We start from the raw sequence: 56,566 nt of genomic DNA, 5'->3' as shown, positions 1-56,566 counted from the left end.
CTCAAGCTCATCACGGCGCGCTTCGACCACGGTCTCGGGCGTGAGCATCAGACTGGTGCGCTGGCCGGTCACGGCGGCGCCGCGCTCCAAAGGGGCCGGCCCTGGTGCCCACTCCAGGGTCACCGCGCCCGCTCGCTGCTCGACCACGCGCCTGATCTGTGCGGCCACGGGCTGATCCGCGGCCGCGAGTGCGACCGTGTCACCGTCGCGGACGTTATCGCCGATGAGGCCACCGAGGAACTCCGCGTAGCGGTCGCCCGGCAGCGCCTCGATAGCTTCGATGACCGTCGAGAGCGTCTCCACGAGCACGTCCCGCTTGGCGCGAACAGCCTCGTCGCGAGCTTCAAGTCGAGCGCCCGCAACGAGCGAAGACGCCTCGGACTCCGCTGCGCGCTGCGCTCCCGCGAGTGTTGCCGCACCGGACGCGGCGGCATCGTGCTCGGCGGCGGCGAGCAGGGCCGCGGCTTGCTCCCGGGCCTGGGCCACGATGACCTCGGCCTCGGCCGAAGCATCGCTCTCTATGCAGGCGATGATGTCAGCAAGTGCCACGTCTGGATCCTAACTGCCGAACGCCGGCTGCAACGAGAGCAGCATCAGGATCGTGATGATGAGCGCGAAGATGGCATACGTCTCGACGAGCGCCGGGAAGACGAGCGCCGGCGCGCGCTTTCCCGCGGCGATGATGCCCGCTGATGCGGCCGCCGTGCGCCCCTGGTAGATCGCGGTGACAAGCCCAAGGAACCCCGTTGGCAGACATGCCATGAAGATCGCCACGCCCGCTTCCGCAGGCAAGTCCACGCGTCCGCCGAGTAGGTCGAAGAAGACCATGACGAGCACGGCCACGATGAAGCCGTAGATGCCCTGCGTACCGGGCATCGCCGCGAGAGGCAGCAGCTGGCCGAACTTGGTGTCGTCCTCAGACAGCACCCCCGAAATCACCGTCGATGCCGACGTGATGCCGATTGCCGAGCCACACCCAGCCAAGATCGCCGCCACGCCTGCCCCGAACATCGCCCACTGAGTACCGCCCATACCGAGAAAGGTTTCGTTCACGAGACCCTTCCTCCCTCCTTGCCGGCTGCGCCGGCATCCAACACGAGACCGTCTGTCCGGAAGCCGAACGGCGCAAAGGGCCGTCCGCCGGCTTCGTAGAACTTGCTGAAGAACTCGACGAACTGAAGGCGCGTCGGGTGCACGAACGCGCCGAGAAGGTTGATGACGACGTTGAACGTATGGCCTACGGCAAAGACGGCGACCGCCAGCACGGCGACCACTGCTCCGCCGAGCCACGCGATTCCGCCCTCCGCGAACAGGGGCGTAGCACTGGTCCACACCAGACTGGTGAGGATATTGAATACGCTGCCGACCAAGGCGCCGGACAGCCCAAGCGCCGGTAGGCGCAGGTAGGACAAGACATCACCGACGAATCCGGTAAGGCCGTAGACGTTGTACGCGCCCGCAAGCACGCCGACCACACCGCGCCGCACGGCTTTCGAGACCGCTAGTCCGAGTACCGACAGACCGAGCGCCACCCACAGTGCTGACAGCGCTCCGGTCAGTGCGTACACGACCATCCCGCCCACGAAGACCGCAGCCCACATGATACCCACAAGCCGATCCCACTTCGCCACCCCATCGCCGCGCATGGCCGCCTGGACGGCACGGCCCTGCATCACCATGGCTCCGACGAGGCCCAGCATGAGCGAGGCGCGCACGATATCGGCGGAACCGGCAACCCCCGCCAACGCCGTGACCGTCAGCATGACGAACAGGAAGACGATGGATAGATGATCGAAGACCGCCGACTCAGGGTCGCCATGGCGAAACGCCGACCACGCCGCGATGAACACGCCGAAGAACACCTGGATCACACCGAGCGCCAGCGCGAACAGTAAGAACTGCTGTATGTCGCCGATTGGATCGAGCACCTGCAGCGACTGCAAAGCCGGCGGCAGCGAGTCTACGGGAAGCGCCAGATAACTGCCAAGCAGCACCCCGACGACCATCGAAGCGACGCCACCGATCACCAGCAGATCCATGAAGCGCTTCACACCGGCGGTGACATCGAGGCGATGCTTGATGAGGAGCGCTCCGCCGATGAGCATCAGTCCATAGCCCACGTCACCGATGCACAGCCCGAAGAACAGCACGAAGAAGGGTGCGTGAAGGGGCGTCGGGTCGACTCCCCGGTAGCGCGGTCTGCCATAGAGGTCGGTGAGCAACTCGAACGGGCGGATCAGCCAGTGGTTCTCGAGTGCTACCGGGGGCTCGTCATCCTCGCCCGGATCATCGAACGTAAGGTCGGTTGAATCCCCGAAGCGCGCAAGGCCGGCCTCAAGAGCGTCGCGCGACGCCGCTCGAGTCCAGCCGCGCAACACGAATGCCCGCTCGGTCCCCGCGATACTCTCGTGCAGCAGCAGGGAATCGCGGTTGGACTCGAGCGCCCGCACCAGCGCGACTGCGGCTGCATAGTGACCCTGAGCGAGCTCCACCGCGCGCTCCTTAAGCCGCTCGGCCTCCTCCTCCGACTCAACGATCGTAGCCTGCGCGCGTGCGCGCTCCTCTGCCGGGTAGTCTTCGAGTCCGGGAAAGGAAACGTCGGCGAAATCGGTGGCTGCGAGTACCGAGCGAACCTCGTCTACGACCGCGTGACACACGATCACGACCCACGCCTGCCGATCCCCAACGGGTCCCAGCTCCTCGACCGTCACCTCGCCGACCGCTTCTCGCAGTTGCTGCCGAATCGCGGTCCCCGATGCCGCCGGCACCGTGCCCGCGAACAGGATGGTTCTCTCGGTGCCCTGCCACTGTGAGATCTGCAGTCGCAACTCGCCCCACGGCTCGAGGTCATGAATCAACTGGCGCAACCGATCGCACTCACGCTCACCGGCGGCGAGCCGGTCAGCGATAGCCACACACTCGCGGTAGATGCGATGTACGTGCGCGTCAAACTCGAGCCCGATGAACCGCTCCTCGCTCAGATGGAACTTCTCGGTCACGAACGTCTTGAGGGGCGTGTTGGACGTGTGATATCTGCTGAGGAAGTCACGCACGAAGGAGGCGTCCGCCAGCTGTTCGTCGATGAGCAGACGGCGCTCATCTTCGGGTCCGATCTCCTCGCTTGGAAGGTCGAACTCATTGGCGACGACGTCGAGCACGCCCTGCTGCTGGAACACGGCGAGTGTGTGGCGAAGGGCCGGCCGATGGCCGATAACCGTCGTTTTGAGCATGCGCGCGATGGCCATGCCGGCTAGCCCACCAACTCCCGCATGATGCGTTCGACCGTTGCGGCCTCACGCGTTCGGGCAGTAGCCAGATCCAGCTCGAGGCTCTCCGCCGCGCTCTGACGAATCTCACCGGCGGTCGTGGCGGCACGTGCTCGCGACTCGCTGGCGATCTGGGCAGCGTCCTTCGCAGCGGCAACCCGGGCGGACTCGAGCAGCCCGCCCGCCTGCGCCCGCGCATCTCTCACGAGCTGTTCGGCATGCTCACGGGCGTCAGCGACCGTACGCCGCGCAGCCTCCTCGGCCCGCAGTACCTCTTCGAGTTTCTGCATATCTCCACCCTCGCAGCAGATGTCCCGGAGCGCCTCACCCCGTACCGGCACTAGCACCGCGTAAGGATAAGCGTTTGGAGAGCGCGCGTCACCCCTCGCGCAGCGTCTATACTGACAGACCGGTAGGCGGTCATGGAGCGCCACTTGCTAGGAACGGGAACCATGCACAGCAACACCCCTCAAACCCACACGGAGCGGGGCCGATGCCTTCTCTCCGACCGCGCGCCGTCCCTGAGGGCTCGTGCCGTAGGGCCCCGGCCATGACACGTTCCGCGCGCAGAGCACGCCCCGGCCTGAGGCGAGACGGCGAGGTCCGCACCCTCAGCACAACTGAGGTGCGCTACCCCGAGCCCGATCCGCGCGCGCCTCAGCCGGTCGATGAGGATGAATGCCGCGCCAGCGGTCGCACGCTGTACCCCGCGCGGGACACGGGCTTGGCCCTCCAGGGACGCCTCGCGCGTGAAGCCAGGCGCCGTGAGCGAGCGCGCCGACAGCGCACGGCAGTGGTCGTCACCGCCGTGATCGGCGTCGCCTTGCTCGCATTGGGCTGGCGCTACTCCTCTGACGAGAAGGCCGCCAGCCTGCCGATGCACAGCGCGGCGGCGGCAGTGCGCGAAACGCCGACCCCGGCGCCCGCGAACAGGACCGGCGCGCCGCAGCCGGGGGAAACGGTCGTGCGTGCCGCCGCTGTGGCTGACCCCACGCCTATCATCGCGCGGCGCGGCTCGGTCACGGTACGACTCCCGGTTCGACTGGATGACCTGACCGAGATGGGCTTTCACCAGGCGTCCTATCCCTACGCTCTCAGCATGAAGCTGGCCCTTCCCATCGCAGACATGAAGGCGGCGAAGAAGGCCCGGTCGACGAAACGCGACCTGTCGAAGCAGTCGAGCGCTCCCAACGCCGCGCTCACCGGTCGTGCGCTCATCATGTGGCGGAGCCGCCCGGGCAAGCCGGACACCGCGGTCGACGTGGGAGCCAAGGCTGGCTCAGACGTGCTCGCGCCGGTCTCCGGCACCGTCGTCAAGGTCAAGCGCTACAAGCTCTACGGCACACACGATGACTACGAGATTCACATCCGGCCGCTCGGAGCGCCGACGATCGACTGCGTGATGATCCACGTGGATGACCTCAGCGTGAAGGCCGGAGACGAGGTGACCGCTGGCGTGACGCGCATCGCCGCAGTCCGCATGCTCTCTGATCGTGAGAACCTGCAGCTGGCCGACTACACCAAGGACGGCGGTGACCACGTCCACGTGCAGCTCAACAACGCACGCCATCCGGACTACAAGGGCCTCGAGGGCGCGCTGGCTCCCGCCGCAAAGGCCCGGGTCACTCCCCCGCTTCGGTCCTATCCTGAGCTCGTTCGATGAACCCGCGAAAGCGACGGTCGAACTCGTAGCGCTCGAGCATCACTGAACGGTCGCACCCGCGGCACACGATGCGAATGTCGGCGCCCACCCGGCCGATCTGCCACTCATTGGCACCGCAGGGGTGCGGCTTCTTGAGTCTCACGATGTCGCCGATGTGAATCGGCGTGATAGGTACTGCCACGAGGGAACCCTTCGTCGATCAGACGTGCATCACGCGCGCGATAATGCGGTAGAAACGAGTATACTGCGCGCACGGCGCGCGCCCCCTCATGAGGAGCCACCATGCGTACACCAGCGATTCTGTCAGTTCTCGGCGAGGACCGCGTCGGTATCGTCGCCTCGGTCTCGAAGGTGCTTGCCGAATCCCACGCCAACATAGAGGACATACGGCAGTCGATCATCGGCGGCATCTTCTCGATGACCATGCTCGTGACCGTGGATGAAGAGCAGCTCCCCTTCGAGGAGCTCCAGGCCCGGCTGGCCGTCATCGCCGAGGAGATCGGGTTGCAGATCACCCTCCAGCGCGAAGACGTCTTCCGCTACATGCACAGGATCTGACGCATGCACATCACTCCCGAGGAGATCGTCGAGACGCTGCTCATGGTCCAGCAGCAGAACCTCGACATCCGCACCGTCACGCTGGGCCTTTCGCTTCGACAGTGCGCGCACCGCGATGTCGCCGTGGCCAGCCGCAACGTCTACGAGCACGTCGCGCGCGCAGCAGAGCGCCTGGTACCGGTCACGCGCGCCATCGAGGCCGAGTACGGCATCCCGGTCGTCAACCGCCGCATCTCAGTCACCCCGATCGCTGATCTGGCGGCTGTGTGCGACAGCTCCGATGCGGTTCCGTTCGCCGAAGCACTCGACCGCGCCGCTCGGGAAGTGGGCGTCGACTTCATCGGCGGCTTCTCCGCCCTGGTCCACAAGGGCATCGGGGAAGGCGGCCGGCGCGTCATCGAAGCAATCCCCCAGGCCATGGCGACCACCGAGCGCGTCTGCTCGTCGGTGAACGTCGCCACGACGCGCGCGGGAATCAATATGGACGCGGTACTGGCGATGGCCCACACCGTACGTGCGACAGCCGAAGCCACCGCGGATCGCGACTGCATCGGCTGCGCTAAGCTCGTCGTCTTCGCCAACATGGTCGAGGACAACCCGTTCATGGCGGGTGCCGTGCACGGATCGGGTGAGCCGGATGCGGTCATCAATGTGGGCATCTCCGGCCCCGGCGTGGTGCGCGCCATCGTGTCCGCCCTGGCTGAAGATGCCGATCTCACCGCGGTTGCCGAAGCCATCAAGGGAACCGCCTTCAAGATTACGCGGGCCGGCGAACTCGTCGCCCGCGAGGCGGCCAAGCGGCTCGGCGTCGAGCGCGGCATCGTCGACCTTTCGTTGGCTCCGACACCTGCCGAAGGCGATTCGGTCGCCGAAATCATCGAGGCGATGGGGGTCGGTCGCTGCGGTGGCCCCGGCACGACCGCTGCGCTCGCTCTTCTCAACGACGCCGTCAAGAAGGGTGGCGCCATGGGGACGTCGAGCACGGGCGGGCTGTCGGGGGCCTTCATCCCCGTATCGGAGGACGCGGGGATGATCCGCGCAGCCGAGTCAGGCGCCCTGACGCTCGAGAAGCTCGAGGCGATGACCGCGGTGTGCTCGGTGGGGCTCGACATGATCGCCATCCCAGGCGATACCACCGCCGAGACGATCGCGGGTGTGATCGCCGACGAGTGCGCCATCGGCGTCGTGAACTCGAAGACGACTGCCGTGCGCCTCATACCCGCTATCGGCAAGGACGTGGGCGATCGGCTGTCGTTCGGAGGGCTGCTCGGCGAGGCGCCGGTCATGCCCGTGAACCAATGGGCCGGAACGATCTTCGCCCGGCGCGGCGGCAGACTGCCTGCGCCACTGCAATCGCTCAGGAACTAGCCGACCGCATCCGCTCTTGAATCAGATACCGACCGATTCGCGGAACTGCCGTACCTGGCGCCGCGCGACGGGGATGTGGGTCTCATCGCGATCCGTGGCCACGACGACGTAGCCACCGTCCACCCGCAAGATCTCCTTCACCCGGTTGAGATTGACGAGATAGCTGCGGTGGATACGCGCGAACGACTCGCGACGCAGGCGGTCTTCGAGCTCGCCCAGCGTCATGTCCACAAGGTACTGATTCTCGTACGTATGCGCGTAGGTCGACTTGTTGCGGGCCGACAGGTAGATGATGTCGTCGAGCGTCAGTAGCACCGTGCGTCCGCCCTTGCGCACCGCGATCTTGCGAAAATCCGACTCGCCGGCACCCACGACCTCTGCGCTCACTCTGCGGTGACGCTTTGCCAGGCTCTCGACCCGGGCCGAGAGCTCGAGGATGCTGAACGGCTTGGTAACGTACTGCTGCACCCCTTGCTTGAACGCGAGGATCTTGGCAAGGTCCTGAGTCTTGGCTGACAGCATGATGACGGGGGTATCGGCCGTCGCGGGGTGGTTTCGGATGTCCATGAGCGCCATCCAGCCATCGACGCGCGGCATCATGATATCCAGCACCACGACATCGATGTGCTCGCGTTCAAGCGCGTCGATTCCCTCCGCACCGTCTGAGGCTCCGACGACGCGCATGCCGTCGGCTTCGAGGCCCATCCGAATCATCTCGACGGTGGCATCGTCGTCGTCTATGACCAGCACGCTGATGGATTCGTCCGACACCGTTCATGCTCCCTTGGCAACCGAACACAGCCGAATTTGAACCGTAAAGCGGCAAATCGTGCCGTTCGTCGTTGTTCGATTGTACCCAAGAAGAGCGTCCGCCGCGCGCCGCTCACGCGATTGCATTTCAGGATTCAGTGCGCTGGTGCATCCAGACGTCCATCGCCCGCGCCGCCTTCTTGCCGGCGCCCATGGCAAGGATCACGGTGGCCGCGCCCGTGACGATATCCCCTCCGGCGTAGACCCCGGGCGTGCTCGTCGCACCGTCGTCGTCGGTCACGATGTACCCGCGGCGTGAGCGCTCGAGCTCCGGTGCGGCGTCGGCAGTGAGCGGATTGGCCCCTGTGCCGGCGGCTATGACCACGGTGTCGCACTCGATCTCAAAGTCAGAGCCGAGTACGCACACCGGGGCGCGCCGGCCGCTCTCGTCAGTCTCGCCAAGTTCCATGCGCGTAGCGACGATGCCGGTGACCCAGCCGTTGGAGCCCGTGATCTCAAGCGGCGAGCACAGCAGCTTGAACTCCACGCCCTCCTGCTTGGCGTGATGAACCTCTTCGCGTCGCGCGGGCATCTCCTCTTCGGTGCGCCGATACACGAGGAACACCTCGTCGGCGCCAAGGCGAATCGCCGTTCGCGCGGCGTCCATGGCCACGTTTCCGGCACCGACGACGGCCACCTTGCGGCCGCGCCACACCGGCGTATCGGCGCGCGCGGGGAACTCGTAGGCCCCCATGAGGTTCACGCGCGTCAGATACTCATTGGCCGAGTACACGCCGTTGAGGTTCTCGCCCGGAATGCCGAGGAAATGAGGCAGCCCCGCGCCGGTTCCGATGAATACCGCGTCGAAGCCCTCGTCGGTCATGAGCTCCTCAACGGTGGCGATCCGTCCGATGACCTCGTCGCACACGATGCGGACACCCGCCTCCTCAAGCAGACCGACCTCGGCCTCGACGATGGCCTTGGGCAGCCTGAACTCGGGAATGCCGTAGGTCAGGACGCCCCCGGGGGCGTGAAGCGACTCGAACACCGTGACCTCGTGGCCGAGCCGCGCAAGCTCCCCGGCGCACGCCAGCCCAGCCGGTCCTGAGCCGACGACTGCGCAGCGATACCCGCTGGCCTCGGCGGTCTCGGGGACGCATCGGTGCTCGAGCTCGCAGGCCAGGTCGAAGTCCCCGAGGTAGCGCTCGAGCCGCCCGATGGCAACCGGGTCGCCCTTCTTGGCCAGCACGCACGCCGCTTCGCACTGCTCCTCCTGAGGACAGACTCGGCCGCAGACGGCAGGCAGAGCGTTGCGCTCTTTGAGGATCTCGACCCCTCTGCGCGGTTGGCCCTCGATAATCGCTCCCACGAAGTCCTTGATACGGATGTTGACCGGACAGCCCGCTTCGCACGTGGGGTTGTTGCACTGGAGGCAGCGCATTGCCTCGCGATACGCATCATCGCTCGAGTAGCCCGATGCGACCTCGTCGAAGTCGCCCCGGCGCACCTCAGCTGCCCGCTCGGGCATCGGTGTGCGCGGATCACGGCTCGGCTTGTGACGAGGTTTGTTTGGGGGCATCGCAGGCAGCCCTTCGTCGTCTACAGGTGACATGAGCATCCCCGTGAGAACTCCGAGTCCGCGGCACGCTCGTCATCGGCGTAGATGCGCTGGCGGCTCATGAGCTCCTCCCAGTCGACGGCGAGACCATCGAAGTCCGGACCCTCAACACAGCCAAAGCGCGTCTGGCCGCCCACCGTGACGCGGCACGCCCCGCACATTCCGGTGCCATCCACCATGATCGGGTTCAGAGAGACCGTGATGGGCACGTTGTACTCGCGGGCCGTGGCCGCGCAGAACTTCATCATGATCGCGGGTCCAACCGCGAAGGCCCGGTCGATGGACCCTGCCTCGCAGAGGCGCTTGAGTGGCGAGGTCACCAGACCCTTCTCGCCGGCGGTACCGTCATCAGTGACAACCGTAAGCGTGACACCGGGCAGTGCGGCGATCTCGTCCTGGAGCACCAGCAGCTCCCGCGTGCGTGCACCAAGGATGACGCTGACCTCGCTGCCCGCCTGCGCCATCGCCCGAGCGACGGGAAAGGCCACCGCCGCGCCCACTCCGCCACCGACGATCGCGACGCGCCCGACCGGCTCGGTGTGGGTCGGCACGCCCAGCGGACCGACGACGTCGGCAAGCGAGTCCCCCACACTGAGGTGCGAAAGCTCGTGGGTCGTCTTCCCCACGCGCATGAAGATGAATCGAATCCAGCCCTCGCCTTCAGACCAGTCACTGAAGGTCAGCGGGATACGTTCGCCGCGACCGGTCGTGCGCACCATCAGGAACTGGCCGGCACGTGCCTTCGCCGCGATGCGAGGAGCCTCGATGCCCATCTCGAAGACGGACTCAGAAAGCTGGCGGGTATGGACGACAGGGAACAACGGACGACCTCCGTATGGATGCCGCGGTGAGCGGACAGGGCGCAAGCGTGGGATGATTATACCCGTGACGCTCGCGCGCCCTCCGCTGGTTGTCCTCGGCCGCTGCCAGCCGCAGCAGCCGCAGCGCCAACTCGAACCATTGAGACCACGGCGGCGCACTGCTATAATCCTGCGCGAGAAGCGCCTTCCGGGCAACCACCACTACGACGCAGCCACCGGAGGATTCGAACACGATGCACCGCAGCCGCGCGCTCATCGCCCTCACCCTGACCTTCGCCCTCGCGACGGGTTTCCCCGCGCCCGCGGCTGTCGCCGCCACGCGTGCCGAGCTTCAGCAACACCGCGACAATGCCGCTGAAGCGCGCAAGAAGGCCGCCGAGGCCGACGCCCTTGCGCGCAAACTGGCTGGCGAGGTCAAGTCACTCGACGCTGAGATCGAAGCGTTCCAGAAGCAAGCCGACTCGTTCGACCCGAAGATCGCGCAGGCTACCAAACGCACGAACAAGCTTCGGCTCGAGGTGGCTGAACTGCGCGTCGAGACCGGGCGCATGCAGTCCGAGATCGAGAGCACTCAGGCCGAACTCGATACTCAGCGCGAGCTACTGGCCGAACGCGTCAACTCGACGTACCGGCAGGGCTCGTGGTTCTACTTCGACGTGCTGCTGGGCTCTCAGGACATCCGTGACCTGATCACACGTACCGAACTCGTGAGCAGGGTCATGGAATCGAACTCCGACGCCGCCGCCAACCTCGGGCACACGCGCGTCACTCTCGCTAAGAGCAAGGCCAAGCTCGATCGGTCGCTCAAGTCCGCGGCCGTGAAGAAGCGCGAAGCACAGACGGTGGAGAACGAACTCCGCGACCTCCAGAACTCCCGTCAATCCGCAGCGAACCAGCGGGAATCCATGCAGGACCGCAAGGCCGACCTCATGGCCGACAGCAAGAAGAACGCGGCGCGGCTCAGGGCGCTCGCCGAGGAAGAAGAAGCTGAGTCTTCCCGCATCGCCGCCGAGCTATCCGGTAGCGGATCGGGCCAGTTCGGCGGAATCATGGCGTGGCCGGTGCCCAGCTCTCAGCGCATCACCTCGCCCTTCGGATGGCGGATCCACCCGATCTTCGGCAGCAGACGCTTCCATGCCGGCATCGATGTCGGCCGCTCCTCGGCCGGCGGGGCGTCCCTGCATGGCGCCGCGCTCGTGGCCACTGCTGATGGCACGGTCATCTTCGCCGGCTACCGCGGAGGCTACGGAAACACCGTCATGATCGATCATGGAAACGGTGTCGTCACCCTCTACGCGCATCAGGCATCCGGCGGCATCCGCGTGAGAACCGGGCAACGCGTTTCGCGCGGCGACCGCATCGGCACGGTCGGTAGCACGGGGAACTCAACGGGCGCGCACCTGCACTTCGAGGTGCGCGTGAACGGATCGCCGAGAAACCCGATGAACTACATGTAGTCTCCCCGCACGACCTGGTGGCGGGCGATCCAGAGCGATGCGTGCGCGACTACTCGGCGTTGTACTCCCGCATCGCGACATCGATTCCGTGCTCGAGTATCGCAAGTACCGCCTGCGCGGCCGTCGGCACCGTGTCCTGCAACTCCTCAAGCGCAGCGCCCTTGAGCGGCTGCAAGACCCAGTCCGCCGGATCCATGCGTCCCGGTGGCCTGCCGACACCGACGCGCACCCGCTGGTATGCGTCGGTACCGAGCTTGTCATGCAACGACCGCAGCCCGTTGTGGCCCCCGTGACCGCCACCGCTCTTGCACAGCACACGGCCGGGAGCGAGGTCGATATCGTCGTGGACCACGATCAGGTCCTGTGCCACGATGCCGTATGCCTCGACGAGCTTCTTCGTCGGTCCACCTGACGTGTTCATGAAGGACTGCGGCTTGGCCAGGACAAGGTCCGCATCGCCGAAACGGACAACGGCGACCGATGAGCCCGCCTCGTCTTTCCAGTAGGTGGCCCGCAGGTTCTCGCCGAGAAGATCCACGGCGAGAAACCCTGCGTTATGACGGGTCGCGACATACTCGGGTCCGGGGTTGCCGAGTCCGATCACCATGCGCGTCACGAGGCGCGCACCACGGTGCGACAGATCACGTTTTCGCGCTACTCCTCGTCGGCGGGCTTCGAACCGATGACCTCGGGCTCGGTCAGCTCTTCGGTGGTCTCCTCAACCTCAAGACGCGGTATCTGCACCGATGCGACGATACCTTCCGGCTCGTCGAGCAGGGTGATTCCCTTCGGCGCCACGATATCGCGGACGTGGAGCGTGTCGCCCACCATCATCCCCGAGACATCCCACTCCATCGACTCCGGCAGCTCGGCGGGAAGCGCCTCGACGTTGAGCTCATGGATGTTGACGGTGAGCACGCCACCCGCCCTGACACCCTCGGGGTCGTTGACCAGATGCAGCGGGACGTTGGCGTGAATCGGCTTGTCCATCGAAACCGCGAGGAAGTCGACGTGAAGGATGGTGCCCTTGACCGCAGAGCGCTGAATCTCGCGCACCATGGCGTTGACGGGCTTCTTCTCGCCCTCGACCTTCAGCTCGACCATGCCGGAACCGGAGGCGTGGTGCGTGGCCCACAGCTCGAAGGCATGGCGGTCCACAGCCATCGGCATCGCCTCGCGGCCGACACCGTACAGCACCGCAGGGATCTGGCCGACTGCAGCGAGACGGTGGGCGGTCTTGCCGACCACAGTCCGGGGGGTGACGGTGATTTCGCTTGCTTTGCTCATTCTAGGGCTCCTTGTCGTGCGCGGGTCGCGCATCCGTTACGGTCCTGCCCGCTTCCGGGGCGGGGTCTGTCACAACTGGAAATCAGGGTCGAACAACTCCGAGACGCTCTCGTCGTTAAACACATTGTCAACAGCCGCCGCGATCAGCGGCGCCACCGACAAGACGCGTATCTTTCCGTGTCGGCGCTCGGCCGCCACCGGCACGGTGTTCGTGACGACCACCTCGACCACCGGCGACGAGTCGATTCTCTCGTAAGCCGGAGGCGAGAAGACCCCGTGCGTCGCCGTGACGTAGATACTCGTCGCTCCGGCGTTGACGAGCGCTTTCGCACCTTCGGTCACCGAACCCGCCGTGTCGATGATGTCGTCAGCCACGATACAGATGCGGCCGGCGACGTCGCCGATGACGTGCGTGATCTCAGCGACGTTGTGCTCCGGACGCCCCTTGTGCATGATCGCGAGCGGACAGCCTAGCATCTCGGCGAGCTTTAGGCACGCCTTGGCGCGCCCGACGTCGGGCGAGACCACACAGCAGTTGTCCAGGTGCAGTGACTCGAAGTAGTCCGCGAGGATCGGCAGCGCCGTCAGGTGGTTGACCGGCTGATCGAAGAACCCCTGGATCTGACCCTGATGCAGGTCCATCGTGATCACGCGGTCCACCCCGGCCGTGGTGAGCAGGTCCGCCACGAGCTTGGCGGTGATGGGCTCGCGGGCAGCGCTCTTCTTGTCCTGTCGCGCGTAACCGAAGTGGGGAATCACCGCGGTGATCGTCTCGGCGGAGGCTCGCTTGGCCGCGTCCACCATGATGAGCAGTTCCATCAGGGTGTCGTTGACCGGATGTGTCACCGACTGGACGAGAAACACGTGTGCACCGCGAACGCTTTCGAGGTAGCGCACGTAGATTTCGCCGTTGGCGAACTGCCGGATCTTGATGTTGCCCAATTCGACGCCGAGTTGGCGCGAGACATCCTCGGCCAGCTCAGGATTGGACGTACCGGAGAACAGCATCATCCGCTTGGATCGATCGACCATCGCTTGCATCCACTCCTTAGACGCGGGCACGCTCTACTCGCTCTTCTTCCCATCCCTGCGCGCCGTCCAGCCCTCGACGACGCGAACCTCAGACCGCTCAACCGCAAGCGCTCCCGGTGGGACGTCGCGAGTAATGGCGCTCCCGGCCCCCGTTACGGCACCTTCGCCGATCGTGACCGGCGCTACGAGCATCGTATCAGAGCCGACGAACGCTCCGTCCCCGATCACCGTGGCGTGCTTGCGCTGCCCGTCGTAGTTGCAGGTGATGGTCCCCGCTCCGACGTTCACCCCACGTCCGATGCGCGCATCGCCGATATAGGACAGGTGGGGCACCTTGCTGCCCTCTCCGATCGTGGACTTCTTGATCTCGACGCTCGTGCCGACCTTGGCTCCGGCCTCAAGCACAGCTCCGGGCCGAAGGTACGCCACGGGGCCGACGCTCGCCCGTGGACCGACGTGTGCCTCGACTACCACGCTCGAGTCGATGACGGCGTCGTCCTCCACGATCGAGTCAGCGATGCGTGTGTTCGGACCCAGCGTCACGCGGTCGCCGATGCGCGTTGTACCCGTCAGGAACGTCATCGGGAGTATCTCGACGTCGCGGCCCACTGCGACGAGCGGGCCGATCCACACGAGCCCCGGATCGGTCATGCTGACGCCCTTTTGCATCCACCGTCGATTGATGCGGTGCTGAAGCACACTGGTCGCCTCGGCCAGCTGCTCTCTTGAGTTCACACCGATCGTCTCGAGCGGGTCGTCGGTGACCATCGCGCCCACCGAGAGTCCCTCCGCTCGGAACACTTTGAGCATGTCGGTCAGGTAGTACTCGCCCTGCGCGTTGTCGGTCGTGAGCTTCTTGAGGTGCGCGAAGATGACGCGTGTGTCGAAGCAGTAGGTGCCGGTGTTCACCTCGGTGATGGCGCGTTGCTCCGGCGTGCAGTCCTTCTCCTCGACGATGGTCTGGACCTCGCCCGCGCGGTCGCGCACGATGCGCCCGTAGCCGGTGGGATGTCCCATGCGGGTGGTGAGCACCGTGCACGCGGCGCCCGATGATTCGCGCAGGGCGATCAGCCCGGAGACCGTCTCGGCGGACATGAGAGGCGTGTCGCCCGAGAGCACGACAAGCGATCCGCTGACATCAGCAAGCGCATCTTCGGCGCACATGACCGCGTGACCGGTTCCCAGCTGGCGATCCTGCCTCACGCAGAGTTCACCGGCGAGCAGCTCCTCGACCACTTCGGCTTTGTGGCCGGTTACGATCACGACGCGGTCGCACCCGGCCCGTCGGGCGGTGTCGACGACGAGCGAGACCATGGGCACGCCTAAGACGCGATGAGCGACCTTGGGCGTGTCGGAGTTCATGCGGGTTCCCTCGCCGGCTGCGAGGATCAGAGCGGTGGCGGTCATGTCGTCCCCTCGGGTGAACGTGCACGCTCACGGCGGCTGCGCGATGGCTGGGGCACCAGGATTCGAACCTGGATAACGGGAACCAAAATCCCGTGTCCTGCCGTTAGACGATGCCCCAACGCGCCCGTGAAGTGTAGGGAGCGCGTGGAAGGCGCGTCAACCGCGCAGGCGAGAAGGCCTGAAATCGCACCGCGGAATGAGACTCTAGGAGCCGAGCGGCTCCTCGGCGACGTCAGCCGGAGGGAACGAGCCGAGCCCACCTTCTGCTTCGAACTCCGAGAGCACCGCCGACTGTATGTCGCTTCGCGCCTCGGTACTGATGGGATGACAGATGTCGCGGAACTCGCCGTTGGGCAGCTTCCGAGAAGGCATAGCTACGAACAAGCCCTTGTCGCCGTTGACGACCCGTAGGTCGTGAATCACGAAGCAGTCATCGATGACGATACTGGCGATGGCCACCACCTTGTTCATGTCCACGGGGCGCAGCGTGACCTTGGTGATATCCATGACCCCCCCTTTTTGCAGCCGGACTGCCCCCGCAGTCAAGGTTAGGCACACACGTCCACTCCTCTCGCTATTCTGCGTTTCCCGTTCGAATCCTTCCGTCAGCGCGCTCGAACATCACTCTCTCCGCGACAACGACATCGATCGGCTTGTCGACATCGGCCCCGATGCAGGCGTGCTCGGTGTAGAGCGCCACGCAGTTGCCGCCCATGAGCTGCGCCATCTTCGCCTCGACATCGGCAGGACGAAGGCGACCCGACAGAAGCTTGAAGATGAAGGGGAATCCGATGACCCGGGCCATCGCAAACGGGCTCTTGCGAGTCTCGAACAGGCGCTGGCCGATATCGCGGTTCCGGGCGACCAGGTCCGGCGAGAGCACCCCCATGTTGCCGCCGGTCACCTTCCCGCCCTCGATGCGCACGTACGTGCGCTCCGAGCCGGGGAACTGCCGCGCCATGTCCTCCTCGCGAATCAGCGGGTAGCTGAAGTCGGCCTTGGCCTCGATAGACCGCGTGACGAAGTCGTCAATCGCCTCCGGAGTGAGCGCTGGCAGATCTCCGGTCGAGACGAGCGTACGCCGGGCGGAACGAAAAGAGTCCACCCCTGCGAAGATGTTGTCGGCGAAGCGCTGGTCGGACACGACGATCTTGTCAGCCTTGTCCACCCAGGATCCAAGGTTCTCTGCGCTCGGGACGACCACGGCGATGCCCCCGATGGTCTCAGCCGCCCTCAGTGCCTCGACGACCCACTCGACCATCGGCTTGCCCGCCACCGGCACAAGCCCCTTGATGCTCACCGCGGGATCGATCACGGCGCCTTCGCCGCCCGAGAGCACCACCGCGTCAACCTGCATTCTAGGCCCCTCCCCTATCACCTGATGCGCACACCGGTTCGTCCGAGCCTCGTCGCCGCGCTCCACAGCCCGCGGTCCTTCGCTGCGACCGCGATTCCGGAGGCGACCCGGTCATCTTCGCACAAGGCGACACAGGCGGAGCCCGAGCCTGCGACGATGGCGCGGTGTACGCCCGGCAGCGAGCCGACCCATTCGAGCGCCTCGCCCACCGCACCGACGACGTCACTCGCTGCGCGCTCAAGATTGTTTGCGAGTGCGCCGAGCATCGCGGCTTCGTCAAGGCTGTCGAGGGCGGCTGCCATTGCGTCGGCAGCGGTCGCAGGCACCGGTGCACGATCGAAGGCGGCGTACGCAGCCGCCGTCGACACGGCCTCCGGCGGCTTGACCAGGACCACGGCGAATCCGGGGAAGCCCGCGAAACTTCGCGCGAGTCGGTCGCCGCGTTCGGTCATGAGCGCGCAGGGCGTCTCGGACAGGAAGAACGCCACGTCTGCCCCCAGTGATGCGGCAACCTCGATGACCCGGGGGTCGGTCCGCACGAGCCCCCACTCGGCTGCAAGCCCTGCCAGCACGGCCGCGGCGTCACTGGAGCCGCCGCCAAGCCCGGCCCCGTGGGGGATGATCTTCGCGAGCCTGATGCGCACGCGCGGCACGCGTCCCACGACAGCACCGAGCGCCGCCGCCGCCCGGTAGGCGAGGTTGGACTCCGGGGCCACACCGAGATCGCGATCGCATTCCAGCTCGAGCGCATCGCTAGGCTCGATCGTCACCTCGTCCGCGAGTTCGAGCGCATGGAGCACCGTCGTCACGTCGTGGTAGCCGTCAGGGCGCACTCCGCCCACGGCAAGGAGCAGGTTGATCTTCGCAGGTGCGATGAGCCTCACAGCCGACCCCCGGACGACGACGAGCGCGGAGCCGAAACGGCCGCCGCGCTCGATTCAGTCGAAATCGCTGACAAGTGACGCTAGTTGAGCCAGGGAAAGACGGATTCTCCACTTTCGGGGTGCGTGAGTTCGACCGTGCGGGTGAGCACGTCGACGTACTGATACGAAGCCCGAGCGGTGCGAGAACGCTTCTCATCGACCTCAACCACGAACAGGGACGGATGGGTCTGCATAAGTACACCCTCGCGCTCGACGATCTTGGAGCGCCCCATGTTCGCCCGTACACGTACACGCGAGCCGGTCATCCCCTCGAGGTCCGAACGAATGCGCCCGACGACCTCGGCCTGCCCAGAAAACTCCATAGGTCAAACCTCCCTTGGTTCGAGTGGCGATTATAGAGCATGAACAGGCAAAATGCTAGTCGAAACCCCAGGTTTGCCGCAGGTTTACAGCAGGCCGCCGCCGCTTCGCTCCGGGGCTCAGACCGCTAGCGCGGCAGCCAGCTCGATGAACGCCTCCGGGGGCAGCGTCTCAGCGCGAACCCTTCCGTCGATGCCGGTCGCGCTGAGCGCGGCGTCCAACAGCCCCGTGTCGACCCCGAGCGTCGCTTTGAGCGAGTTGCGAATGGTCTTGCGCCTCTGCGCGAATGCGCAGTCGGCCACTCGCGAAGCGGCTGCGATGAGGGCGGCATCGTCGCTGAGCGGACTGCGCTCCAGCCGCAAGACCGCACTGTCGACACGCGGCGGCGGCAAAAAGCACCCCGGAGCCACCGCGAAGCGGCCGCGTGGCGAAGCGAGCAGCCTGAGCTTGACGGTGTAGGAACCGTACGCCTTCGTACCGGGTTGCGCTGCCATTCGATCGGCGACCTCGGACTGCACCATGACCGTGGCCTGCTCGAGCGAGGTGAACTCCTGGAAGAAGCGCAGCACCACCGTCGCGGCCACCTGGTACGGCAGGTTCGCGACGAGCGCGGACGGCGGGCCGAACGGGCCGGCTACCTGTGCCGCCGTCACCTCCACTGCATCCGCGTGAACCAAGGCGAAGCGAGGGCATCCGCTGGTGGTCTGCGCCAGCACCGGCTCGAGGTCACGATCGCGTTCCACCGCGACCACGGCGTGCGCGTGCTCGCACAAGGGCACCGTCAGAGTCCCGATCCCGGGTCCGACCTCGAGCACCGTCTCTTCCCCCGACAACGCGGCCAGCTCGATGATGCGGCCGACGATGTTGTCGTCCACCAGGAAGTGCTGACCTAGGGACTTCTTCGTCGACAGACCGTGCCGCGCCAGCACAGCGATAGTTGCCGAGGGACTGGCGAGCGGCGAGACAGGCACCTCAGTCGAGGATGATGATGGTCACGGGCCGACGGCCCCACTGGTTGCATTCTGCAACCGTGTCGAAGCACAGGTCGATACGGGCGCCCTTGATGGCGCCGCCCGTGTCGGAGGCGATAGCGTATCCGTAGCCGGGGATGTAGACCCGGGACCGAAGCGGGATGACACGCGGATCGACGGCGATGACCCCGCGGACGGCGGGTGCACCCGTCGCGGTGGTGGGCCCGAGACCCGGCTCCTTGGCGCTGTAGCCCGTCGCCTCGACACGCATCCGGCGTCCGCCGACCGGCGGCTTCGTCGAACCACCCCGGCCCTTGAGGTTCATCACCGACAGCAGGCTCGCACCCTTGCGCGCGGTGCCGACCGCGACCACGCGGCTGATCGGCTTCACCATGGTCTTGACCGCGCTGAGCGTCGCCGTGCCTTCGACCCCGTTGGTCACCAGAACCCGATAGACCCGCATGACCTTGCCGGAACGGCCCTTGGTGATCACCTGCTTCGTGCCCTCGGGAAGCGCCGAGTCCTTTTCGTAGCGAACCGGCGCGGGGAGCGTAGCCTCCTGCTGGGTGACCCGTACGAAGACGTCGGGCACGTGCACCGTCATCCCGGGACGAAGGGGAGCCTCGAGCGGCGGTGTCACGCCGGGGTTCGCGGCGGGATCCGTGCCCGCTGCTACGAGTGCATCGGCGACGCTCTCGCCCACGACGTCAAGCTGCATCTGGCTTCCGCCCAGATCGAGCGTCACCGGAACCGAGTGCCGAACGAGCACCGTGGTGGTTGAATCGAGCGGCGAATCAAGGGAGGGTGTCACGAGGTCCGCGGCATCGACTTCGATACCCGCTTCTTCGAGAAGGCCGGCGATGTCGGCGGCCTGAGTCCTCATATGGAAGGTCTGGCCGTTCACGACGACCGTGACCTCTTTCTGAGCCCACACGAATCCCGTGATGCTGAGTGTGATGATGAGTGCTGGAACGAGAGCTGCGATGAGATGTTGTGCCTTCTGGGACCGCGCCGAGCGAGTCGGCCGTACCCTCATCCAAAAGCCTCAATCAATCGACGACATGGCAACCACCCGGTAACGAGGGGAGTCTCGATGCTAGTCCTTTTGCGGTACGTCACGCAAACGCGCAGGTCGTCACGGAACGACTGCGGTTAGGGGGGTCGTGCAGTGCTGTTTGCGACCCTCAGGGGCCGTGCACCCCGACCGCCGCGACGAGTTCGCGACCGATGGTGATCGCCCGCTCGAGGGTATCGTGCTGGAGTTCGATGTCGGCCGGTCCGTCTGCGCCGACGATCTCGAGCGATACGCTGCCGTCGACCCCGAGGACCGCAAAGGCGCTTCGCACCGGTGCCAAGGCACAGCTGGTGCCGAACGGATCGCCGCCCCCACCTACGACCAGCACCGCCCCCGGACGCTTCCGGGCAGGCGCAGGCTCGCCCAGGATGTAGCGGCGCGCCCAGTACGGCTGACAGCGATCGATGAGCGTCTTGAGCTGCGAGGGAACGGTGGCGAAGTAGACGGGCGTGGCCACGGCGATCGCCCGTGCCGAGTCCAGCATCGCGTAGACCTCGTCCATCGAGTCCTCAGTCACGCACTCTCCGCTCGCCGAGCATCCGCCGCATCCGTCACATCCCCCGATGCCGAGCGAGGATGCGACGAGCCGAACCGGAGTGCCGCCCGCCGCCGTCACGCCAACCGTCAGCGCGTCAAGAAGTCGATCCGAGTTGCCTTGCCGGCGAGGGCTGCCGGCTATGCACAGAACCCGGGGGCCGCTCATGCGCGCGAGGTGTCGAGCAGCTCGAGGGCGGCGGCGAACGTGTGCGCAGCGAGTTCCGCCGGCGGCTCATCCCGGGCTTGGGCTACGCGGGCAGCGGTGAACGCGACGAGCGCGGGTTCGCAGGAGCGCCCGCGAAACGGTTCGGGAGCCATGAACGGACAGTCCGTCTCGGTGAGCAGCCTGCCTGCGGGCACCAGTCGCGCGCTCGCTCGGACTTCTTCGGCCTTCTTGAAGGTCACCGGACCGGCAAAACTGACGTGACACCCCATCGCGAGGAACGGCTCCAGTGCGATCGGGTCGAGGTTGAAGCAGTGGAGGATGAGTCCCGCGGGCGGCGCGCCGACGTCGGCGATGATGGCGGCACCATCGTCGTGAGCCTCTCGGAGATGCACGACACCGGGCAGCCCGAACTCAGAAGCCAGCGCCAGGTGCGTGCGCATGGCCTCGCGCTGCGTGGTGCGCGGCGAGTGGTCGTAGTGGAAATCCAAGCCGAGTTCACCGACCGCGCAGGTCAGCGGGTCGGCCGCCAACCTGCGAAACTCGGATTCGGCTGCTGCGTCCCAGTCCTTCGCGTTGTGCGGGTGCGCGCCGAGCACCACGCGCACGCGGGGCAACGGCGTCGAGGCGCAGTCGGCAGCATCGAGCAGTTCGCGTGCATTGGCCAGCCACGAGGGCAGCTTGTCGTACGTTCGCCCCGCACCTTCGGTGACGTCGGCCACGGTTGCGATGAACCCCACGCCGGCCAGCGCTGCTCGCGCGAGCGCCGCGCCCGGGTCGTCGAGCATGTCCAGATGCGCGTGCGTATCGGCCACGGGGTTGCCGCCGAACTCCGGCGCCGCCACCGCCCGGCCCTTGGCATCGGAGAACAGCGGCCTGAACAGCGAGGGGGCCTCGGCGGAGTCGGCGGAGTCCGGCACGTTACTCGGCTTCCTTGTCGATGCGGGGGAACAGCGGGTCGCCCTTCTCCACCGGGTTGCCTGCCGGCAGCCGGCCCCATGCTGATTCAGCCGCGATGTCCGTCACCGCGGTGATGTCGGGCAGGCCCATCCGGCGCCAGACCTCATTCGATGTGGTCGGCATGACCGGCGCGCAGAAGAGCGCGGCGATGCGGACCGCCTCGAGCGCGTTGTAGAGCACGTCGAACAAGCGCGCCATCGTCTCCTCCGACTTGGCGAGGTTCCACGGCGCTGACTCCTCGATGTAGCGGTTGGTGGCCTTGATGAGATCCCACGCCGACTCCAGGGCGCTGACGTAGTCAAGCTCGCTCATGGCGGCCTCGTAGCGACCCGGCAGGCCCTCGGCCACACCACGCAGCACGTCGTCGTCAGGGCTTGGCTCACCACCGCTCGCCTCCGGCACGCGGCCGTCGCAGTACTTGCCCACCATGTTGAACAGACGGGAGCACAGATTGCCCCAGTCGTTGGCGAGGTCGCCGTTGATGCGCTGGATCATCGCCTCCATGGAAATGGAGCCGTCGGCACCGAACTGCACGTCGCGCAGGAAGTAGTATCGGTAGGCGTCGACGCCGAACTTGGCCACGAGGTCAGCCGGCGAGACGGCGTTGCCCTTGCTCTTGGACATCTTCTCGCCCTTGGTGAGCAAGAATCCGTGGGCGAAGACGGACTCGGGCAGCGGCAACCCCGCCGCCATCAGCATCGCCGGCCAAATCACGCAGTGGAAGCGGATGATGTCTTTGCCGACGAAATGGACCTGCGCCGGCCAGTAGCGCTCGAAGCGCGCGGCCGCTTCTGGATCTTCGGAACCGTAGCCGACTGCCGTGACGTAGTTAAGTAGAGCATCGATCCACACGTAGGTCACATGGTTCTCGGCGAAGGGAAGCGGCACACCCCAGGAGAAGGTGGTCCGTGAGATGGACAGGTCTCGAAGGCCGCTCTCCACAAACGAGATGACCTCGTTGCGGCGCGTCGCGGGTCGGATGAACCCGGGATGCTCTTCGTAGTAGGCAAGCAGGCGCTCTGAGAACTCCGAGAGCTTGAAGAACCAGTTCTCCTCGCGAATGAACTGCACGTCACGGCCGCAGCCGGGGCACTTGCCCTCCTCAAGCTGATCCTCGGCGTAGAAGGTCTCGTCGGGCACGCAGTACCAGCCCTCATACCCGCCCTTGTAGAGGTAGCCCTCGTCATGAAGTCTGGTCCAAAACGCTTGGACGCCTCTCTTGTGCCGCTCCTGCGTCGTGCGGATGAAGTCGTCGTTGCTGATGCCGAGCATCTCCCACGCTTCGAGGAAGCGCGGCGCGATCGAGTCGCACCACTCCTGCGGGGACATGCCGTTCTCCTCGGCAGCCTGGGCGACCTTCTGCCCGTGCTCATCGAGGCCGGTGAGGAACACCACGTCGTCCCCCGCCATCCGGCGGTACCGCGCAAGCGCGTCGGCAGCCACCGTCGTATAGGCGGTTCCCAGGTGAGGCACCGAGTTCACGTAGTAGATCGGAGTGGTGAGATAGTAGGGCTGACGGCTCATGGTGTTTCGGCGCTCCATCGCTGTGGGTAATACTGGAAGTGAAGGTGCCCGCGGCACACGCGGCTGCCTCACGTGCAGATTCTAACCGTTCGTCGCGCCGACAACGCGGCTACCACGCAAGGGAGCACTCGCCATGCACGACACCGGCATCGTGAGAAGGGTCGACGACCTGGGTCGCATCGTGATTCCCATGGAGCTGCGTCGCACCCTGGGCATCAAGGTCAAGGACCCGCTCGCCATCTTCGTGGAGGGGGATCGCATCATCTTGCAGAAGCACAAGGACGTCTGTGCGATCTGCGGTGCCGCCGACTCGACCATGGTCACCGTCAGCGACAGGCCCGTGTGCGAGGCCTGTACCTCTGCGATTCGCGCGCTCTGAGGGCTCCTCGCCCGTGAGTCAGCTCTTGGCGTGGGCGATCGCGTAGACGGCGTTGCGCGCAAGCCCCAGCTCACCGGCGACGGTCTTCACGGCGGCGTTACGCGATGCTCCTGTCGCCACCAACGCATCGACCCGAGCGCGCACGGCGGCCTCATCGATCTCAACCTCGGCCTCACCTGCCGCAGGAGGGCCTACCAGCAAGACCACCTCGCCCTTGAGCGTCTCGCGGGCACCTATCTGCGCGGCCAGCTCGGGCAGAGGAGCTCGGACGACCTCCTCGTGAAGCTTGGTGAGCTCGCGCGCCATGGCTCCCGTCCGCGCGGGGAACGCCTCCGCCAGCGCCATCAGCGAGACAGCGGTCCGATGGGGTGACTCGTAGAACACGAGAGTCGCGTCAAGCGATGCGAGCCCGTCGAACAACCGGCGTCGCTCCCCTGCCTTGCGAGGAAGGAACCCCCCGAAGTAGAACGCGTGCGTAGGCAACCCGCTGGCCACCAGCGCCGCCGGCACAGCCGACGCGCCCGGCAGCACCTCGACCAAGACGCCCGCATCGAGCGCGGCTGCAACCAGCGTCGATCCGGGATCGCTCACGCCCGGCGTGCCCGCGTCCGAGACAAGGGCGAGCCAGGCACCGGCCCGTACACGTGAGACCACCTCGGGGGTGCGACGCGCTGCCGTGTGTTCGTCAAAGCGCTCGAGGGGGGTCGTGATGTCGTAGTGCGCGAGAAGCTTGTGGGTGACGCGCGTGTCCTCCGCAAGGATGACGTCCGCGCCACGCAGGGTCTCGATGACGCGAAGAGTCACGTCACCGAGGTTGCCTATCGGCGTCGCACAGACTGACAGCCGACCGCTCTCAGGCGCCACCAGCCCTGCCCGTCTCCGCGTCAACGCCCGGTGTGGGCAGCAGGGGCGTAGCGACGCTCTCAGCCGACGACACGGGCGCCGGGGCGTACTCGGCGGGTGGCGCTGACGCCACGGGCGCTGAGGCCGGGTCGACCACGAGCGCCGGGGTCATTCCAGCGGCCTCGCGGAAGAACAGCGTCCAGAGCGCCGAGGTGTAGGTGCCCCAGACCGCGTTATAGGCAAGACCGATACCCACAAACAGGATGAGAAACACCGGAATCGACGCGAGCAGCACGTCCCACTCGCCCGATCCGATCGATACGGCGAGGGGAACGAACATCGCCAAGCCCACCACGACCGCCGGAATCGCGATGACGAACGATGCGGCAAGGTTCAGTGCGGCGTTGAGAAGCCAGACAAGAACCGTGTCTTTGAACCGCGCCCGGAAGAACCGCCACGAGTTGCGCGCCGCCTCGGTAGCACCCTGGCCGCCCAGCATCACGTAGCGAAGCGCGATCAGGTACATGATCCCGAGTACGAATCCCCCGATGAGGAGCACGGGAATGCCCACGACGAGGCTTCCACAGACCGGTGCGATCAGCTCCGGACCGGGCGTCCCGCCGACGCTCACTGTTGCAAAGATGGGCACGATGATCAGCACCATCATGAGCATCCCCACCGCAAAGAGCGGCAACTTCAGCAGGATATCGAGCCCCAAGAGTGTCCAGAAGCGCGCGAATCCGGCGTTCCACAGCTGGCCGAGCGGTCGAGGCGCGCCGTCTTCAACGGAGCTCACGCCCGTCACGAGCCCGCCTCGCGCCGCGATGGCGAAGATCGACCACACCATGCCCATGAAGAAGATGAGAACCGTGGCGGCGATGAGGAGCGGCAGCAGTGATACGAGCCTCTCCATCAGGCGCGTGGTGTCGCCGGGGTCGAAACCGCCCGGCCACGGGGCGCCCGAACCACTGCTGCTGGATCCTCCGGACGAGCCGCTGCCTGAGCCCCCGCTGGCCGAACACCCTGACACTCCCGCGAAGATCCCCAGCACCCACAGCGCTTTGTAGCGCCAGGTGATGGTCCAGGACCGCTTGATGATTCTACCGAGGTCCATCATCTCTCCCTTGGATCTGCTGAACGACTCAGTCGAGCGTGCGCAGCTCGTAGTTTCTGGTGCCAAGGCCATGCGCCTCGGCATAGGCCAAACCGATCGTGCCATCGATTCCGGTGACGGCTGCGAACTTGTCCGTACCGGACTCGAGACCATCGCCTTGCGTCCCTGGCAGACCCGCAGCCCGTTGGACGAGGTCGAATGCCGCCTGGTCGATGGCGACGATGTCCGTTGAAGCCAGTATTCCGACATCGGAGACGATGCTCGCGTCACTGAAATGCCAGCAATCACAGTCGGGGGACACGTTCATCACGAAGGAGAGGTAGATGACCTTGCCGTCCTTGCCGCTGACCGCGCCGGCAACGTGTTCGACGATCTTCTCCTGGATCGCGCCGGGCTCGGTCTTCCACTGAATGGCGATAGCAGCGTACGGACACGCAGCCACACACTCGCCGCATCCGTAGCACCGTTCGTAGTCGATGCGGGCGATGCGGTCCGGCGTGATCGCGATGGCATCGACCGGGCACCAGCTCACGCACTTGCCGCATGCGGTGCACTTCTCGGCGCCGACCTGCGGCTTGAGGTCCGAGTGCATGCGCTGTTTGGCGCTGCGACACCCCAAACCCATTCCGACGTTCTTCAGCGCCCCGCCGAACCCCGTGGCCTCATGTCCCTTGAAGTGGGTCACGACCACGAGGGCATCCGCGTGGGCTGCCGTCGATCCGATGCGCACACTGTCGAAATGCGCGTATCCGCTGATAGGGACATCGACGGCGTCCCTGCCGTCAAGCCCGTCCGCGATCACGATGGGTGCCTCCACGGTCGCGAAGGAGAAGCCGTTGCGCACCGCGCATCCCATGTGGTCGACAGCGTTCGCGCGCTTCCCGCGATAGAGCGTGTTCGAATCGGTGAGGAACGGTTTACCGCCGGCTTCCCTGACGAGACGAACCACTTCGCGAAGGAACACAGGGCTCACGAACCCGGTGTTGCCCTCCTCGCCGAAATGGAGCTTGACCGCGACAAGGTCGCCGTCATCGATGGTGTTCTCAAGTCCCGCTCGCTGCAGCAGCCGCCCGGCACGGGCCACGAGCGACTCCTTCTTCGTCGTGCGTACCGGCGCGAACCACACCAAGGCCGCAGCGGGTTTGGGCGCAGGCGGCGTGACAAACGCTGGCGCAGGCCCGGGCACGGGCGCAGGCGGCAAGGAGACCTCATGGACGGGAGCCGGGGACGGAGCGGGAACCGGGACCTGCGGCTCCTCGAACAGCGTACCGTTGGGGACGGACACCACATCATCCACCGACGCCACGACCGTTGCGCCGAGCACTGCCGATAGCGCGTCCTCAAGCGAGGAGGACACCGCATCGCTCGTCAGCTGTTCGCCGGCGGCCAGATCCTGAGCGGCTTCTGTGACCGGCTCCGGTGTGGACGGCGAGTCGTCGGTGGCCTCGTGCTCGACAACCTCGCCGCGCTCCGGCACCTCCACGACCACCGCGGCAGGCCGTATCCCGTCGAGCACCAGCCGAGCGACATCGAGGGTCACGGGCATGCCCCGGCGCGAGGCATACGCCTGCACATTGATGAGCGCGCCCTTGAGCGTCTGTGGAAGAGCGTACTTGTCGGCGATGTAGTCGAGGACCTCCTCGGGGATGTCGAAGCCCTCGCGGGCCGCTTTGTCCCTCAGGATGAGCTGCCGTTCCTCAACCTCATCGATTCTGTCGTCAGACACCTTCGCTACCTCCCACGTCGTTGCCGAAAGACCTACCGGTGCAGGCCCTCCCGAGAGTCATGTTCGTCGAACGCGAGGGCGGCCGCACCGAGCACGCCCGCGTCGTTGCCGAGGACCGCGGGCACGACCTCGACATCACGGCGCCCGGCGAGCGCCTCGGCCTGCATCACCTGCACCGCCCGCTCGACGAGCACGTCGGCCGACTCTCCGATACCGCCACCGATGCAGATGAGGCGCGGATTCAACAGGTTGACGAAACCGACCAGCGCCCTACCAAGAACCTCTCCGGCCTCCACCAGGATCGCGCGCGCCACCGCGTCGCCACCGCGAGCCGCCATCACCACGGCCTCGGCGGTCACGGCCTCGATGTCGCCGCCCGCCGCGTCGAGTATCGCCCGCCCGGAGAACGCACGGGCGGCCGCCTGCCCTTTGGCCGCCAGTGCCGGTCGGCCGAGAAACGCTTCAAGGTGGCCGCGCCCGCCGCAGGGGCACTCCGGCCCATCAAGATCGATGACCATGTGTCCTATCTCGCCACCGAGCCCGCGCGACCCGCGGTACGGCTCGCCGGCGACCCACATTCCTCCGCCGACACCCGTGCCAAGCGTGATCATGAGGAAGTCGCGCGCACCCTTGGCGGCGCCATAGCGTGACTCTCCGAACGCTGCGAGATGTCCGTCGTTGTCGATGGTCACCTCGCTGCGCGTGCGAGACATCACAAGCGAACGGACATCGACCCCGGCCAGCGGCAGGTTCGTGCAGAATTCGACTTCCTGCCGCAGGAAGTCGACCTGAGCCGGGAGGCCGATACCGGCGCCCGCGACTTCAGAAGGATGGACCCCCGAGGTCACCTCTGCGGCGAGGTCGATCACCGCATCCACGACGGCGAACGGCCCGCCTTTGGGGGTGAGGCGCTTGGCCTCCTTGACGATGCGTCCCTTGCGCTCCACGAGCCCGGCCGCAATGCGCGTTCCCCCCACATCGATACCTACGGCGTACGTCGTACGCATAAGTCCCCTCTCGCGTGCGTGTGAGCCGACATCGACCACACGATGTGATGATACCGCTCGGCGCCGCTGCCGAGGCTCAGAAGTCCCAAGCCACTCCCTGCGAAGCCCTCACAAGACCCATGTCTTGCATCCGGGACAGCATCTCGCTCTCGCTGACTCCGAAGAGCCGGGCGAGGTAGCGGTAGTCGTTGAACCACAGTCGACCCTGATCGATCACCATCTGAGTGGGCAGCAGCAGTTCGCGAGCGACGAGGTCTGCCTCTCGATGATCGTCCTGGTCGCGAGGGTACGAGTTGCCATCACCGTGAAGCACGAGGAGAACGTGGCCCAGCATGTGTGCCAGAGCCCCCCGGCGGACCTGTTCGGGTTGCGCCCAGTTGATCACCATGACAGGGAGTCCGTCTTCGTAGACGGTGGCTGCGGTGAAGAACAGCGGTAGATTGACCGGGCGAACGGGAATGCCGAGGGACGCGACGATATCATCGAGCGCGATCGGAGGCTCGGTCGCACCGATCCGGTCGAGAGTCTCAGTCGCGATGCCGCGATAGTATGCTTCGGTTCTAAGCGACACCACTCATCCTGACGCCGCACGGGTACGTTGTAGTACACACTGTACCGTGATGATTCCCCTCGGGCTCACCGAGTCGACAAGGCTGAGTGTGATGGACCGCACATTCGCTTTCACAAGATGGTCCGTTGAGCCGATATACGATGAAGGCGCACGGCAAGCGAGAGGAGGGTTGCGGGCACATGGACGCCGAAGGCTTCCCGCGTGCAGAAGAGGCACTGCGCCTGCTGGCCAACGCCGTCGCGGCCGCTCGTCTCTACCCCCCTGCATCCGCGATTCCCCGCGAGGCGGCCGAGAACCTCGTCGAACGCGCCCGCACGCTCACCGCAGCCGGACCCCTTCGCTACCACCTCGATCCCGACGGCTTTCGCGTCGGCGAGACTCCCATCGCGGCGGGACAAAGTCAGGTCATGGCTCTGGCTGAGTCGCTCTACGCGCTCCAAGCGGGACAGCTCGTGATGGCCCCGGGGGTCACGCTCGATGAGGTTCTGGTCTTCGTGGACCTCACCAACCGCGACGCGACGCGCGTGCGATCCGCAGGCGGATTGCGGGCGCAGCTCGGCGCTTCGGGCGTCGCGCACATCGCGATCATCGAGGTCTCCCTCAGGGCCTCCGAAGACGGCGGGCTGCTCGGGCTCGATCTCACCAGCGCCCCGCTCGACGAGATCGCTGCCGGCATCGCCGACGCTGCCGAGCGGCGCGCGCAGATGGCCGCCCAGGGCGCCGCGAGCGACGAGCTCGCTGAGGCGGTCGATCGACTTGAGGACGCCATGCGCGAGATCGCCCTGGAGCGCGTGGCCGCGGCGATGATGCGGCTGGACGAGCAGACTCGGATGCGCGTGCTCGGGCTGTCGCTCAAAGCCGACACGTCCGGGGAGCGCATGGAGGGGATGCTGGCCGCCGTGGCGCGCATGAAACCGGCCTCCCTCGCCCGCCTGCTCACCCTGGTCGCATCGCAAGCGGATACCGACCCTCGGCGCATCGCGACTGCACTCACCCTCCCGCCGGAGGCTACGAAGATGCTCATGATGATGCTCGAGCCTCGACCGAATCTCGACCCTGACTTCGGAGTTCCGGCACAGGAGCAGGCTCAGTCGCTGGCCGACGAGATGGACCGCGACGACACCGAGGACCAGGCCGAGGTCGCCCGTCAAGTGGCCATCGCCTCGCCGGCGCTCGCCTCCGGTCGGGCACTGGCGACGGCGACGGCCGTCTCTCGCTCGCACGCCGATCCGGGAACGATACGCGCAATCGGCGAGGTGCTGCCGCGCGCTGCGCGGGACGGGGCGTTCTCCACGGTCCGCGAGACACTGCGCCGGCTTGATGAGATCGCGACCGAACCGTCTCTGGCCGATGAGGTGACGGTGGCACGCGCGACCCTCGCCGACCCGAAGGTACTGACGGAGGTCTGCCGTGCCCCGGTGACCGACGCCGATGCGGCCATCGCCGGCGAGATCCTCCAGGCGGCAGGACCACCGGGTGCTGAAGCGCTTCTCGATGTGTACGTGAGGCTTTCAGAACCCAAGCGCTCATTGCTGCGACCGGTGATGCGCAGCATGAGCGAGGGCGTGCTCGGCGTGGCACGCCAGCGCTTGCGCACCGCCGACCCGGCGATGGCCGTCGCCATCATCCGAACGCTTCCCCAGCTTGGCGACCGCCGGGCCGTGCCTGTTGTGGCGGCCGGTCTCACCAGCCTGGACGAGCAGGTCCGCTTCGCATCGGCGTCCGCGCTTGCCAGCATGCCCGTGCCCGAGGCCGAGGCAGCCCTCATCCGGGCGATCAACCATCGTGAGCCGGAGACGCAACGCCAGGTGGTGCGCGAGGTGGCACGCGCCCACATCGAGGGGGCCGTACCGGCGCTCTCCCGAGCGCTTGAGGATATCAACGTGTTCCAGCGGACGTACGAGACGCGCAAGGAGATCATCGCGGCACTCGAGGAGATAGGGACTCCGGAAGCCGAGAAGGCCCTGCGCCGTTTCGCACAACGAACGCTTGGATTGGGCAGAAAGAGCAGAGAGCTTCGTGTGCGCGCCGTGCGGGTGGCCGATGAACTCTCAAGGAGCCGAGGAGTGAGCCAGCAGTGACTGACGCACCGTACCGCCCAGAGAACGAAGGTCCTCTCGCCAGTCCGGAGGCAATCGCGCAAGAGGCCATCGAAGAGCCGCGGATGGTCGCGGTCCAGGCGCCCTTCGCCACGCCCGAGAAGCTCTCGCTCGCCCGTGACCTTGTCCGCACCCTCGCTGTGGCACATACCAACGCGGCGCTCTACCCGACCACGCATCCCTCGGTCGCGGCGTCACTTGAGGAGTTCGTCGCGGCCCTGCAGGCACTTTCCCGTCACGGATTCGAGCACCTCACACTGAACATCTACAAGAACACCCTCTTCGTCGAGAATCAGGTGTTCCCGGAGGAGAGCGTCACCTACCGCAAGCTGATTGACGAGTTCTTGGCCCGAGGAATCTCAGCGGCCACCTTCTTGCCTGCTATCAAGCCAAGCGAGGCTGCGGCGGTGTTGGACCTGCTCGGGGAGGTGCGGGTGACCGAGATCGAGGCCGCCCGCTCGTACCTCGAGGCCCGCGGAGTGACCGCCGTTACGGTCGCCGAGACGAGCACCCTCGATGAGAGTGGTGACGAGGAGCATAACCGCGAGGTCCGCGCCCGGGCTCGCGAGAGCTACGACTCGGGGCTCAACGCGATGCGCGAGATCGAGGCGCAGGCCAAGCTCGGACGGGTGGTCGAGATCGGCGGATTGCAGCAGGTCGTAGGCGGGTTGCTCGACAACCTGCTGAGGGATCCGGCCGCCGTGCTGGGCCTGACGGCCATCAAGGGCCATGACGACTACACGCTCAACCACTCGATCAACGTGTGCATACTCTCGCTCTCGCTGGGATCGGCTTTGGGGCTGTCCGCGGAAGACCTGCGCAGTCTTGGCCTCGCAGCCTTGCTCTACGACATCGGCAAGGTACGCATCCCGGGCGAAGTGCTGCTCAAGGCCGGACCGCTCACGGCGCAGGAGTGGCAGATCGTGAAGCGGCACTCTGAAGAGGGTGCCGACCTGCTCAAGAGCATCCAACTTGCCGACAAGCTGGCGATGATCGTCGCCTTCGAGCACCATCAGCGTCACGACCTCATGGGGTACCCCGAAGTGGCATCCGGTGGCGAACAACACCTGTTCTCAAAGATCGTCGCCGTCTGTGATGCCTACGACGCGATGACCACGATGCGCCCCTTCCGGCGCGAGATTCGGCCCGACAAGGCACTCGCCGTGCTCATGCAGGGCCGCGGCAAAGCCTACGACCCGGGCGTCACCAAGTCCCTCGTGGCGATGCTCGGCATCTATCCGATGGGAGCGGTGGTCATCCTTGACGACGCCTCGACGGCCGTCGTCTACCGGGTCAACAACGATGACCTGCTGCACCCACGCGTGAAGGTGCTCGCCGACGCGAGCGGACGATGGAACGAGACGCCCGAAGTGCTCGATCTGCGTGTGATCGACGTGCAGACAGGTCAGCCGCTGCGAACCATCGACGAGTGCGTACCCGCCGCTGATGCGGGCGTCGACGACGTGTGGCAGTACCTGTAGAGCTGCGTGCGACCGACGGGAGTCAGGCGTCTGACCGCGGGCGTTCGACGCGGTCCTTGACCGACAGCAGCCACCGGGCGACGTCTTCGCCGCCATCGAGAAGGGAGCCTGATGGACATCAGACGCATCGTGGTGCCACTGCTCGTCTGCGCATCGGTGGCGCTTGCGGGTTGCAGTCGAGCCGAACCTCGGGTGCTCCAACCGCCGTCACCGACGCCTCCCCCAGCAAGCGTCCCGACGAGTGCGCCGGTCTCGCTCACTGACGTCGAGGTCTCTTTGCAGCCGGTGGCCGAGGGTTTCGATCGGCCCGTCTTCGTGACCCACGCCGGCGACGGATCCGGCCGTCTCTACGTGGTCGAACAGAGCGGCTCCATTCGCGTGATCGCACCGAAAGGGGCCGGAATCGCCCCCTTCCTCGACGTGAGCGAGCTCATCTCCGATGGGGGCGAGCGCGGACTGCTGGGTCTGGCGTTCTCGCCGGACTACGCGAGTTCGGGCGACTTCTACGTGAACTACACCGACCGCGACGGCGCGACGGTCGTGGCCAGCTACCGGGCCATGGACCCGGCAGCGCTCACCCCCAAGCTGGCGACGCCCGCCACGCTCCTTCGGATCGAGCAGCCGTACTCCAACCACAACGGCGGCTGTATAGCTTTCGACGAGGACGGCCTGCTGTGGATCGGGATGGGCGATGGCGGCAGCGGCGGCGATCCCGAGGACCGTGCGCAGAACCCCAAGAGTCTGCTGGGCAAGATGCTGACGCTCGACGTTTCGAAGCCGGGGTCCAAGCCACGCATCGCCATCACCGGCGTTCGCAACCCGTGGCGCTTCAGCTTCGACCGGTCGACCGGCGATCTGTGGATCGCGGACGTGGGCCAGAACGCCTGGGAGGAAGTGCACCTGCTGCAGGCGGGCTCCATCGACGGCGCGAATCTCGGCTGGAACCTGTGGGAGGGTTCACATCCCTACCCCGAGGGCTCGAACCCTTCGCGCAAGGGATTCGTGTTCCCGGTTGCTGAGTACGGCCATGACGAAGGCCGCTCGATCACCGGCGGCTACGTGTACCGGGGCTCCGAGTCCCCGGGGCTGACGGGCGCCTACGTGTTCGCCGACTTCGAGGCGGGCTGGATCGGCGCGCTCGCTGCGATGCCTGAGGGGTCGGACGCCGGGCCGCGCACGCCCGTTCGCCTCGTGGACGACGCCGGGCAGCCCTCTTCGTTCGGCGAGGACGAGGCGGGCGAGCTCTACGTCTGTGACTACGCCTCGGGCACCGTCAGCAAGGTGGTGGCGCGGGCCAGGTAGGCCTCGGCCGACCCGGGCCACCGCTCTCACCGGTCTTGGCAGCACGCCTTGAACTTCTGGCCGCTCCCGCACGGGCACGGATCGTTGCGCCCGGTGCGTGCGGCCTCCTCAGCCAGAAGCGTCATGATCACACCGGCCTCCCGGCCTTGCTCCAGGAGCGCCGACATCATCCTCATGCGCCGATCGGTGTGCCGGAAGAAGTACTTCAGCCCTTCGCAGATGGCCGGCGTTCGCCGCGCTTATGGTGCACAGCACGTAGGGGTTGCCCGCACAGGCGGGCAACCCCTGCACTGCGCGGCGCGATTGCCGTAGAATGATGCGCGTCCGTATCCCTGCCAGGGAAGGCTCAATCCGTGCGCGACAGCGATGGTAACCGGCGTCCGGAACTCGAGCTTCTGCTCCTGCTCGTCCTCGTAGGAGCCACGGTCTTCGCGATCCTGGTTGCCGAGCACAAACTCGCATTCCTCGCGTTCTTCCAGATTCCCGTGCTGGTCGCGTCGTACTTCCTTGGCCGCCGCCAGGGAGTGATGGTCGCGACACTGGCCGTCCTCATGGTCGGCATCTACGCCGTCATCAACCCGACGGTGTTCATCCCCGATCCAGACCAGACGCCGGGGGTCGCCCTCTTCCTGTGGGGCGCCTTCCTTATCGTGACGGCCTACGTCGTGGGCACGCTGTATGAGGCAAAGGCAACCGCCGCATCCGACCTACGACAGGCGTACGAGGGGCTCGTCGACATCCTGTCCGAGCTCATCGACGCGGTCGACCACTACGCCGACAACCACTCGGTGCGCGTCGCCCGGCTTGCCGCACGCATCGGCGTGGCGATGAACCTGCCGGTGGACCAGATCGAGAACATCCGGGTAGCGGGGTTGCTGCATGACATCCAGAAGGCCGACGTCAGCATCGACGTCCTGCGCAAAGCAGCCCAGACGGATTCCGGCTCCCACGAAGGTCCGGGGCTCCTCATGGCCAAGCGCTTCCAGGCGTCCGGTGGCCTGCTGCGGGATGTCGTACCGCTGATCGAGAGCTACAACGAGCGTTTCGACGGTGAGGGCGCGCACGGGCAGACGGGCGAAGCGATTCCGCTTGGCTCCCGGGTGCTCGCGGTGGCTGACGCACTCGATCGCGCTATGGCACCCACGCCCTACGGGCAGGGGCTGACCGCGCCGCAGGCCATCATGGACGTCGAGGCCCTGTCCGGAACCAGTTTCGACCCGACCGTCATCGACGCGACGATCGTCGTCTTCGAGTCGGGTGGACTCGAAGACTGAGCGGCTCACACGCGCTCGCCCTCAGCCGAGTGCTCCGACAAGCGCATCGACGTCTTCGGCAGCTGTGTCCCACGACGTGACCCAGCGGACCTCGTCGACCCCGGGCCTCGCGTTCTCGCGCCACGTGTAGAAGTGGAAGCGCTCCGCCAGCGTCAGCGCACGACCATGTTCTAGGAGCGCGAACACCTCGTTGGCCTGCGGTTGCTGGCTGAGCTCGACTCCCGCGCGGCGCGCGCCCTCGGCCAGTCGTGTGGCCATCGAGTTGGCGTGGCGCGCTGACACGAGCCACAGATCCCCGGAGAAGAGCGCCTCGAACTGCGCGGCGGCGAAGCGCATCTTGCTCGCAAGCTGAGAGAGCTGTTTGCGCGTGAAGACCACGTCGCGCGTCCGAGCGTCTCCGAAGACCACCACCGCCTCGCCGAAGACGAGCCCGTTCTTCGTGCCTCCGAGCGAGAGCAGATCCACACCTGCCTTGGACGTGATGTCGGCAAGCCCGCAACCCAGGGCTGCTGCCGCGTTGGCCAGCCGCGCGCCATCGACGTGCAGAAGCAGCCCGTGTGCGTGCGCCAGGTCGGCGAGCGCTGACAGCTCGTCGGGCGAGTACACGGTACCGAACTCGCTCACGTTGCTCACGCTGATGACGCGCGGCTGGGCGGCGTGCTCGAAACCCAGAGTGGACAGGTGGGGCTCCACCAGGTGCGGTGTCAGCTTGCCGTCGGGCGTGGCGACGGGGATCAGCTTCACACCAGCCAGCCGCTCGGGCGCCGCTGCCTCATCGCAGTTGATGTGGGCTGACTGGGCACAGATGACCGAGTGCCACGGCCGACACACCGTCGCGAGGCACACACAGTTTGCTCCGGTGCCGTTGAACGTGAAGGCGACATCGCACTCGTCGCCGAGGTGGCGCTTCAGAACAGCAATCGCCCGTGCAGTCACCGGATCGTCTCCGTACGCGTGAGCGTGGCCCTCGTTGGCCGCCACCATGGCGGCGAGCACCTCGGGGTGGGCTCCCGAGTGGTTGTCACTGCCGAATCCTCGCCAGCTCATGTGGTGGGCCCCTTCTCGCTTGCGAACAGACGGTCGCACTCGACGACGTACTCCTGCAGCACGCCGGGCAGGTCCTCATCGCGCCCCGCAGGCGGCAGGGGGCTTGAGTTGTAGGTGTCCCAGAACAAGACGTCGGCGTCATCGAGCGCACCTGACACCGAGTCGGCGAGAAGCGCCGCGAGCGCCTTGCCCGTGTAGGTGGTCTCGGCGGGGATGCCGGCCTCAGTCGCAACCCGCACCGCCTCGACGCTCTGTGTGGTCGGCACGCCGTACCCGGGCTCGAAGAACTCCTCCCGCAAGGCGAATCGCAGATCCTCGAACGCGACGTCCGGCATGCCCGAATCCAAGGACCGCAGCCTGTCGACCGTCGCGATGGTGAGCGTCCGGGCACTCTCGAGGTTGCAGACCTCGCCCGGCGTGACGCGCACCGCCTCGACGCGCGTGGGCGCCTCGAGCAGGGAGAATCCGATGGCCAGCCCGATGGCGGTGCCGATGGTTCCGCCTGCGAGGTACACGCGGTCGGGTAGCCCTTCGCCCGTTGCCTGCGCCTGCGCGGCCAGCTCAAGTGCTGCGTTCACGTACGCGATGGCTCCGAGCGCGTTCGTGCCGCCCATCGGGATCACGTACGGCTCGACGCCATCGCGCTCGGCGAGTTCCCGGCGGACGCGCACGGCCTCGCGGGAGCCGTCCCACCCCTCGATGGCATGGATGTGGGTACCGAGGCCGGCGTGGGCCCGCAGCGTGCGGGCGGCGAATGGCCCCGGCGCCTGCGGCGACAGCACGACGTGCGGCTCGATCCCGGCCGCGGACGCGTGCACCGCCGTCGCCAGCGCATGATTGGAGCCGTAAGCACCGAAGGTGATCACGGCGCGCCGCTTCTGCGCGAGCGCCTCACCCAGGAGCAACTCCAGCTTGCGCGCCTTGTTGCCGCCGTATGCGCGTGCGGAAGCGTCGTCGCGCTTCACGCGAAGCATGCGGGCACGCGTGTCGAGCTCGAGCGGCTCGAGCGGCGTGGGAAGATCGCACAGGGCCAGGCGCGGCATCCCGCTCGTGCCCGGCAGTCTCATCAGTAGCGGGTAGGACATGCGCTCTCCCTCGGTGGTGATTGCGGCCGCGGCGCAATGGCCGCGCATCCTCTTCAGTGTACGTGCCGAAGCCGACATGTCAGCGCCCTACTCGTAAGCGATCGCGTCGCGAATCGAGACCATGCTTGCGCGCCAGGCAGGCAGCAGACTCGCCACGGCGGCGATCAACACGACCAGCACCAGCCACATCCCGACGCCCCACCACGAGTACGCGTACGAGAGCGGCAGCCCCATGGCCGTACCCAGCGCATCAACGAGCCACACCGACAGCGGCCACGACAATAGGGCACCCAAGCCCCACGCCATCAGCCCGACGACGACCCCCTCGGTGATGTAGATGCCGAAGATCGAGGCGTGGCTCGCACCGATCGAGCGCATGACCCCGATCTCGCGCGTCGACTCGAGCACGTTGATCGTCATCGTGCCCGTGAGCCCGATGACCCCGACGGCCGCGAGGATGACCGCCATGATGACGAGGAACGTGACGAGGATGCCCAACTGATTGGCGATCGTCTGTTTCTGCGCCTCCTGCGTCTGAGAGCCCGATATCGTCAGTCCGGCTTCGTCAAGGCGCCGTTCGAGCTCCCGTGAGGTGCGCACCTGCGAGTCGGGGTCTGAGGCAGGCGTCTGCACCAGCAGCCGCGTGACGAAGCCTTCCGCTCCGGTCGCTTCCTGGAGGACCTCACGGTCGATGAACATCACCGAACCCATAAGCTGCCCCGTGACCACCCCGACGATTCGCCAGCGCCGTTCGGCTCCACGAACCGTCACGTACATGATGTCGCCCACGCTCAGGTAGGGTTCGTCTTTCAGCACGTCGGTATTGACGACGACCTCATCCGCGCCACCGGGCTCAAGCCAGCGCCCGGCGACCAGAACCGGCGTGATGAACTCGGTGTCGACCGGAACACCCAGCGCGTAGGTCTCCTGGTTCTCGGAGCCGTCGGGTCGCGTGAGCGAGACCTGAGAGTCGAACCACGTCTCCACCGCATCCACGTCGGTCACCTTGGCCGCCTCGCTTTCGAGGTCCGCCTGCCGCTGAGGGCGCGCCATGAACACCTGTGCGTCGTAGCGCCACCACGCCCCCATGTCCTCGACGGTCTGGAGCATGGACGCGCGCACGGTCACGACGCCCATCACCACCGCCGACGCCAGAACCAGCGTTGTCAGGGTGAGCGCCAGCCGCCCTTTTCGGACGAACGTGTTGCGCAGCGAGAGCGCGACCGGGCGAGGAAGCCCCCGGAGCAACCCGAGCGCGCGGTCGATGATCCCGGTGCCGAAGCGCGTGCCACTGCCCGCCGGGTCGAGCGCGCGCGCCACAGGGAGCGTCGTCCCCTTGTGAATAGGGAACGCGGCGGCCAGGACCGGCACGACAAGACCGACGAAGAGCACCAAGCCAAAGACCCACGCCGGGGGCGAATCGCTCGCCAGACGGAAGTTCATGATCCCCGCTGCGTACTCGGCGAACCAAGCGCCGGCCCACAGCCCCAGCGGAAGCCCTATCGCGACAGCCAGCACCCCGTACGCGGCGACCAGAGCGAGATACATCCATGCGATCTGGACGTGCCGGCCTCCCACCGCCTTCATGATGCCGACTTGGCGCACCTGCTGCGCGAGGATCGCCTGAACCGTGGTGACGACGAGAAAGCCCGAGAGCGCAAGCGCCATGATGCCCAGTGCAAGCAGGAGCAACGAAACGGCCTTGAAGATGTCGCCCAGGAAGTGGCTTCCCGGTTCGGGCACCTCAAGCCGCAAGGTGTTGACGCCCGCTGCGGTGAGATCGGTGTCACGGATGTCGGCGGCGATACGACTGGCAGCCGACCTCGACACCGTCGGATCGAGGACGATCGAGAGGTGATTGAGCGCATCCGGTTCGCCCAGCACCGCCAACGTCTCCATCGAGACAAAACCCGTCAATGCGTCTTGGAACTGGGCCGGCACGACGTTGATGTCGTGGGCGAACCCCTCAACCCTGAGCTTGCCGCGCTTCCCCGCCGAGGTCTCGACATTGATGATGTCGCCTACGCTGATGTCTTCGATCTGCAGCGCGCTCTTCTCGAGGATGACACCGCCTGGCCGGGGCGGCCACGCGGCGTACTCCTCGCGAACGAGCTTCTGCACCCCGCCGCGCCCGAACTGAGGAATCGCCCACAGCCGCAGCGTCTCCCACCCCTCGGTGGTCGCCGTCTCCTCGATTGAGGCGGTCGAGTAGCGCACCGTCACGCGGCGCCGCCCCTCGGCATCACGGACATCCTCACGATCGGCGATGTTAGCGGGGAGCTTGGCGTCGAACCCGGTCGTGTCGAACTGTGCCGACGGCGGGATGCTCGCCTCGAAGTCGACGTCGAACTCGCGCAGCAGAATCTCGCGCCCGCCCATCACGACCGCTATCGCGAACACCCCGACCGCAATCGACAAGACGACGAGTGCGGTGCGGATCTTGTGACTTGTGAGGTCGCGGGCGACCTTGTGCCAGCGCGGGGAGATCATGCGAGCTAGCCCCGGCCCGCGGAGTCGGCCCCGGCGCTGCGACCGGCGGCAGCCGCAGCTTCTTCGGCAAGCTCCTCTTCCAGCCAGCGGCGCCGGTCCTCCACGATCTCACCGTCGGCCACGTGCAGGGCGCGCGTGACGCGGCTGGCCAGGTCGTTGTCGTGGGTGACCATGACGATCGTCTTGCCGCGTGCCACGAGCTGCTCGAACAGCGTGAAGACGGCGTCAGCGGTCTTGGAGTCCAGGTTCCCGGTGGGCTCGTCGGCCGCGATGATCGGCGGATCGTTGGCCAGAGCGCGCGCGACTGCGACGCGCTGCTGCTGCCCGCCGGAAAGCGCCGAGGGCAACTTGTACGCCTGGTCGGCCATCTCGACCTGCTCGAGCAGTTCAAGCGCCACTTTCGGGCGGTCGTCGACGCGGTGTACGCCGCAGAAGTCCATCGGCAGCATGATGTTCTCGATCACGGTGAGCGTGGGCAGCAGCTGGAAGAACTGGAAGACGACGCCGATGGACCTGCCGCGCCATACGGCAAGCGCGTTCTCGCTCAGACCGTGGACGGGAGTGTCCTCGACGAAGATGTTGCCCGACGTCGGGTGGTCTATCCCGGTGATCATATTGATGAGGGTGGTCTTGCCGGAACCCGACTTGCCGATGAGACCGACGAACTCTCCGCGGCCCACCTCCAGGTTCACGCCCTTGAGCGCCGTGAACGCCACCCCGCCGGTGTCGTAGGTCTTCACGACATCGACGAGTCGGATCAGTGTCGATTCACTCGAAGCGTCCGTCACCGGCGTTCCTTCCGAAGGGTCGCATTCCGTCCACAGGGGAATCTACCACCCAGCGCCTCGGGTATCCCTGCTCAAGAGCGAACGCCGCGCCGATTCCGCAGGGGCCGCACGAAGGGCCCATCATCGCTGACGGGCCCTTCACTCATTCGGCGTTGAATCCGTGCGTGCTACGCTTCCGCCCCTGTCGTGCGGCCCTTCAGCGGCATCGCCTCGACCACCAGGTCCATCACCTGCTTGATCTCAAGCCCCAGATCGTGCACCGCGTTGAGCTCGTTGATCTGCAGACGGCAGTTCTCGCAGGGGCACGCCAGCACCGACGCTCCGCTGGCGCGCAGTTGCTTCACCTTCTCGTCCCCGGACTTCACACGCATCTCGTTGTACTCCTCCATCGCCACGATTCCGCCGCCGCCCCCGCAGCACCACTGTTCGCCGCGGCTGGGGGTCAGGTCGACGAAATCGGCCGAGATCGCCTTCACGATGTCGCGAGGCTGCTCGAAGATGCCACCATTGCGTCCGATCTGACACGGGTCGTGGTACGTCAGCCGTTCCTTGATCGCACCCGGCTGGACGGTGATGCGCCCATCCTTGATGTACTCGTCGATGACCTCGAGGATGTGGCGGACCTTGAACGGTAGCGGCTCGCCGGACCACGCGGCGTAGAACATCTCGGCGACGCGGTAGGCGTGACCGCACTCGGGGATCACGACTTCCTTGACGCCCAGCCGCACGGCCTCGTCGACGTAGCGCTTCGCGATCAGGCGCGCCTTCTCGGCATCACCGTAGAAGTAGCCGTAGTTCGCGGACTCGAACAGCGAGAGCGTCCAGTTGGTACCTGCCTCGTTGAAGATGACCGCGGCGGACTTGAAGCTGTGTGCACCGGCAAGCGCCACGTAGAGCACATCGGCACCCACGCGGTCCACGGGAATCTCAGCGTTCGGGTTTCCGGTCAGCTCGCGCACTTCGGTCTCGACATCCTTGAACCCTGCAACGAGCGAATCGCGAAACATCTCGAGGTTGTCGCCCTTGAAGAGCGCGGCGTCGGCAAGCTGGCCCAGCATCTCGTTGCCCCTACCCGCGGCGACGAGAATCGCCTTAGAGGTGGCCAGTATCCAACCGGTGTCGATCGAGAACGGGCAGTAGTACATGCACCGGCGACACCCCGTGCACGCGTACGTAGCATCGGCGAGTTCGTCGAGGAGGTTCTCATCCGGGTCGCGCGCCTCGTAAAGGGCGGGCACGAACTGCCCCGACTTCGTGAAGTACTTGCGATAGATCTGGCGAACCAGCTCCGCACGCCGCGCGGGCAGGTACTTCATGTCGCCCGTTGCGGTGTACTGATGACACGCGTCTTTGCAGACGGCGCATCGCGCGCAGATGTCCATGTACTGCTTGAGCGTGCGGTTCATCTTCTTGTCGAGTGTACCGACGATGGTTTCGATGGTCTGCTGCTCCATGGCTACTCAGAGCTCCTCACGAGGTTGGTCGCGAAGGCCCCGATGGCGTGCGTGAGCTTCGAGAACGGGAAGTAGATCAGGAACGCGTTGACGAAGAGCATGTGCCAGTTGAGCGCCCACATCTCGCCAGAACCGGCGATCTCTTCGGGCCACGCCGGCTGGAAGGCCAACACCGACTGGAACCACTCGATGTAGGTCGGGCCGTGGATGGCACCCACGAAGCGCAGGTGATCGCCCATCACGACGATGCCCAGCAGCAAGAACAGCAGGAAGTAGTCCTCCGGGGTCGACAGGTTCTTGTACGGCCCGAAGGTGCGCCGCGCGATCCAGTAGAGGACGGCGATGAGCATCACGATGCCAGCGAAGCCGCCCGAGATGCCGGCGAAGGTGGCCATGCCCTCTTCGCCCAGCACCGCGACGAGCGGCGTGAACTCGTGCACGAGCCGCAGGTGTCCGACGAACGCCGCGAGTGCGGCGAGGTGAAACGCCATCGCGGCGATCATGACGCCCGGTGCGATCTTGAAGCTCTGGGGCGCCACAAACGTATCGCGCATGAGCGCACCAAACCGCCCGGCGCCGGTCTTCGGCTTCGGATACAGCGCAAAACGGGCAGGGCTCTTCGGCGTCTTCGCCCACTGCCATGCCCTCCATGACATGCCGACTATGAACACACCAAGGCCGACATAGACACCGAGGGCAGAAGCGATGAACGAGAAGGTGTCCATGGGAACCAAGGCTATTTCACCCGCTTGACCAGGAAGACGAACTCGCTGTCGACCTTCTCGGCCTGAAGCACCTCGTTGCCCGTGGACTTGGCCCACGCCGGGATGTCAGCCATCGCTCCGGCGTCAGTCGCCACGGCGCGGATGACTCCGCCGACTTCGACTTTGCTGATGTTCTGGGAGACCTTCACCATCGGCATCGGGCACAGCAGCCCGCGCAGGTCGAGCTCAAGGTCGGGGGTGATGTCGCTCATGTGATGCTCCCTTACAGTTGAGGCCTCGCCGGCATGCGGGGCCGCCCTCGGCTCATGTCCCTCGGACACGAACCGTCGTGCTCAACGATCCAGCGCCGCAGGCTTCCGGCGCCGGGTGGTCGCCTAGATGAAGAACTGAATCTTCGAGGTCTCGGCCTCGGCGAGCATGAATCCCACACCGACCGGCTCCTGCACACCTTCCACGAAGGTGTCCTGCGGAATCTCCATGACGTCCATCGACATCTGGCAGCCGTACATGCGCACGCCCAGCATCACGGCCAGATCGCGCAGCTCCGGCAGGGTCGAGACGTTGTGAGCGCCCATCATCTTGCCAAACATCCATCTGCCCATTCCGCCGAAGCTGTACTTGCTCGGGTTCGCCTTGTCGATACCGCCGCCCTCGAACGCGCCCATGCCGAGCATCTTTCCGAAGAACGACTTCCCATGCTTGGCATCCGCTCGCTTCAGGGCCTTCAGCCCCCAGAACGTGAAGAACATGACCACGTCGAAGCCCATGGCGGCGGCCCCGGTTGCGATGATGAAGGCTCCGAAGAGCCTGTCCATGTCCCCGCTCATCACCACAAGCGTCATCTTCTTGGGCCCAGGCTCTGCCTCAGCGACCGCAGCGACCTGACTCATCTGGGCGGCGACGTCTGTCATCGTGCATCCTCCTCGGACTCAGTCTCGGACGCGCTCGCCCGGGACAACGCAGACTCCTGCATGACCTCAGTGATGAGGTCGAACGCTTGAATCAGCTTGGGATTGGCCAGCGAATAGTAGGCGTAGGCCCCCGACCGGCGAACCCGAACGACATCGTGGGCGCGCATCTTGGACAGGTGCTGCGAGAGAGTCGCCTGGGGGATGCCCGTCATCTCGACGAGCTCACCGACGGTCATCTCAGAGTCGCGAAGGGCGGCCAGGATCATCTGGCGCTTCTCGTTGGCGAGTGTCTTGCACAGCTCGGTGTGCATGCAGAAGAAACTCTGGTCCACGTCGCGTCGCCTCCGGCATGTAGGCTGGCTGTGGTGGTCGGGCGATCTTTACAATATACGCATATTCGCATATTGTAAAGATACCTTGTCCTGGGGGATCAGCCGCACCGCTTCGCCTCACTTCACGATGAATGTGAACCGCGTGCTGCTCGAAGTCTTGTAGTCGGGATGAGTGAACGTCGCTACCGCGGAGTACGTGCCGGCCGGACCCGCCTTCGTATTGGCGTAGTACACCGAGCGGCGCGGGCCGCTGCGCGGAGCGTTCACGAAGTTCTTGGCCGTCACGGTCTTGTGGACCTTCCATGCCCTCCCGACCTTGCGATAGACCACGACCTTCGTGTTCGAGTCCGCGACCGCTGGCGTGACGGTTCCGGTGATCTGCAGGAAGGCGTTGCGCTTCGCGGGGAACCCCAGCTTCGGCTTGGAGAGAGTCGCGCCGGTGCGCGCGCCGGTGAGGATCGTGCCGCCCGAGCCTACCGCCACGATGAAGTCGTTGCTGAGCGCCTTGACCCCGTGAAGCGTCATCGTGGTGCCCGACGACTGCACGCCCCACGACGAGCCCCCATCGCCCGAGCGCAGGATCGTCCCCTTCTCGCCGACGACCCAGATGCTGCCCTTGAACGACGTGGCGGAACGCAGCTGGGCGGTCGTTGGCAGCACCGCGCCACTCCACGTGGCGCCGCCGTCGGCCGTGTGCGCGATCATACCCGGCGATGTCGTGTCCACGACACGGTCGCCGGCGATGATGCCGTTCGTCGGGCTCGTGAACGCCACCCCCAAACCACGCCCGACCCCGGTCACCCCCGACAGGCGCGTCCAGGTCGCCCCACCGTCGACCGTCTTGAAGTTACTACCGCGGTACCCGGCGATGAACCCGATCGACGGCGTTGGGAACACTGCGTCGGACAACAGGTCGGGCGGCGAGTCCCTGTGCGCGGTCCAAGTCGAGCCGCCATCCGTCGTGCGAAGGATGCTGAAGTACGGCTTCGGCGGCACCGCCTGTCCGACGCGCCAGTGCTCACCCAGGATCCACCCGTCGGTCTTCGAAGTCATGCGCACGCGCCGTATGAACGTCCCGTCGTTCGGGTGCGCCTGGGGCTTCCACGTGGCACCCCCGTCGTCGGTGCGCAGGATGACGGTGGGCGCTAGGGGTGTTGCGACCGGGAAGCGTCCAACGGCCCAGCCGGTGGAGCGGTCGACGAAGTCGACACCGGTCAGAGTCGCCGACGTCGCGCCCGCGCCGACGCGCTTCCACGTCTTCGCGCCATCCGTGGTCTTGAGTACGAGGCCGCCTCCGCCCACCGCCCAACCGTGGGTCGCATCGACGAAATCCACGTCGAACAGGCCGGCCGTCGTGCCCGAAACGCGCTTCGTCCACTTCGTGGGGGGAGGCGTGTAGGTGAAGCGATACAGGCGGGTGCCAGCGGTCACCCAGACCCGCGAACCGCCCGCCGCACCGATGGAGGTGAAGTCGGCCGTGATGGCGGGGTCGGACTCGTCGGTCCACGTCACGCCTCGGTCAGGGCTCGCGAACAGTGCGCCCCCGTATCCGGCAGCGAACACCCGAGTGCCGTTGGCCCATGCCACGCCGTTGATGTGGCCGGCGAAGGCTCTCCCGAGGGCGCTCGCACGCGGCAGCGACGCCTGCGTCCACGTAGCGCCCCCGTTCTTCGTCACAAGCAGTGTCCCGTTCTGGCCCACGGCCACTCCGTGGGTCCGATCGGCAAACGCGACCCCCGTGAGGGCGCTCGGAAGACCTGACTTCTGCACCACCCAGGTCGCTCCGCCATTCGAGCTGTGCCTGATGAACCCGGCACCGCTCATGGGAATCCCGCCGACCGCCCAGACGTGCGTCGCGTCGACGGCGTCCACGGCCATTAGTTCCGGGCCGGCGACGGGCTCCACCTGCATCTCCCACGTCCTGCCTCCGTCGCGCGTGCGCTCGGTCACGCCCTGCTGGCCGACGGCCCAACCGTTCGAGGCGTCGGCGAAAGCGATCGCCTTCTTGGTGGCCCTACGCGCGAACGCCCCCATCGATCTCCACGTCACGCCCCCATCGACCGTGGAGTACGACTCGGCGTCAAAGCCGATGCCCGTGGCCCAGCCATGTGTCGCGTCGACAAACGCGATGTTGCTCACGGAGAAGCACGTCGTAAGCGCTGCTGACGAGAAGGATGTGCCGCCGTTGGTCGAGCGGTACACGCGCCCCGAAGGGAAGTTGGTGGAGCTGGGATTCGCCGGCGTATACGAGCCGCCGACGATGACTGTGTTGTAATCGAGTGCCTGTACCGAGCTCACCGAGCCCGAGAACGCCCCCAGGTTGGTCCACGTCCCCGCAGCCCCCGCCGACGCGGGAATGGCGAACAAGGCGATCGTCGCCACCGCAACCGCTACGACGAGAGCGTCGATCGTCCGCGTCGTGAAGACACCAGCCGGCGTCACGTCTTCGGTCCGCATGGACCGTCACCCCCCTTGTCGGTGCCCTTGATTGCCTCTACCCGCCCTAGAGCCCGATTACTCCGTGCGCGCGCCCCGTTTCGCCGAACGGTTCAGCGGTGATCGCACAAGAAGTCGGAGAATCGCCGATCCGAAGTCTACCTGCCGCGCCTCTTCGGCTCGGTGGTGTTGAAGCGCTTCGCGGCCTTGCTGATCACCTTGGCGGCCTGCTCTTTTTCGCGCCACGCCTTCTCGTCTTGCTTGCGAGCAACCGCTTCAAGCTCGGACGTGAGCCGCCGGTAGCTGTCGAGCCGCCGTTGCGCGAGATCGCCGCTCTCCGCGGCCGCGATGACCGCACAGCCCGGCTCCGCCTCGTGAGCGCAGTCGCGAAAGCGGCATCGCTCGGCGAGCGCCTCGATGTCAGGGAACGCCGCAGCAAGGCCGTCGGTGGCCTCCCACAGACCGATCGCCCGCATGCCCGGGGTGTCAATGACGACTCCGCCGCCCGGCAGCGCCACGAGCTCGCGGGCGACCGTGGTGTGCCGACCCTTGTCGTCGCCCACGCGAACCTCGGCCGTCGCCAGGACATCCTCGCCGATCAGCCGGTTGAGCAGCGTGGACTTGCCTACTCCCGAGCTTCCCAGGATCGCCGCAGTCACACCCAGCGGCACATGAGCGCGAACATTCTCGATCCCCTCGCCCGTCACGACGCTCTCCACGACCACGTCGACCCCGAATGCGACCTCTTCGGCGATCGTCCGCTGCTCATCGGCGATGTCCGTCAGGTCGGATTTCGTGAGCACCACCACGGGGCGCGCGCCCGACTCCCACACCAGCACGAGTTCGCGCTCCAGGCGCGAGATGTTGATGCCGCTGCCGGAGAGTGACTGCACGACGAAGACGAGGTCGACGTTGGCGATGATCACCTGCTCGCCCGTCTGCTCGCCGGGATCTTTGCGCGTGAAGGCCCCATGGCGGGGCAGAATCGCCTCGATGATCGGCATGTCGTGGGTATCCGGCCGGGCAAGCGCCACCCAGTCGCCCACGACGACCCTGCTGAACGCATCATCGGCTGACTTGAGCAGATGCATCGCCGGCTCAGCGCGCTCGAGCCCGCGCTCACTGGCGACGAGCGGCAGCCCGCGGTCGACGCGCGCCACCCGGGCGGCAAAGAGCCCCTGCTCGATGAGCGGCGCGAAGAGAGCGCGCTCACGATCCGTGTATCCGAGTCCCACCAAGTCCGTGGGAAGTGCGTAGTCGTCGCTCATGGGGGACAGGATACCCCTACACGGAGGGTCGTCGGCACGGGATCGGTCGATTCCACCTGGACGTGCTTGCACTCAAGCGCGCGGGGTCGCGTGCGGCGAGGCTGGCCGGACCACCGCGACCGCCGTGTCTGCGAGCAGGTTCGGCCACACGCTCACGGTGCGCACCTCCGCACGGCGCCACCCCTCGGTGAGGAGCGCGATCTCGCGCTCGATCTGGCCACCATTGGATGCCACGAAGTCGCGGAAGTCGTGGATAGTCGTGTGGTGGATGTTCGGCGTGTCGTACCAGGTGTAGGGAATCGAACTGGAGACCGGCATCCGGCCCTTCAGAGCGAGGTACCCACGGACCCTCCAGTGGCCGAAGTTCGGGAAAGACACCACGCCTCGTCGCCCCACACGCAGCATCTCGCGCAAGACGAACGCGGGGCGGCGAACAACCTGCAGGGTCTGCGAAAGGATGACGACGTCGAAGCTCGCATCGGGATAGGCGAACAGCCCATCATCGAGATCGGCCTCCACCACCGACAACCCCTGCGCCAATGCCGCGGCGATGTCGGTGTGATCGAGCTCGATACCGCGCACCGCGCACCCGCGCACGTCGCGAAGGTGCGCGATCAGGGAGCCGTCCCCGCATCCCAGATCCAGCACGCGACTGCCCTCGGGCACTACCTCGGCCACGAGGCGCAGGTCGGCGCGCAGATATGCAGCCGCGCTCACGCCGACTCACCCCCGCTCGGCGCGGTGCCTCGAGCACGCTCAAGCGCCAGCGCTTGCTCGAGGAACGGCTCCACGAACGCGTGTTGCGCCTGCGGTTCCAGCAGGAACGCGTCGTGGCCGTAGGGTGAGCCGATCTCGGCGAAACTGACCTCGGCGCCTGCGGCCGACAGCGCATCGACGACCTCGCGAGCCTGGTACGTCGGGAAGAGCCAGTCACTGGAGAAGGACAGGACGAGGAAGCGAACCGGACTGGCTGCCAGCGCCTCGCCGAGCGACGAGGCGCCCTCGCACAAGTCGAAGTAGTCCATGGCCTTGGTCATGAAGAGATAGGTGTTCGCGTCGAAGCGCTCGGTGAAACGCTTGCCCTGGTAGGCGAGGTAGCTCTCCACCTCGAACTCGGTCACGAACTCGAAGGCGAAGCCGTCACGCCCGCGCAGGCGGCGGCCGAACTTCTCGTGCATGGACTCGTCCGACAGATAGGTGATGTGCCCGATCATGCGAGCGACGGCCAGCCCGTGGCGCGGCACCGTGCCCGTAGCGTAGTAGCGACCAGCCGCAAACGCCGGATCGCCCAGAATGGCCGCACGGCCCACTTCGTTGAAAGCGATCGCCTGAGCACCCAGGCGCCACGTAGTCGCGATCGCGACGCACGCGCCCACGCGCGCGGGGTAGCGCTTCGCCCAAGCGAGCGCCTGCATGCCGCCCATAGACCCACCTGCGACAGCCAGCAGTCGCTCGATGCCGAGCTCATCAAGAAGCCGCGTCTGCACGTCGACCATGTCCTCGATGGTGACCACCGGGAAGTCGAGGCCATGCGGTTCGCCGGTCGCGGGGTTCGTGCTGCCGGGCCCGGTCGTGCCCGAGCAGCCACCCAGGACGTTGGCGCACACGATGAAGTACCGATCCGTGTCGAACGCCTTGCCCGGGCCGACCATCGGGTCCCACCAGCCGGGTCTGACCGATCCCTCTGAAGCGGCATCGGGGTCACCGGTGGCGGAGTCAGGCGGCGCCCATTCGGGGCCGTCCTCGCTGCGCCATCCCGCCGCACGGGCATCGGCTTCGCGCCAGCCGGCGACATGGGCGTCGCCGGACAGCGCGTGGCACAGCAGGATCGCGTTATCGCGACCCGGCGACAGCTCGCCGATCGTCTCGTACGCGATGTTGACCTCCGGCAGCGTCACGCCGGAGGCCAGCGCCACGTCGGTGAGGGTGATCGACCGCGCCGAGACGACGCCGGCGTTGCCGACGACATCCCACGGGCCCGTTGTGCCAGCGGCCACCATCACGCCCGCGCAAGCGCCTGATCGAGGTCGGCCAGGATGTCTTCGACCGCCTCGATCCCAACTGACAGGCGCACGAAGTCCTCGCCGATGCCCGCCCGCTCGAGCTCGTCGCCTGACAGCTGCGAGTGCGTCGTGGACGCCGGGTGGATCACGAGCGATTTCGCGTCCCCGACGTTGGCCAGATGGCTGAAGAGCTCCACCGAGTCGATGAGCGTCCGTCCGGCGTTCAGGCCGCCCTTGAGTCCGAACACGACGACACCGCCGTAGCCGTTGGACAGGAACCGATCCGCGTTCGCCTTGGTCGGATGCGACTCCAGACCCGGGTACGCGACCCATCCCACCTTCGGATGCGTCTCGAGGTAGCGGGCGACCGCCAAGGCGTTGTCACAGTGACGCTGCACGCGCAGCGAAAGCGTCTCGACCCCCAGCAGGAACTGCTGCGCGTTGAACGGCGACAAGGACGCACCGAAGTCACGCAGGAGGTTCACGCGCGCCCGGATGGCGAAGGCGACGTTGCCCAGCCCCGGGAAGTCGCCGAACGTCTCGGCAAACTTGAGGCCGTGGTAGCTCGCGTCCGGCTCCGTGAAGAACGGATGCCGCCCGGCGCCCCAGTCGAAGTTGCCGCCGTCGACGAGGATGCCGCCGATGCTCGTGCCGTGGCCGCCGAGCCACTTCGTGAGCGACTCGATGGCAACCGCCGCACCGTGCTCGAACGGGCGGCACAGATACGGCGTGGCGAACGTGTTGTCGACGAACAGCGGAACGCCGAGCGAGCGACTGGCCTCAGCCAGACCCGCAAGGTCAGGAACGTCAAGGCGCGGGTTGCCGATGGTCTCGACGAACCAGGCACGCGTGGTGTCGTCGGTGACAGCCGCGAACCCGTCAGTGTCGGTCGTCTCGACGAAGCGCACCTCGATGCCCAGACGCCGGAACGTGTGCAGGAAGATGTTCCACGTGCCGCCGTAGAGCGACGTCGACGCGACGATCGAGTCGCCCGCGCCGGCCACGTTCAGCAGCGCGAGCACCTCGGCGGCATGGCCCGATGAGACCGCGAGCGCTGCCGTTCCGCCGTGAAGGGCGGCGACGCGCTGCTCGAGCACATCGTTCGTGGGATTCATGATGCGCGAGTAGATGTTGCCGAACTCACGCAGGCCGAACAGCGCGGCGGCATGATCGGTATCGCGGAAGTTGTAGGCGGCCGTCTGGTAGATGGGCACGGCACGCGAGCCGGTGGTGGGGTCAGGTGCTGCCCCGCCATGAACGGCGAGGGTGTCGAAACGGTGGGAGGAGCTCATGGTCTGTTCCGCCTTTCAGGCATTCGCTGTGAGGGAGATGATTCCCGACTGACCACCAAGTTCAGTCGGCCGAAGGCCGCCCGAGCCCGGCGCGCACGCCGACAGACCCGGGCCGGGTCATCATCATGTCCATCATCATCGCGAATGCGCTGAGGTAGACCATCGCTTCTCTCCACACCTCCGTTCGCAGAATCGCGCCCCACGAGCTCGCGGGGACGTTGCTGTAGTGCTCGGAGTCTAGGGAGCGGCGGGCGGGGGCGCAAGAGCCCGAACCGCACGTTCTTGGTGAGCGTTGCGAAACCGACCGCCAACGGCCGTACGGCACCATCGGGCGCTGCGCTATGCTCCGAAAGGACGAAGGCCGACTCAAGAGGAGCCCCCGTGAAGAAGACCATCGGTGCCGTTGACCGCCTGTTCCCGATGCCGTGCCCCCTCGTCGTGGGTGGGACCCTCGAAAACGCTGATGCCCTAGCGGTGGCGTGGATCAACATCGTCGCCTCGACGCCTCCCACCATTGCGATGGGCTTGCGCGAGTCACGGCGCACGCTGGAGCTCATCCGCGAATCGGGCTCCTTCACCGTCAACATCCCGACGTCGGCGATGGCGCCCGTGGTCGACTACTTCGGCATGGTCTCCGGTCGCACCGCCGACAAGTTCGCCGTCACAGGGCTGACTCTCTCGCCATCCGAGCTGGTGGAGGCACCGATCATCGACGAGTGCCCGTACAACCTCGAGTGCCGCGTCACCCACGAGGTAGAGGTCGGCAGCTACGTCGTCGTGTTCGGCGAAGTGCTGCAGGCGCACGCCGAGGAAGCGGTGCTGACCGACGGAGACCAGGTAGACATCGCAGCCCTCGACCCCCTCATCTACATCGCGGGCGCACGCGAGTACCGCCGGGTGGGCGAGAAGGTCGCCGACGCCTTCAGCGTGTGGAAGAACGTCGCACCCGAAGAGCTGAAGGCGCGCTGACGCGCCGGCCCCGTTCGCGCTACCCTACAGTCCCATGCCACGCGAACTCATCGTCCCTGCCATCATCATGTCGCTCGCCTTCGTGTTCTACACGACGGGCGTCTGGGCCGAGCGTGCGGCGCGCGACCTCAAGACGTGGCACGTCGTGATGTTCTGGCTCGGCATCGTGTGCGACTCGGTCGCCACCGAGATGATGTTTCGCATGCTGGTGGCGAATGGCGGGGTGAGTGACTGGAGCCACACCCTCACGGGGGCGGCGGCGCTCGGCCTCATGGCTGTGCATGCGATCTGGGCCACGTGGACTCGGTGGCGCGGCAGCGAGTCCGCGCGGCGCGGCTTTCACCGCTACAGCGTCGCCGTGTGGGCGGTCTGGCTCATCCCCTACCTGGGCGGCATGATCGCGGGCATCATGCGTGGGTCCGGCGGGGCGTGATGCGCGACCGTCGGCTGCTCATCATCTGTCATCCACGTGCCGTGCAGTGATTAGGCCGCCCGCCGTACGCCTTCCGATATCGTCACCGGCATCGCCCGCGGGCTCGGCGGCTTGGTGACCATCGTGAGCCCCGCAGCGACGATGCACAGCGCCGCCGCAATCGCGTACGACACGCCATAGGTGCCCGTCGAGTCCACTATCGTGCCCGCGGTCATCGAGCCGAAGACACCGCCGACGCCCCACGCCGTGAAGACGAGTCCGTAGTTGACGCCCAGGTTCTTCGTCCCGAAGAAGCCGGCTGTGGTCGAGGGGAAGAGCGACAGGTTCGCGCCGTAGCTGAAGCCGACGAGCGCCGCGACTGGAATCAGGGTCATCGGGGTCGCCGAGAACGCCAGCGCCCCCATCATGAGCGCCTGCAAGACGAAGACCGCGAACATGGTGCGGATGCCTCCGATGCGGTCCGCCGCCACGCCCGCCACAACCCGTCCGCTGGCGTTACCGACGGCCAAGACCGCAACCAGTGCAAAGCCCAGATCGATCGACGTCAGCTGAGCGGCCGCGATCTTCGCCATGTGTCCGATGATCATCAGGCCCGCGAACGAAGAGCACGCGTACATGAGCCACATGAGGGCGAACTGCCGAGTCTTGATCATGTCGCGCCACTCGTAGTCGTCGAGCGCGGCAGCAGCTGCTCTCGCGTCAGCTTTCGCACCAGCGGCTGCGGGAAGATAACCGGCCGGAGGGTTGTTGAGCAGCTGTGCCAGACCGATGGTCGTCACGAGGAACACCCCGCCCAGCACACGGAACGTGCCCGACACGCCCTGCTCGTTCAGAAGCCACGTGGTGATGGGCGCGATGTAGACGCTCGCCAGACCGAAGCCGGCCACGACGATACCGGTGATGAGCCCCTTGCGCTGCGGGGGGAACCACTTGACCGCCGCAGGGGTGGCCGCTGCGTATCCGAGCCCGATACCCAGACCCGTGAGCAGACCGAAGCCGAGAATGATCGGTGCGGCGTTGGTCGCAGTGCCGAAGCTCGCGACGATGAGCCCGAGACCGCACAGCGCGCCACCTACCGACGCGACGAGACGCGGCCCGAGCTTGTCTTGCGCCCGGCCTGCAAACACCATTGCGACGGCGAAGACCCCGACTCCAAGCGCGTACGGCAGGCTCGCCTGACCCGACGACCAGCCCCAGCCGCCCTCAGCCAGCGGCTTCGACAGCGTCTTGGCGATGACGCTCCAGGAGTAGAGGACTCCCAGCGCGAGGTTGATGCCCAGGCCAGCGGCCGTGACAATCCAGCCGCGTGCGGCAGACGTGCGCGTCATTGACGTACCTCCGTGTTCGCAACCCACCCTTGCGCACGGATCCGTCTCGTCACGGCCCGTACGTAGTACAGCATCGCATTATCAGGCCGCAGCGCGTAGCCGTCGAACCACAAAACGGTGAGCGGCAACCCCGCGGCGGGAAACGGCGGTTTCTCTACAGGTAGGTGCGACGCTTCAGTCGACGGTACTGGGCCAAGAGCACGAGCGCCACGATGCCGACTGCGGCGGCCAGAGCGCCCTTGAGCGGATGGAGGGCGTGCGGGACGCTCTCGCCTTGATCGAGGATCTCGATCTTGCTCGCGTGTATGTCCAGGTCCCCGCCATGCTCGTCGCACGCCGAATTCAGCGTCCCGCCCACGAGGACCGTGGCACCCCGTTGTCGGTACTCGCCAAACCGCTCGATGGCAGCAGCATCCTCGGCCTCGACGACCACTCCGATCGCCACCCCTCCACCAAGCAGGTTCAACCAACGCTTGCCACGTGGAGCCGACAGGGCCTCTCCGATCGCCTCTCCCTGCACGACAACGCGCACCCCATCTTGTGCAAGCCCGAGTTCGACCGCTTCAGCAGGTGTCAGCGCGCCGGGGGTCATGGCTACTGGCTCGACCCCCTTGATGGCCATCGCCTGCGCGGGTATGCAGGTGATGGCCAGCGCGAACATGACGGTCACGGCCGCCTTCACGAAGCCACCCCGCGGTGTGGCTTGACGGCGAGCAGAACGGCGACGACCAGAGCTATGAGCGACAAGAACTCAAGGCGCCCCGACCACATCTGCACTATGTAGAGCACCTTCAGGCCGGTGGGCATCATCGGTCCCGTGATCCCCACGGACAGTCCCACGTTAGCCGCCGCGGAGACCGACTCGAAGATGGCGGCGGCGGGATCATAGCCGTAGGCCGCACCTATGACACCACCCGAGATGTAGCTCACCGCGTAGAGCGTGAAGTAGGTGAAGGCGCTCGCAGTGATCTCGGGTGTCACGAAGCGCTCGACAAGGTGGTGGAAGCGCACGCGAACGACGGCCGACCGCGGTGACAGCGCCTGCTTCACCGACAGCACCACCGAAGACAGCATCAGGCCGATGCGCAACGACTTGATGCCTCCGGCGGTCGAGGACACCATGCCACCGAAACCCATCGCAAGCACGATGGCGAAGATCGCGGCACCGCCCATCTGCGACCACTGGCCGGGGTACACGGTCATAAGCCCGGTGCCCGAGTTCGCGGAGATGATGTGGAACACGCCCTTGCGCCACAGCTCGGCATCCGTGCTGAGGAGGCTGCTCGCACCGAACGAGATCGCCACGAGGCCGACGCATATGGCGATGTTGGCCGCGAGCGTCTTGGCCTCGATGTTCTTGAACACCTCGAGGCGGTCACCGCGCCACAGGTCTGCATGAAGGCTGAAGTTGAAGGTCCCGGCAAGCATCAGCATGAGCAGGCCGGCCTCAAGGTAGGGGTTGTGGTAGTACAGCGCGTTTTGCGACTGGGGTCCGAATCCGCCGGTGTCAAAGGCCGCCATCGTGAGCCAGAATCCGTGTAGGAAGCCCCGCACGGCACCCATGCCCGAGAACCAGTTGATCACACTGAGGACCGTCGTACCGAACGTCACCCAGACGGCGGTGACGAACCAGATGAAGCGCGCGGTGTGGAGCACGTTGGGCAGAATGCGCTCGTCGCGCCCCTCGGCCATGTACAGCGAGATCGCGCCCCCTTTCATCGCGAGGGCGAGCGAGATCGCGGCCACGATGATGCCCTGCCCCCCGATGAGGTGGGTCAGGTGTCGCCACATGTTGTGCGCATGCGCCATGTGGTCGAGGTCCTGCACCACGGTGAGCCCCGACGTGGTGAACCCTGACATCGCGTCGAAGAGCGCGTCCAAGTACGAGCCGTAGTTGCCGGACAGCGCCAGGGGAACAGCCCCGACCAGCGCTGCGAAGAGCCACGCAAGCGAGGAGATGAGAAGTGATTGCCGGTTCGAGATCTGCGGGGAGGTCACGTCGGCCAGCATGAGAGCGACGCCGATCGTCCCCGCAAGGGCGGCTCCAATGAAGTAGTCGAGCGCAGGTCCCCACTCGCCCAGCACGAGGGCCGTCCCAAGAGGCAGCAACATGGTCAGCGCCACGCCTACGACGAGCATCCCCAGGTAGTGGGCGATACCTCGCACCTCGGCGAGCGTGAAGCGAACCCACACGGCGCCGCTACCCCGCCAGCCGAAGGATGCCGAACGACATACCAGCAAGGAAGATGAGGTACGCAGCGAAAATGGCGACTTCAAAGATGAAGCCGCTCACCCAGTGTCGATAGGGACTGCCGTACCGCCGCTCCATCGATCCTCCCTGCTCACGTGTCGCGCATCAGCATACCAGTGTGTCCGCTCGGTTGCGTGCGTCGACAACTCCACCGATACTCACAAGGGGAAGTCGTCAGGCACACAGGGAGGTTCGCTGTGGATCCGCTCATGCCGGTCCAGCCAAAACGGGAGAACCGCTGGGCAGCGTGGGGTGCGGATCTCCTCCGCGGACTGGCCATCGGGCTGGGCATCTACGTGGTCTGGGTGGTTCTGCACGCACTCCTGTTCGGGATTCTCGGCGACTAGGGTGCCCATGGATGCAGACGTGGGCCACGATTCCCCCGACGCGTCTGGATTCGTACTGTTCAAGCTCCACGACTACCGCATCAACGCGTTCTGCCCCGGCGACCGACGCTCGGGTGAGCTCCTTGATCGACTTCACGCGAGTCCGGGACGAGCGGCTCGTTTCGCGTCCACCCTGCTGCGGGCCGCCCCGCCTAGCGGACGCGTCCTTGCGGCCATTCGGCCCGTGCCCAAAGCGTGCCGCGAAGGCTATCAGGAGTTGCTCAAGGCCCTCGGTGAGTTCCTCGACCACGACGTCGTCGCGTACGCGTCCACGCTCAACGAAGACGTGAGCTGGTCCATCACGGCGGTGCAGCAGCGGTCGCAAACCGTCTTCGTCACGGCTCGAACGTATGGGCGTCAGGCACTCGCCGACCAGGCACGGTTCCTCGAGGACCTGCACCGGCATCGCCCCGCAGGGATAGTCGCGCCCGAGGCCTTCGCCATCGGCGAGTCCGTCGGCCGGTGGACGATGCTCGCACTGACCGACGTTGCGAGCGTCGGCGGAAACGGCGAG

Annotated in this window: 58 protein-coding genes and 1 tRNA gene (2 of these 59 only partly in view); 13 read left to right on the top strand and 46 right to left on the bottom strand. The window is 66.2% G+C overall.

Annotated features, from left to right (window positions below; genetic code table 11):
- The 4 genes in view from U1E26_06685 to U1E26_06670 are tightly spaced (at most 9 nt apart) and all read right to left on the bottom strand, a layout consistent with a single transcriptional unit that may run on beyond the window.
- Positions 1-549, bottom strand: the 5' portion of a protein-coding gene (locus tag U1E26_06685) for a V-type ATP synthase subunit E family protein (protein ID MDZ4169325.1). Its footprint begins 42 nt before the window's first position; only the first 549 of its 591 coding nucleotides appear in the window; its start codon is at positions 547-549; its stop codon lies beyond the left edge, outside the window.
- A 9-nt stretch (positions 550-558) separates the two neighbouring features.
- Positions 559-1,053, bottom strand: a complete 495-nt coding sequence (locus tag U1E26_06680; GenBank protein ID MDZ4169324.1) for a V-type ATP synthase subunit K — start codon at positions 1,051-1,053, stop codon at positions 559-561.
- Positions 1,050-3,245, bottom strand: coding sequence for a V-type ATPase 116kDa subunit family protein (locus U1E26_06675; protein MDZ4169323.1), 2,196 nt, complete (start codon positions 3,243-3,245; stop codon positions 1,050-1,052). The genes U1E26_06680 and U1E26_06675 overlap by 4 nt, the downstream gene beginning before the upstream one ends.
- A gap of 5 nt (positions 3,246-3,250) precedes the next feature.
- Positions 3,251-3,556, bottom strand: coding sequence for a hypothetical protein (locus tag U1E26_06670; protein ID MDZ4169322.1), 306 nt, complete (start codon positions 3,554-3,556; stop codon positions 3,251-3,253).
- 260 nt (positions 3,557-3,816) lie between these two features.
- Between U1E26_06670 and U1E26_06665 the strand changes: the two genes are divergently transcribed.
- On the top strand, positions 3,817-4,929 hold the full coding sequence (locus U1E26_06665; GenBank protein ID MDZ4169321.1) for a M23 family metallopeptidase: 1,113 nt from the start codon (positions 3,817-3,819) through the stop codon (positions 4,927-4,929).
- Here the strand turns inward: U1E26_06665 and U1E26_06660 are convergent.
- The gene (locus tag U1E26_06660; GenBank protein ID MDZ4169320.1) at positions 4,889-5,110 is read right to left on the bottom strand and encodes a DUF951 domain-containing protein; all 222 of its coding nucleotides are present in this window, start codon (positions 5,108-5,110) and stop codon (positions 4,889-4,891) included. The genes U1E26_06665 and U1E26_06660 overlap by 41 nt on opposite strands.
- A 101-nt stretch (positions 5,111-5,211) precedes the next feature.
- Here U1E26_06660 and U1E26_06655 point away from each other — a divergent pair, with 101 nt between their 5' ends.
- Complete coding sequence (locus U1E26_06655) at positions 5,212-5,487, top strand: ACT domain-containing protein (GenBank protein ID MDZ4169319.1); 276 nt, start codon at positions 5,212-5,214, stop codon at positions 5,485-5,487.
- Positions 5,488-5,490: 3 nt separating this feature from the next.
- Positions 5,491-6,855: a PFL family protein gene (locus tag U1E26_06650; GenBank protein MDZ4169318.1), complete on the top strand. Its 1,365-nt coding sequence runs from the start codon at positions 5,491-5,493 to the stop codon at positions 6,853-6,855.
- A 21-nt stretch (positions 6,856-6,876) separates the two neighbouring features.
- On the opposite strand, the gene U1E26_06645 is transcribed toward U1E26_06650, so the two are convergent.
- The 3 genes from U1E26_06645 to U1E26_06635 all read right to left on the bottom strand — a co-directional run bounded on the left by U1E26_06645 (position 6,877) and on the right by U1E26_06635 (position 10,044).
- Positions 6,877-7,626, bottom strand: coding sequence for a LytTR family DNA-binding domain-containing protein (locus tag U1E26_06645; GenBank protein ID MDZ4169317.1), 750 nt, complete (start codon positions 7,624-7,626; stop codon positions 6,877-6,879).
- A gap of 127 nt (positions 7,627-7,753) precedes the next feature.
- Positions 7,754-9,184, bottom strand: coding sequence for an NADPH-dependent glutamate synthase (gene gltA, locus U1E26_06640; GenBank protein MDZ4169316.1), 1,431 nt, complete (start codon positions 9,182-9,184; stop codon positions 7,754-7,756).
- 20 nt (positions 9,185-9,204) lie between these two features.
- Entirely contained in the window at positions 9,205-10,044 is an 840-nt protein-coding gene (locus U1E26_06635) for a sulfide/dihydroorotate dehydrogenase-like FAD/NAD-binding protein (protein MDZ4169315.1), read from the bottom strand.
- Positions 10,045-10,277: 233 nt separating this feature from the next.
- Between U1E26_06635 and U1E26_06630 the strand changes: the two genes are divergently transcribed.
- Entirely contained in the window at positions 10,278-11,501 is a 1,224-nt protein-coding gene (locus U1E26_06630) for a peptidoglycan DD-metalloendopeptidase family protein (GenBank protein MDZ4169314.1), read from the top strand.
- Positions 11,502-11,550: 49 nt separating this feature from the next.
- Here U1E26_06630 and pth read toward each other — a convergent pair whose 3' ends face one another.
- From pth to metG, 14 genes are all read right to left on the bottom strand, one after another.
- On the bottom strand, positions 11,551-12,108 hold the full coding sequence (gene pth / locus U1E26_06625; protein MDZ4169313.1) for an aminoacyl-tRNA hydrolase: 558 nt from the start codon (positions 12,106-12,108) through the stop codon (positions 11,551-11,553).
- Between the two features lie 47 nt (positions 12,109-12,155).
- Positions 12,156-12,788: a 50S ribosomal protein L25 gene (locus U1E26_06620; protein ID MDZ4169312.1), complete on the bottom strand. Its 633-nt coding sequence runs from the start codon at positions 12,786-12,788 to the stop codon at positions 12,156-12,158.
- A gap of 69 nt (positions 12,789-12,857) precedes the next feature.
- Positions 12,858-13,820 carry a ribose-phosphate pyrophosphokinase gene (locus U1E26_06615; GenBank protein ID MDZ4169311.1) on the bottom strand — a complete coding sequence of 321 codons (963 nt, stop codon included), beginning with the start codon at positions 13,818-13,820 and terminating at the stop codon, positions 12,858-12,860.
- Between the two features lie 33 nt (positions 13,821-13,853).
- A complete protein-coding gene (gene glmU, locus U1E26_06610; protein ID MDZ4169310.1) occupies positions 13,854-15,227 on the bottom strand; it encodes a bifunctional UDP-N-acetylglucosamine diphosphorylase/glucosamine-1-phosphate N-acetyltransferase GlmU in 1,374 nt (457 codons plus the stop codon).
- Between the two features lie 44 nt (positions 15,228-15,271).
- Positions 15,272-15,345, bottom strand: a tRNA-Gln gene (locus U1E26_06605).
- An 86-nt stretch (positions 15,346-15,431) separates the two neighbouring features.
- Positions 15,432-15,734, bottom strand: coding sequence for a septation regulator SpoVG (spoVG, locus tag U1E26_06600; protein ID MDZ4169309.1), 303 nt, complete (start codon positions 15,732-15,734; stop codon positions 15,432-15,434).
- Between the two features lie 67 nt (positions 15,735-15,801).
- Positions 15,802-16,584 (bottom strand): nucleotidyltransferase family protein, encoded by a 783-nt coding sequence (locus U1E26_06595; protein ID MDZ4169308.1) that lies wholly within the window; start codon positions 16,582-16,584, stop codon positions 15,802-15,804.
- A 17-nt stretch (positions 16,585-16,601) separates the two neighbouring features.
- A complete protein-coding gene (ispE, locus tag U1E26_06590) occupies positions 16,602-17,468 on the bottom strand; it encodes a 4-(cytidine 5'-diphospho)-2-C-methyl-D-erythritol kinase (GenBank protein MDZ4169307.1) in 867 nt (288 codons plus the stop codon).
- 80 nt (positions 17,469-17,548) lie between these two features.
- Positions 17,549-17,830, bottom strand: a complete 282-nt coding sequence (locus U1E26_06585) for a Veg family protein (GenBank protein ID MDZ4169306.1) — start codon at positions 17,828-17,830, stop codon at positions 17,549-17,551.
- 117 nt (positions 17,831-17,947) lie between these two features.
- A complete protein-coding gene (gene rsmA, locus U1E26_06580) occupies positions 17,948-18,757 on the bottom strand; it encodes a 16S rRNA (adenine(1518)-N(6)/adenine(1519)-N(6))-dimethyltransferase RsmA (protein MDZ4169305.1) in 810 nt (269 codons plus the stop codon).
- A 43-nt stretch (positions 18,758-18,800) separates the two neighbouring features.
- Complete coding sequence (locus U1E26_06575) at positions 18,801-19,835, bottom strand: 3D domain-containing protein (protein MDZ4169304.1); 1,035 nt, start codon at positions 19,833-19,835, stop codon at positions 18,801-18,803.
- A 148-nt stretch (positions 19,836-19,983) separates the two neighbouring features.
- Positions 19,984-20,577 carry a flavodoxin family protein gene (locus tag U1E26_06570; GenBank protein MDZ4169303.1) on the bottom strand — a complete coding sequence of 198 codons (594 nt, stop codon included), beginning with the start codon at positions 20,575-20,577 and terminating at the stop codon, positions 19,984-19,986.
- Positions 20,574-21,494 (bottom strand): TatD family hydrolase, encoded by a 921-nt coding sequence (locus U1E26_06565; GenBank protein ID MDZ4169302.1) that lies wholly within the window; start codon positions 21,492-21,494, stop codon positions 20,574-20,576. Before U1E26_06565 ends, U1E26_06570 begins: the two co-directional genes overlap by 4 nt.
- A gap of 1 nt (position 21,495) precedes the next feature.
- The gene (gene metG / locus U1E26_06560; GenBank protein MDZ4169301.1) at positions 21,496-23,058 is read right to left on the bottom strand and encodes a methionine--tRNA ligase; all 1,563 of its coding nucleotides are present in this window, start codon (positions 23,056-23,058) and stop codon (positions 21,496-21,498) included.
- 133 nt (positions 23,059-23,191) lie between these two features.
- Between metG and U1E26_06555 the strand changes: the two genes are divergently transcribed.
- Positions 23,192-23,437, top strand: a complete 246-nt coding sequence (locus U1E26_06555) for an AbrB/MazE/SpoVT family DNA-binding domain-containing protein (protein MDZ4169300.1) — start codon at positions 23,192-23,194, stop codon at positions 23,435-23,437.
- A gap of 18 nt (positions 23,438-23,455) precedes the next feature.
- Here the strand turns inward: U1E26_06555 and rsmI are convergent, their stop codons facing one another.
- The 5 genes from rsmI to U1E26_06530 form a co-directional block, all read right to left on the bottom strand.
- Entirely contained in the window at positions 23,456-24,301 is an 846-nt protein-coding gene (rsmI, locus tag U1E26_06550) for a 16S rRNA (cytidine(1402)-2'-O)-methyltransferase (GenBank protein ID MDZ4169299.1), read from the bottom strand.
- A complete protein-coding gene (locus U1E26_06545) occupies positions 24,291-25,394 on the bottom strand; it encodes a hypothetical protein (protein ID MDZ4169298.1) in 1,104 nt (367 codons plus the stop codon). Before U1E26_06545 ends, rsmI begins: the two co-directional genes overlap by 11 nt.
- A gap of 28 nt (positions 25,395-25,422) precedes the next feature.
- The gene (locus tag U1E26_06540; protein MDZ4169297.1) at positions 25,423-27,120 is read right to left on the bottom strand and encodes a DUF362 domain-containing protein; all 1,698 of its coding nucleotides are present in this window, start codon (positions 27,118-27,120) and stop codon (positions 25,423-25,425) included.
- A gap of 32 nt (positions 27,121-27,152) precedes the next feature.
- Positions 27,153-28,127, bottom strand: coding sequence for an ROK family protein (locus tag U1E26_06535; protein ID MDZ4169296.1), 975 nt, complete (start codon positions 28,125-28,127; stop codon positions 27,153-27,155).
- A gap of 76 nt (positions 28,128-28,203) precedes the next feature.
- Positions 28,204-28,698, bottom strand: a complete 495-nt coding sequence (locus U1E26_06530) for an ImmA/IrrE family metallo-endopeptidase (GenBank protein ID MDZ4169295.1) — start codon at positions 28,696-28,698, stop codon at positions 28,204-28,206.
- 179 nt (positions 28,699-28,877) lie between these two features.
- Between U1E26_06530 and U1E26_06525 the strand changes: the two genes are divergently transcribed.
- From U1E26_06525 to U1E26_06515, 3 genes are all read left to right on the top strand, one after another.
- A complete protein-coding gene (locus U1E26_06525) occupies positions 28,878-30,779 on the top strand; it encodes a HEAT repeat domain-containing protein (GenBank protein ID MDZ4169294.1) in 1,902 nt (633 codons plus the stop codon).
- Positions 30,776-32,278, top strand: a complete 1,503-nt coding sequence (locus U1E26_06520) for an HD-GYP domain-containing protein (protein ID MDZ4169293.1) — start codon at positions 30,776-30,778, stop codon at positions 32,276-32,278. The genes U1E26_06525 and U1E26_06520 overlap by 4 nt, the downstream gene beginning before the upstream one ends.
- 111 nt (positions 32,279-32,389) lie before the next feature.
- On the top strand, positions 32,390-33,580 hold the full coding sequence (locus U1E26_06515; protein ID MDZ4169292.1) for a PQQ-dependent sugar dehydrogenase: 1,191 nt from the start codon (positions 32,390-32,392) through the stop codon (positions 33,578-33,580).
- 26 nt (positions 33,581-33,606) lie between these two features.
- On the opposite strand, the gene U1E26_06510 is transcribed toward U1E26_06515, so the two are convergent.
- Positions 33,607-33,756 (bottom strand): SEC-C metal-binding domain-containing protein, encoded by a 150-nt coding sequence (locus U1E26_06510; GenBank protein MDZ4169291.1) that lies wholly within the window; start codon positions 33,754-33,756, stop codon positions 33,607-33,609.
- A gap of 177 nt (positions 33,757-33,933) precedes the next feature.
- On the opposite strand from U1E26_06510, the gene U1E26_06505 reads away from it, so the two are divergent.
- The gene (locus tag U1E26_06505) at positions 33,934-34,854 is read left to right on the top strand and encodes an HD domain-containing protein (protein MDZ4169290.1); all 921 of its coding nucleotides are present in this window, start codon (positions 33,934-33,936) and stop codon (positions 34,852-34,854) included.
- Between the two features lie 21 nt (positions 34,855-34,875).
- Here the strand turns inward: U1E26_06505 and U1E26_06500 are convergent, their stop codons facing one another.
- From U1E26_06500 to U1E26_06435, 14 genes are all read right to left on the bottom strand, one after another.
- Positions 34,876-35,901 (bottom strand): beta-eliminating lyase-related protein, encoded by a 1,026-nt coding sequence (locus U1E26_06500; GenBank protein MDZ4169289.1) that lies wholly within the window; start codon positions 35,899-35,901, stop codon positions 34,876-34,878.
- Complete coding sequence (locus U1E26_06495; protein MDZ4169288.1) at positions 35,898-36,986, bottom strand: pyridoxal-phosphate dependent enzyme; 1,089 nt, start codon at positions 36,984-36,986, stop codon at positions 35,898-35,900. The genes U1E26_06500 and U1E26_06495 overlap by 4 nt, the downstream gene beginning before the upstream one ends.
- Before the next feature lie 87 nt (positions 36,987-37,073).
- Entirely contained in the window at positions 37,074-39,476 is a 2,403-nt protein-coding gene (locus U1E26_06490) for an FtsX-like permease family protein (GenBank protein ID MDZ4169287.1), read from the bottom strand.
- 5 nt (positions 39,477-39,481) lie between these two features.
- The gene (locus tag U1E26_06485; protein ID MDZ4169286.1) at positions 39,482-40,264 is read right to left on the bottom strand and encodes an ABC transporter ATP-binding protein; all 783 of its coding nucleotides are present in this window, start codon (positions 40,262-40,264) and stop codon (positions 39,482-39,484) included.
- Positions 40,265-40,431: 167 nt separating this feature from the next.
- Positions 40,432-41,718: a (Fe-S)-binding protein gene (locus tag U1E26_06480; GenBank protein ID MDZ4169285.1), complete on the bottom strand. Its 1,287-nt coding sequence runs from the start codon at positions 41,716-41,718 to the stop codon at positions 40,432-40,434.
- A 2-nt stretch (positions 41,719-41,720) separates the two neighbouring features.
- Positions 41,721-42,443, bottom strand: coding sequence for a respiratory nitrate reductase subunit gamma (locus U1E26_06475; GenBank protein MDZ4169284.1), 723 nt, complete (start codon positions 42,441-42,443; stop codon positions 41,721-41,723).
- Positions 42,444-42,454: 11 nt separating this feature from the next.
- Positions 42,455-42,694 (bottom strand): sulfurtransferase TusA family protein, encoded by a 240-nt coding sequence (locus U1E26_06470; GenBank protein MDZ4169283.1) that lies wholly within the window; start codon positions 42,692-42,694, stop codon positions 42,455-42,457.
- Between the two features lie 123 nt (positions 42,695-42,817).
- A complete protein-coding gene (locus tag U1E26_06465) occupies positions 42,818-43,354 on the bottom strand; it encodes a DsrE/DsrF/DrsH-like family protein (protein ID MDZ4169282.1) in 537 nt (178 codons plus the stop codon).
- On the bottom strand, positions 43,351-43,686 hold the full coding sequence (locus tag U1E26_06460) for a metalloregulator ArsR/SmtB family transcription factor (GenBank protein ID MDZ4169281.1): 336 nt from the start codon (positions 43,684-43,686) through the stop codon (positions 43,351-43,353). The genes U1E26_06465 and U1E26_06460 overlap by 4 nt, the downstream gene beginning before the upstream one ends.
- Positions 43,687-43,803: 117 nt before the next feature.
- A complete protein-coding gene (locus tag U1E26_06455; GenBank protein ID MDZ4169280.1) occupies positions 43,804-46,143 on the bottom strand; it encodes a YCF48-related protein in 2,340 nt (779 codons plus the stop codon).
- A gap of 137 nt (positions 46,144-46,280) precedes the next feature.
- Positions 46,281-47,390, bottom strand: coding sequence for a ribosome small subunit-dependent GTPase A (gene rsgA, locus U1E26_06450; protein ID MDZ4169279.1), 1,110 nt, complete (start codon positions 47,388-47,390; stop codon positions 46,281-46,283).
- A 72-nt stretch (positions 47,391-47,462) separates the two neighbouring features.
- Positions 47,463-48,107, bottom strand: a complete 645-nt coding sequence (metW, locus tag U1E26_06445) for a methionine biosynthesis protein MetW (protein MDZ4169278.1) — start codon at positions 48,105-48,107, stop codon at positions 47,463-47,465.
- A complete protein-coding gene (locus U1E26_06440; protein ID MDZ4169277.1) occupies positions 48,104-49,387 on the bottom strand; it encodes a homoserine O-acetyltransferase in 1,284 nt (427 codons plus the stop codon). The genes metW and U1E26_06440 overlap by 4 nt, the downstream gene beginning before the upstream one ends.
- A gap of 2 nt (positions 49,388-49,389) precedes the next feature.
- Positions 49,390-50,685 (bottom strand): O-acetylhomoserine aminocarboxypropyltransferase/cysteine synthase, encoded by a 1,296-nt coding sequence (locus tag U1E26_06435; protein MDZ4169276.1) that lies wholly within the window; start codon positions 50,683-50,685, stop codon positions 49,390-49,392.
- A 381-nt stretch (positions 50,686-51,066) separates the two neighbouring features.
- Between U1E26_06435 and U1E26_06430 the strand changes: the two genes are divergently transcribed.
- Together U1E26_06430 and U1E26_06425 are read left to right on the top strand one after the other, a co-directional pair.
- Complete coding sequence (locus tag U1E26_06430) at positions 51,067-51,654, top strand: flavin reductase family protein (GenBank protein ID MDZ4169275.1); 588 nt, start codon at positions 51,067-51,069, stop codon at positions 51,652-51,654.
- Positions 51,655-51,688: 34 nt separating this feature from the next.
- Positions 51,689-52,087, top strand: coding sequence for an HsmA family protein (locus U1E26_06425; GenBank protein MDZ4169274.1), 399 nt, complete (start codon positions 51,689-51,691; stop codon positions 52,085-52,087).
- Between the two features lie 50 nt (positions 52,088-52,137).
- On the opposite strand, the gene U1E26_06420 is transcribed toward U1E26_06425, so the two are convergent.
- The 4 genes from U1E26_06420 to U1E26_06405 form a co-directional block, all read right to left on the bottom strand.
- On the bottom strand, positions 52,138-53,415 hold the full coding sequence (locus U1E26_06420; GenBank protein ID MDZ4169273.1) for an OFA family MFS transporter: 1,278 nt from the start codon (positions 53,413-53,415) through the stop codon (positions 52,138-52,140).
- 154 nt (positions 53,416-53,569) lie between these two features.
- Positions 53,570-54,097, bottom strand: a complete 528-nt coding sequence (locus U1E26_06415; GenBank protein ID MDZ4169272.1) for a hypothetical protein — start codon at positions 54,095-54,097, stop codon at positions 53,570-53,572.
- Complete coding sequence (locus tag U1E26_06410) at positions 54,094-55,608, bottom strand: TrkH family potassium uptake protein (GenBank protein MDZ4169271.1); 1,515 nt, start codon at positions 55,606-55,608, stop codon at positions 54,094-54,096. Before U1E26_06410 ends, U1E26_06415 begins: the two co-directional genes overlap by 4 nt.
- A gap of 7 nt (positions 55,609-55,615) precedes the next feature.
- Entirely contained in the window at positions 55,616-55,744 is a 129-nt protein-coding gene (locus tag U1E26_06405; GenBank protein MDZ4169270.1) for a hypothetical protein, read from the bottom strand.
- 119 nt (positions 55,745-55,863) lie between these two features.
- Between U1E26_06405 and U1E26_06400 the strand changes: the two genes are divergently transcribed.
- Both U1E26_06400 and U1E26_06395 read left to right on the top strand, forming a co-directional pair.
- Positions 55,864-56,013: a hypothetical protein gene (locus U1E26_06400; GenBank protein MDZ4169269.1), complete on the top strand. Its 150-nt coding sequence runs from the start codon at positions 55,864-55,866 to the stop codon at positions 56,011-56,013.
- Positions 56,014-56,032: 19 nt separating this feature from the next.
- Positions 56,033-56,566: the 5' portion of a hypothetical protein gene (locus U1E26_06395; GenBank protein ID MDZ4169268.1), read on the top strand. 522 nt of this gene lie beyond the right edge of the window; the window shows 534 of its 1,056 coding nt (coding positions 1-534); the start codon lies at positions 56,033-56,035; its stop codon lies beyond the right edge, outside the window.

Source organism: Coriobacteriia bacterium (assembly GCA_034370385.1).
Lineage (GTDB): Bacteria > Actinomycetota > Coriobacteriia > Anaerosomatales > PHET01 > JAXMKZ01.
This window is presented reverse-complemented; position numbering and strand designations above follow the sequence as displayed.

What these genes read in the sequence shown, in the direction of transcription:
- U1E26_06475 (MDZ4169284.1), bottom strand. Translation starts at nt 42,443, where the DNA reads ATGGACACCTTCTCGTTCATCGCTTCTGCCCTCGGTGTCTATGTCGGC.
- U1E26_06630 (MDZ4169314.1), top strand. Translation starts at nt 10,278, where the DNA reads ATGCACCGCAGCCGCGCGCTCATCGCCCTCACCCTGACCTTCGCCCTC.
- gltA (MDZ4169316.1), bottom strand. Translation starts at nt 9,184, where the DNA reads ATGCCCCCAAACAAACCTCGTCACAAGCCGAGCCGTGATCCGCGCACA.
- U1E26_06675 (MDZ4169323.1), bottom strand. Translation starts at nt 3,245, where the DNA reads ATGGCCATCGCGCGCATGCTCAAAACGACGGTTATCGGCCATCGGCCG.
- glmU (MDZ4169310.1), bottom strand. Translation starts at nt 15,227, where the DNA reads ATGACCGCCACCGCTCTGATCCTCGCAGCCGGCGAGGGAACCCGCATG.
- spoVG (MDZ4169309.1), bottom strand. Translation starts at nt 15,734, where the DNA reads ATGGATATCACCAAGGTCACGCTGCGCCCCGTGGACATGAACAAGGTG.
- U1E26_06650 (MDZ4169318.1), top strand. Translation starts at nt 5,491, where the DNA reads ATGCACATCACTCCCGAGGAGATCGTCGAGACGCTGCTCATGGTCCAG.
- U1E26_06515 (MDZ4169292.1), top strand. Translation starts at nt 32,390, where the DNA reads ATGGACATCAGACGCATCGTGGTGCCACTGCTCGTCTGCGCATCGGTG.
- U1E26_06435 (MDZ4169276.1), bottom strand. Translation starts at nt 50,685, where the DNA reads ATGAGCTCCTCCCACCGTTTCGACACCCTCGCCGTTCATGGCGGGGCA.
- U1E26_06620 (MDZ4169312.1), bottom strand. Translation starts at nt 12,788, where the DNA reads ATGAGCAAAGCAAGCGAAATCACCGTCACCCCCCGGACTGTGGTCGGC.
- U1E26_06670 (MDZ4169322.1), bottom strand. Translation starts at nt 3,556, where the DNA reads ATGCAGAAACTCGAAGAGGTACTGCGGGCCGAGGAGGCTGCGCGGCGT.
- U1E26_06510 (MDZ4169291.1), bottom strand. Translation starts at nt 33,756, where the DNA reads ATGAGGATGATGTCGGCGCTCCTGGAGCAAGGCCGGGAGGCCGGTGTG.
- U1E26_06535 (MDZ4169296.1), bottom strand. Translation starts at nt 28,127, where the DNA reads ATGCGTACGACGTACGCCGTAGGTATCGATGTGGGGGGAACGCGCATT.
- U1E26_06425 (MDZ4169274.1), top strand. Translation starts at nt 51,689, where the DNA reads ATGCCACGCGAACTCATCGTCCCTGCCATCATCATGTCGCTCGCCTTC.
- U1E26_06595 (MDZ4169308.1), bottom strand. Translation starts at nt 16,584, where the DNA reads ATGCAGGTTGACGCGGTGGTGCTCTCGGGCGGCGAAGGCGCCGTGATC.
- U1E26_06500 (MDZ4169289.1), bottom strand. Translation starts at nt 35,901, where the DNA reads ATGAGCTGGCGAGGATTCGGCAGTGACAACCACTCGGGAGCCCACCCC.
- metG (MDZ4169301.1), bottom strand. Translation starts at nt 23,058, where the DNA reads ATGAGCCGTCAGCCCTACTATCTCACCACTCCGATCTACTACGTGAAC.
- U1E26_06570 (MDZ4169303.1), bottom strand. Translation starts at nt 20,577, where the DNA reads ATGAGCGGCCCCCGGGTTCTGTGCATAGCCGGCAGCCCTCGCCGGCAA.
- U1E26_06545 (MDZ4169298.1), bottom strand. Translation starts at nt 25,394, where the DNA reads ATGGACCTCGGTAGAATCATCAAGCGGTCCTGGACCATCACCTGGCGC.
- U1E26_06585 (MDZ4169306.1), bottom strand. Translation starts at nt 17,830, where the DNA reads ATGGAGTTTTCTGGGCAGGCCGAGGTCGTCGGGCGCATTCGTTCGGAC.
- U1E26_06405 (MDZ4169270.1), bottom strand. Translation starts at nt 55,744, where the DNA reads ATGGAGCGGCGGTACGGCAGTCCCTATCGACACTGGGTGAGCGGCTTC.
- U1E26_06615 (MDZ4169311.1), bottom strand. Translation starts at nt 13,820, where the DNA reads ATGGTCGATCGATCCAAGCGGATGATGCTGTTCTCCGGTACGTCCAAT.
- U1E26_06665 (MDZ4169321.1), top strand. Translation starts at nt 3,817, where the DNA reads ATGACACGTTCCGCGCGCAGAGCACGCCCCGGCCTGAGGCGAGACGGC.
- U1E26_06575 (MDZ4169304.1), bottom strand. Translation starts at nt 19,835, where the DNA reads ATGAGGGTACGGCCGACTCGCTCGGCGCGGTCCCAGAAGGCACAACAT.
- U1E26_06420 (MDZ4169273.1), bottom strand. Translation starts at nt 53,415, where the DNA reads ATGACGCGCACGTCTGCCGCACGCGGCTGGATTGTCACGGCCGCTGGC.
- U1E26_06525 (MDZ4169294.1), top strand. Translation starts at nt 28,878, where the DNA reads ATGGACGCCGAAGGCTTCCCGCGTGCAGAAGAGGCACTGCGCCTGCTG.
- U1E26_06455 (MDZ4169280.1), bottom strand. Translation starts at nt 46,143, where the DNA reads ATGCGGACCGAAGACGTGACGCCGGCTGGTGTCTTCACGACGCGGACG.
- pth (MDZ4169313.1), bottom strand. Translation starts at nt 12,108, where the DNA reads ATGGTGATCGGACTCGGCAACCCCGGACCCGAGTATGTCGCGACCCGT.
- U1E26_06495 (MDZ4169288.1), bottom strand. Translation starts at nt 36,986, where the DNA reads ATGTCCTACCCGCTACTGATGAGACTGCCGGGCACGAGCGGGATGCCG.
- rsgA (MDZ4169279.1), bottom strand. Translation starts at nt 47,390, where the DNA reads ATGAGCGACGACTACGCACTTCCCACGGACTTGGTGGGACTCGGATAC.
- U1E26_06490 (MDZ4169287.1), bottom strand. Translation starts at nt 39,476, where the DNA reads ATGATCTCCCCGCGCTGGCACAAGGTCGCCCGCGACCTCACAAGTCAC.
- U1E26_06655 (MDZ4169319.1), top strand. Translation starts at nt 5,212, where the DNA reads ATGCGTACACCAGCGATTCTGTCAGTTCTCGGCGAGGACCGCGTCGGT.
- U1E26_06465 (MDZ4169282.1), bottom strand. Translation starts at nt 43,354, where the DNA reads ATGACAGACGTCGCCGCCCAGATGAGTCAGGTCGCTGCGGTCGCTGAG.
- U1E26_06480 (MDZ4169285.1), bottom strand. Translation starts at nt 41,718, where the DNA reads ATGGAGCAGCAGACCATCGAAACCATCGTCGGTACACTCGACAAGAAG.
- U1E26_06470 (MDZ4169283.1), bottom strand. Translation starts at nt 42,694, where the DNA reads ATGAGCGACATCACCCCCGACCTTGAGCTCGACCTGCGCGGGCTGCTG.
- U1E26_06555 (MDZ4169300.1), top strand. Translation starts at nt 23,192, where the DNA reads ATGCACGACACCGGCATCGTGAGAAGGGTCGACGACCTGGGTCGCATC.